General features: G+C 50.9%; 48 protein-coding genes, 2 tRNA genes and 1 pseudogene. 25 read left to right on the top strand and 26 right to left on the bottom strand.

Annotation, left to right across the window (positions count from 1 at the left end; translation table 11 throughout):
• Positions 1–152 precede the first annotated feature (152 nt).
• Positions 153–932, bottom strand: coding sequence for an exodeoxyribonuclease III (locus tag ACTBZS_RS02315; protein ID WP_460430334.1), 780 nt, complete (start codon positions 930–932; stop codon positions 153–155).
• Positions 933–1,280: 348 nt separating this feature from the next.
• Here ACTBZS_RS02315 and ACTBZS_RS02310 point away from each other — a divergent pair, with 348 nt between their 5' ends.
• On the top strand, positions 1,281–2,816 hold the full coding sequence (locus ACTBZS_RS02310; protein ID WP_463043156.1) for a methyl-accepting chemotaxis protein: 1,536 nt from the start codon (positions 1,281–1,283) through the stop codon (positions 2,814–2,816).
• Positions 2,817–2,972: 156 nt separating this feature from the next.
• On the opposite strand, the gene ACTBZS_RS02305 is transcribed toward ACTBZS_RS02310, so the two are convergent.
• From ACTBZS_RS02305 to ACTBZS_RS02275, 7 genes are all read right to left on the bottom strand, one after another.
• Positions 2,973–3,389: an HIT family protein gene (locus ACTBZS_RS02305; protein ID WP_463043155.1), complete on the bottom strand. Its 417-nt coding sequence runs from the start codon at positions 3,387–3,389 to the stop codon at positions 2,973–2,975.
• Positions 3,390–3,393: 4 nt separating this feature from the next.
• Positions 3,394–4,011 (bottom strand): hypothetical protein, encoded by a 618-nt coding sequence (locus tag ACTBZS_RS02300; RefSeq protein WP_460430330.1) that lies wholly within the window; start codon positions 4,009–4,011, stop codon positions 3,394–3,396.
• A 12-nt stretch (positions 4,012–4,023) separates the two neighbouring features.
• Entirely contained in the window at positions 4,024–7,881 is a 3,858-nt protein-coding gene (locus tag ACTBZS_RS02295) for a DUF3683 domain-containing protein (protein ID WP_463043154.1), read from the bottom strand.
• A gap of 70 nt (positions 7,882–7,951) precedes the next feature.
• Positions 7,952–8,698 carry a response regulator gene (locus ACTBZS_RS02290; RefSeq protein ID WP_460430328.1) on the bottom strand — a complete coding sequence of 249 codons (747 nt, stop codon included), beginning with the start codon at positions 8,696–8,698 and terminating at the stop codon, positions 7,952–7,954.
• A gap of 160 nt (positions 8,699–8,858) precedes the next feature.
• Positions 8,859–9,845, bottom strand: coding sequence for a 4-hydroxythreonine-4-phosphate dehydrogenase PdxA (gene pdxA / locus ACTBZS_RS02285; protein WP_463043153.1), 987 nt, complete (start codon positions 9,843–9,845; stop codon positions 8,859–8,861).
• Complete coding sequence (locus ACTBZS_RS02280; protein WP_463043152.1) at positions 9,842–11,146, bottom strand: peptidylprolyl isomerase; 1,305 nt, start codon at positions 11,144–11,146, stop codon at positions 9,842–9,844. The genes pdxA and ACTBZS_RS02280 overlap by 4 nt, the downstream gene beginning before the upstream one ends.
• Positions 11,143–13,419, bottom strand: coding sequence for an LPS-assembly protein LptD (locus ACTBZS_RS02275; protein WP_463043151.1), 2,277 nt, complete (start codon positions 13,417–13,419; stop codon positions 11,143–11,145). Before ACTBZS_RS02275 ends, ACTBZS_RS02280 begins: the two co-directional genes overlap by 4 nt.
• 30 nt (positions 13,420–13,449) lie before the next feature.
• Between ACTBZS_RS02275 and ACTBZS_RS02270 the strand changes: the two genes are divergently transcribed.
• From ACTBZS_RS02270 to ruvB, 7 genes are read left to right on the top strand one after another with little or no spacing between them, the layout of a single operon-like run.
• A complete protein-coding gene (locus ACTBZS_RS02270) occupies positions 13,450–14,481 on the top strand; it encodes an aminoglycoside phosphotransferase family protein (RefSeq protein WP_022654235.1) in 1,032 nt (343 codons plus the stop codon).
• Positions 14,481–15,164: an N-acetylmuramate alpha-1-phosphate uridylyltransferase MurU gene (gene murU, locus ACTBZS_RS02265; RefSeq protein ID WP_463043150.1), complete on the top strand. Its 684-nt coding sequence runs from the start codon at positions 14,481–14,483 to the stop codon at positions 15,162–15,164. Before ACTBZS_RS02270 ends, murU begins: the two co-directional genes overlap by 1 nt.
• Positions 15,155–15,688: a crossover junction endodeoxyribonuclease RuvC gene (gene ruvC / locus ACTBZS_RS02260; protein ID WP_460430323.1), complete on the top strand. Its 534-nt coding sequence runs from the start codon at positions 15,155–15,157 to the stop codon at positions 15,686–15,688. The genes murU and ruvC overlap by 10 nt, the downstream gene beginning before the upstream one ends.
• Positions 15,685–16,641 carry a UbiA family prenyltransferase gene (locus tag ACTBZS_RS02255; protein ID WP_463043149.1) on the top strand — a complete coding sequence of 319 codons (957 nt, stop codon included), beginning with the start codon at positions 15,685–15,687 and terminating at the stop codon, positions 16,639–16,641. Before ruvC ends, ACTBZS_RS02255 begins: the two co-directional genes overlap by 4 nt.
• 10 nt (positions 16,642–16,651) lie before the next feature.
• Positions 16,652–17,227 (top strand): Holliday junction branch migration protein RuvA, encoded by a 576-nt coding sequence (gene ruvA / locus ACTBZS_RS02250; RefSeq protein WP_460430321.1) that lies wholly within the window; start codon positions 16,652–16,654, stop codon positions 17,225–17,227.
• 3 nt (positions 17,228–17,230) lie between these two features.
• Positions 17,231–17,911: a phosphatase PAP2 family protein gene (locus tag ACTBZS_RS02245; RefSeq protein ID WP_463043148.1), complete on the top strand. Its 681-nt coding sequence runs from the start codon at positions 17,231–17,233 to the stop codon at positions 17,909–17,911.
• Between the two features lie 18 nt (positions 17,912–17,929).
• A complete protein-coding gene (gene ruvB, locus ACTBZS_RS02240; RefSeq protein ID WP_460430319.1) occupies positions 17,930–18,964 on the top strand; it encodes a Holliday junction branch migration DNA helicase RuvB in 1,035 nt (344 codons plus the stop codon).
• A 3-nt stretch (positions 18,965–18,967) separates the two neighbouring features.
• On the opposite strand, the gene ACTBZS_RS02235 is transcribed toward ruvB, so the two are convergent.
• The gene (locus ACTBZS_RS02235) at positions 18,968–19,558 is read right to left on the bottom strand and encodes a hypothetical protein (RefSeq protein WP_463043147.1); all 591 of its coding nucleotides are present in this window, start codon (positions 19,556–19,558) and stop codon (positions 18,968–18,970) included.
• Entirely contained in the window at positions 19,555–19,719 is a 165-nt protein-coding gene (locus ACTBZS_RS02230) for a hypothetical protein (protein WP_460429241.1), read from the bottom strand. The genes ACTBZS_RS02235 and ACTBZS_RS02230 overlap by 4 nt, the downstream gene beginning before the upstream one ends.
• Before the next feature lie 194 nt (positions 19,720–19,913).
• Between ACTBZS_RS02230 and ACTBZS_RS02225 the strand changes: the two genes are divergently transcribed.
• The 7 genes and pseudogenes from ACTBZS_RS02225 (at position 19,914) to ACTBZS_RS02195 (ending at position 27,465) form a co-directional block, all read left to right on the top strand.
• The gene (locus ACTBZS_RS02225; protein ID WP_460429242.1) at positions 19,914–21,050 is read left to right on the top strand and encodes an imelysin family protein; all 1,137 of its coding nucleotides are present in this window, start codon (positions 19,914–19,916) and stop codon (positions 21,048–21,050) included.
• A 74-nt stretch (positions 21,051–21,124) separates the two neighbouring features.
• A complete protein-coding gene (locus ACTBZS_RS02220; protein WP_463043146.1) occupies positions 21,125–22,519 on the top strand; it encodes a di-heme oxidoreductase family protein in 1,395 nt (464 codons plus the stop codon).
• Between the two features lie 32 nt (positions 22,520–22,551).
• The gene (locus tag ACTBZS_RS02215) at positions 22,552–23,532 is read left to right on the top strand and encodes an imelysin family protein (protein ID WP_463043145.1); all 981 of its coding nucleotides are present in this window, start codon (positions 22,552–22,554) and stop codon (positions 23,530–23,532) included.
• The gene (locus ACTBZS_RS02210) at positions 23,513–24,643 is read left to right on the top strand and encodes a DUF1513 domain-containing protein (RefSeq protein WP_463043144.1); all 1,131 of its coding nucleotides are present in this window, start codon (positions 23,513–23,515) and stop codon (positions 24,641–24,643) included. The genes ACTBZS_RS02215 and ACTBZS_RS02210 overlap by 20 nt, the downstream gene beginning before the upstream one ends.
• A gap of 315 nt (positions 24,644–24,958) precedes the next feature.
• Positions 24,959–25,447, top strand: a pseudogene (locus tag ACTBZS_RS02205) (MBL fold metallo-hydrolase); the annotation flags it as partial.
• 293 nt (positions 25,448–25,740) lie between these two features.
• A complete protein-coding gene (locus ACTBZS_RS02200) occupies positions 25,741–26,187 on the top strand; it encodes an MBL fold metallo-hydrolase RNA specificity domain-containing protein (RefSeq protein WP_463043143.1) in 447 nt (148 codons plus the stop codon).
• A 36-nt stretch (positions 26,188–26,223) separates the two neighbouring features.
• Positions 26,224–27,465, top strand: coding sequence for a hypothetical protein (locus tag ACTBZS_RS02195; RefSeq protein WP_463043142.1), 1,242 nt, complete (start codon positions 26,224–26,226; stop codon positions 27,463–27,465).
• Between the two features lie 228 nt (positions 27,466–27,693).
• Here ACTBZS_RS02195 and ACTBZS_RS02190 read toward each other — a convergent pair.
• The 4 genes from ACTBZS_RS02190 to cutA form a co-directional block, all read right to left on the bottom strand.
• Positions 27,694–27,769: transfer RNA gene (locus tag ACTBZS_RS02190), tRNA-Lys, on the bottom strand.
• 45 nt (positions 27,770–27,814) lie between these two features.
• Positions 27,815–27,890: transfer RNA gene (locus ACTBZS_RS02185), tRNA-Lys, on the bottom strand.
• A gap of 61 nt (positions 27,891–27,951) precedes the next feature.
• Positions 27,952–29,697, bottom strand: coding sequence for a protein-disulfide reductase DsbD (gene dsbD, locus ACTBZS_RS02180; RefSeq protein WP_463043141.1), 1,746 nt, complete (start codon positions 29,695–29,697; stop codon positions 27,952–27,954).
• Positions 29,691–30,050, bottom strand: a complete 360-nt coding sequence (cutA, locus tag ACTBZS_RS02175; protein WP_463043140.1) for a divalent-cation tolerance protein CutA — start codon at positions 30,048–30,050, stop codon at positions 29,691–29,693. Before cutA ends, dsbD begins: the two co-directional genes overlap by 7 nt.
• On the opposite strand from cutA, the gene ACTBZS_RS02170 reads away from it, so the two are divergent.
• Complete coding sequence (locus ACTBZS_RS02170; protein WP_460429249.1) at positions 30,049–30,507, top strand: FxsA family protein; 459 nt, start codon at positions 30,049–30,051, stop codon at positions 30,505–30,507. The two genes, cutA and ACTBZS_RS02170, sit on opposite strands and share 2 nt — an antisense overlap.
• Here the strand turns inward: ACTBZS_RS02170 and ACTBZS_RS02165 are convergent.
• Positions 30,504–30,803: a DUF167 domain-containing protein gene (locus ACTBZS_RS02165; protein ID WP_463043139.1), complete on the bottom strand. Its 300-nt coding sequence runs from the start codon at positions 30,801–30,803 to the stop codon at positions 30,504–30,506. The two genes, ACTBZS_RS02170 and ACTBZS_RS02165, sit on opposite strands and share 4 nt — an antisense overlap.
• A 70-nt stretch (positions 30,804–30,873) precedes the next feature.
• Here ACTBZS_RS02165 and ACTBZS_RS02160 point away from each other — a divergent pair, with 70 nt between their 5' ends.
• The 5 genes from ACTBZS_RS02160 to ACTBZS_RS02140 all read left to right on the top strand — a co-directional run bounded on the left by ACTBZS_RS02160 (position 30,874) and on the right by ACTBZS_RS02140 (position 33,695).
• The gene (locus ACTBZS_RS02160) at positions 30,874–31,338 is read left to right on the top strand and encodes a Dps family protein (RefSeq protein WP_022653855.1); all 465 of its coding nucleotides are present in this window, start codon (positions 30,874–30,876) and stop codon (positions 31,336–31,338) included.
• Between the two features lie 111 nt (positions 31,339–31,449).
• Positions 31,450–32,334 carry an energy transducer TonB gene (locus ACTBZS_RS02155; protein WP_022653854.1) on the top strand — a complete coding sequence of 295 codons (885 nt, stop codon included), beginning with the start codon at positions 31,450–31,452 and terminating at the stop codon, positions 32,332–32,334.
• Between the two features lie 17 nt (positions 32,335–32,351).
• Positions 32,352–32,741 (top strand): VacJ, encoded by a 390-nt coding sequence (locus ACTBZS_RS02150; RefSeq protein WP_460429251.1) that lies wholly within the window; start codon positions 32,352–32,354, stop codon positions 32,739–32,741.
• Positions 32,742–32,775: 34 nt separating this feature from the next.
• Positions 32,776–33,210, top strand: a complete 435-nt coding sequence (locus ACTBZS_RS02145) for an acyl-CoA thioesterase (protein WP_463043138.1) — start codon at positions 32,776–32,778, stop codon at positions 33,208–33,210.
• Positions 33,207–33,695 carry a TlpA disulfide reductase family protein gene (locus ACTBZS_RS02140; RefSeq protein WP_460429253.1) on the top strand — a complete coding sequence of 163 codons (489 nt, stop codon included), beginning with the start codon at positions 33,207–33,209 and terminating at the stop codon, positions 33,693–33,695. Before ACTBZS_RS02145 ends, ACTBZS_RS02140 begins: the two co-directional genes overlap by 4 nt.
• On the opposite strand, the gene ACTBZS_RS02135 is transcribed toward ACTBZS_RS02140, so the two are convergent.
• From ACTBZS_RS02135 to ACTBZS_RS02095, 9 genes are all read right to left on the bottom strand, one after another.
• Positions 33,685–34,449, bottom strand: coding sequence for a HesA/MoeB/ThiF family protein (locus ACTBZS_RS02135; RefSeq protein ID WP_463043137.1), 765 nt, complete (start codon positions 34,447–34,449; stop codon positions 33,685–33,687). The two genes, ACTBZS_RS02140 and ACTBZS_RS02135, sit on opposite strands and share 11 nt — an antisense overlap.
• A gap of 3 nt (positions 34,450–34,452) precedes the next feature.
• The gene (locus tag ACTBZS_RS02130; RefSeq protein WP_460429255.1) at positions 34,453–35,724 is read right to left on the bottom strand and encodes a sigma-54-dependent transcriptional regulator; all 1,272 of its coding nucleotides are present in this window, start codon (positions 35,722–35,724) and stop codon (positions 34,453–34,455) included.
• A complete protein-coding gene (locus tag ACTBZS_RS02125) occupies positions 35,703–37,853 on the bottom strand; it encodes a sensor histidine kinase (protein WP_463043136.1) in 2,151 nt (716 codons plus the stop codon). The genes ACTBZS_RS02130 and ACTBZS_RS02125 overlap by 22 nt, the downstream gene beginning before the upstream one ends.
• Positions 37,853–38,458, bottom strand: a complete 606-nt coding sequence (locus ACTBZS_RS02120) for a DUF4390 domain-containing protein (protein ID WP_460429257.1) — start codon at positions 38,456–38,458, stop codon at positions 37,853–37,855. The genes ACTBZS_RS02125 and ACTBZS_RS02120 overlap by 1 nt, the downstream gene beginning before the upstream one ends.
• 12 nt (positions 38,459–38,470) lie before the next feature.
• Entirely contained in the window at positions 38,471–39,748 is a 1,278-nt protein-coding gene (rsmB, locus tag ACTBZS_RS02115; RefSeq protein ID WP_463043135.1) for a 16S rRNA (cytosine(967)-C(5))-methyltransferase RsmB, read from the bottom strand.
• A 111-nt stretch (positions 39,749–39,859) separates the two neighbouring features.
• Positions 39,860–40,642 carry a serine O-acetyltransferase gene (gene cysE / locus ACTBZS_RS02110; RefSeq protein WP_463043134.1) on the bottom strand — a complete coding sequence of 261 codons (783 nt, stop codon included), beginning with the start codon at positions 40,640–40,642 and terminating at the stop codon, positions 39,860–39,862.
• Positions 40,642–42,027 (bottom strand): argininosuccinate lyase, encoded by a 1,386-nt coding sequence (gene argH, locus ACTBZS_RS02105; protein WP_460429260.1) that lies wholly within the window; start codon positions 42,025–42,027, stop codon positions 40,642–40,644. The genes cysE and argH overlap by 1 nt, the downstream gene beginning before the upstream one ends.
• Positions 42,028–42,268: 241 nt before the next feature.
• Positions 42,269–44,770: an EAL domain-containing protein gene (locus ACTBZS_RS02100; RefSeq protein WP_460429261.1), complete on the bottom strand. Its 2,502-nt coding sequence runs from the start codon at positions 44,768–44,770 to the stop codon at positions 42,269–42,271.
• Between the two features lie 2 nt (positions 44,771–44,772).
• Positions 44,773–45,744: an ABC transporter substrate-binding protein gene (locus ACTBZS_RS02095; RefSeq protein WP_463043133.1), complete on the bottom strand. Its 972-nt coding sequence runs from the start codon at positions 45,742–45,744 to the stop codon at positions 44,773–44,775.
• 100 nt (positions 45,745–45,844) lie between these two features.
• On the opposite strand from ACTBZS_RS02095, the gene wbaP reads away from it, so the two are divergent.
• Complete coding sequence (gene wbaP / locus ACTBZS_RS02090; RefSeq protein WP_460429263.1) at positions 45,845–47,320, top strand: undecaprenyl-phosphate galactose phosphotransferase WbaP; 1,476 nt, start codon at positions 45,845–45,847, stop codon at positions 47,318–47,320.
• On the opposite strand, the gene fmt is transcribed toward wbaP, so the two are convergent.
• Together fmt and def are read right to left on the bottom strand one after the other, a co-directional pair.
• The gene (gene fmt, locus ACTBZS_RS02085; RefSeq protein ID WP_463043132.1) at positions 47,317–48,264 is read right to left on the bottom strand and encodes a methionyl-tRNA formyltransferase; all 948 of its coding nucleotides are present in this window, start codon (positions 48,262–48,264) and stop codon (positions 47,317–47,319) included. The genes wbaP and fmt overlap by 4 nt on opposite strands.
• Positions 48,264–48,770: a peptide deformylase gene (gene def / locus ACTBZS_RS02080; RefSeq protein ID WP_022653840.1), complete on the bottom strand. Its 507-nt coding sequence runs from the start codon at positions 48,768–48,770 to the stop codon at positions 48,264–48,266. The genes fmt and def overlap by 1 nt, the downstream gene beginning before the upstream one ends.
• A 169-nt stretch (positions 48,771–48,939) precedes the next feature.
• Between def and dprA the strand changes: the two genes are divergently transcribed.
• The 3 genes from dprA to topA all read left to right on the top strand — a co-directional run bounded on the left by dprA (position 48,940) and on the right by topA (position 53,013).
• Positions 48,940–50,049 (top strand): DNA-processing protein DprA, encoded by a 1,110-nt coding sequence (dprA, locus tag ACTBZS_RS02075; RefSeq protein ID WP_022653839.1) that lies wholly within the window; start codon positions 48,940–48,942, stop codon positions 50,047–50,049.
• Positions 50,050–50,100: 51 nt separating this feature from the next.
• A complete protein-coding gene (locus ACTBZS_RS02070) occupies positions 50,101–50,571 on the top strand; it encodes a Smg family protein (RefSeq protein WP_022653838.1) in 471 nt (156 codons plus the stop codon).
• Between the two features lie 123 nt (positions 50,572–50,694).
• Positions 50,695–53,013, top strand: a complete 2,319-nt coding sequence (gene topA / locus ACTBZS_RS02065) for a type I DNA topoisomerase (protein ID WP_463043131.1) — start codon at positions 50,695–50,697, stop codon at positions 53,011–53,013.
• Positions 53,014–53,120 lie beyond the last annotated feature (107 nt).

The raw sequence follows: 53,120 nt of genomic DNA, 5'->3' as shown, positions 1-53,120 counted from the left end.
GCAAAACGAATGAAATCTTGACGAAAATCGCTCATGGTATCCAAGCTCAACGATGAAAAATGCGACAAGGATACCATGAGCTTTTATGTCTTTGCTGCAGTGCATGAATAGCGACGTTATCTTTGCTCAAATCAGCAAAAATCCGTATTCATTTACGGCATATCGAGGTAATCCAGCACCAATGGCGCGTGGTCGGAGAATTTCTGCTCTTTATAGACATAACCCTGTGTGGCTTGGGCAGCGATAGCGGGGGTGGCGACTTGTAGATCAATCCGCCAACCAACATTATTGGCATACGCTTGGCCGCGATTGCTCCACCATGTATAGCCTTCCTCGCCGGCGGTGGGATAGCACTGACGATAGACATCAACCCAACCACTGGCATACAAATCGGTGAGCCATTGCCTCTCCTCGGGTAAAAATCCCGAGTTTTTGAGATTGCCCTTCCAATTTTTCAGATCGATTTCCTGATGCGCGATATTCCAATCACCACAAATTACAAATTGTCGTTGTTCTTGCTGCATCATCTGTAATAACGGTTGAAAAGCAGCTAAAAATTCAAATTTCGCCTGTTGTCTTTCCTCGCTTGATGAACCCGAGGGTAAATAAACTGAGATCACCGATAACATGCCGAAATCGGCTCGGATAAACCGACCCTCGGCATCAAACCGTTCATGTCCCATGCCATAGATCACCCGATCCGGTGTTTGACGACAGTAGAGACCTACGCCCGAATACCCTTTTTTCTCTGCATGATGGAAAAAACCATGATACCCCGCTGGATGCTTCATGCTTTCGGTGAGGTCGGCCGCTTGTGCCTTGAGCTCTTGCACACAAACAATATCGGCATCACTACGGGTCATCCATTCAAAAAATCCTTTGCTTGCAGCAGAGCGAATGCCATTTAGATTGGCTGAAACAACACGTAACATGAAAGAAGCCTTTGCAAAAAAGGAGCGAAAGCTAACACAGTCGGTGGCAAGGCGTGAATGCTGGCTAGAACTTGAATATCTATTCTATTGATTTGTAAAATGAACCTGAAAAAATTTGTTGTTTTTAATAAATGAACGTGAAAATCATGCTGCTTTCGTGTAAAAAGGCAGTAAATTTGTGTTTTCGGGATAAAACATGAAATCTTCTCGACGTACTAAGTATATTGTGATGCTATTGATATTGTGGTTGGGATATAGCTTCGGTAGCTTATGGTGGTTGGCATGGCGTGATGGTCTCCCAGCCAGCTTTTGTATCACCCCTCAAAGCATGATAACGAAGGGTTAAGCATGAATAACGACACAATTTCCATTGCAGGGCATTTGAATCAATCGCGCCATAAAGCCGATTTGATTTTTATGCCGGTGTTGGCAGTGCTGTTCCTCGCCAGTTTGGGTTTGGCAACATGGTATGGCACGTGGTTAGAGGCGCTGTTAATTGGCCTCCCTGCGGCAGCGATGCCTTTCGTTATTATGCGACTGAGCCCGCAAGGAGCCTTGGCCACACGCATTGCCGTTGCTGCTTCTTTTATGATTTTTTCCGCATTGTTTATTCATCAGGCACACGGTCTGATTGAAATGCACTTTGCTATTTTCTGTTTCCTTGCCTTTTTGCTGTATTACCGTGACTGGTTACCGATTGTGGTGGCGGCGGTGTTAATTGCTGTTCATCATCTGGTGTTCTTTTGGCTAGAAGCACAGCAATTCCCCGTTTGGGCTTATCCCGAAGGTACCCAATTTTGGACGGTGTCGATTCATGCCCTGTTTGTGGTGTTGGAAACCGCCATGTTAGTTGTGATGTCGATTCGCATGCGGCAAGAGGCGATTGAAAGCGCGGCGGTGTCGATGTTGGCGCAAGTGATGTCAAATGGTGATTTAGCGGCGCAAATTGAGATTGAAGGCGCTCAGGCGCATAGCAAGCTGTTTAATTCAGTGGTGGAAATGCAAACCAAATTCCGCCGCTTGATGCGTGGCATTGCTGAACATGCGGTAACGGTACACGATAACTGTGCCTCGTTACACCACGCCTCACAAACCGTTGCGGAACATTCAGCCCGTCAAAGCGACTCTGCACAACGGATTAGCAGCGAAGTAAAACATCTCACTGATAGCTTTAATACCGTTGCTTCGTTTGCTGTGCGTGGTGAAACCTTGTCGAAAACTTCCGCCAGCGAAGCGCGGGAGAGTGGTCAGGTGATGATTCGGACGGTACAAGATATGCGTCGGATGTCCGAAGTGATTCAGGTAACGTCTGCTGATATTGATAAGTTGGGTCAACAAACCGACCGTATTGCTGGCATTGCAAATGTGATTAAAGAAATTGCCGAACAAACCAACTTGTTAGCATTGAATGCAGCGATTGAGGCTGCACGGGCGGGTGAGCAAGGACGGGGTTTTGCGGTGGTGGCGGATGAAGTTCGTAAATTGGCCGAACGGACGGCGACATCCACTAACGAAATTCAGAATATGATTGCTGATATGGCGCAAAGTAAAGATTCTGCGCTATTGAGTATGAGTAGTTTGGTCAGTCAGGTGGGGCAAAGTGTGGGGGTAGCGGGGGATGCTGGCGAGGCGATTAGCCGTATCACCCATTCTTCGGAACAAGTGGCACAAGCGGTGCAAGAAATTGCACAGGCGATCAATGCCCAATTAGCTGCAACTGATTTAATCGGTCAGCAAGTGGAAGACGTTGCACATAGCGCACAGGCTAATGATGAGTTGGTGAAACAGTCGTTGGTCTTAGCCACCGAAATTCGCGCTGTGGCAGAAGAATTACGCGATAGCGTAAGCACTTTCAACGTCAGAAAATTACCGCCTAATAATTAGTGATTAACAAAAATTTATTAAATCCAATTAGGGGCGCTTCGTAGGTGCCCCTAATTATTCTTCTTTGAAGATGAAGGTAGACACTGCTTTTGTGCCCACCTTTTGTCGGTGTACCCATTTGGTTTGTTTCATAGACACAAAATCATGCCCACCACGCTACTGATCTAGAATTTTTTTGATGAAAATGTCCCGCGTAGCGGCATCAAGGTTTGGGCGTTGATAGGGGCGATCTGGGGCAGGAACCCAGATGGGGGCGGGGAAGTGGCGGTCGGTTTGATAGCGTGCGATGAGATGCCAATGTAAATGGGGCACCATATTGCCTAGGCTGGCTAGGTTAATTTTATCTGGCATGGCGACCTCACGCATCGCCTGTTCCACCTTCCACACCCAACTTAGCAAATAATCACGATCTTCTGCGGATAAATCAGTCATCTCGGCCACATGCTGCTGCCAAATCACCCGTATAAACCACGGATAGTCTGGTTCATCGGTGACCCAAACTACCCGCAGTTTTTCATCTTGATACAACAATTCACCCCCTGTGGCGTGGCACAGTGGACACACGTTTGGCATTACATTACCCCTTCTGCGTCACCAACTGCTGCTGCATGATGTGGCCGGCTGGAATATGTGCCACAGGATCACCTAATTTCCCTTTAAACACCACTTTATCAATCAACCGAATAACCTCGGTGGCGAGTGCACCAGTTTCACGGTATTGCACAATCAGGGCTTCTAATAAACCAGCACAGCGGTCGATATTAGGCGGTTTCTCTGGATTGGCCATTGCAACGATTTCATAGCGTAAAGTATCTGCCAAACTCGATGTGGCACGTACCTTCAACAAAAAGCGTTGTAATTCACGACAAACCGCTGGTTGTTCCAGCATCAGGGCAGCAAAGCTGCTTTCATGAAAGGTTTGCACCGGTGCCATCCGCAAAATACTGTGGATGGCCTTGGCCAATTCACCAGAATTACGTGAGGTACGTTGTGGGCCCAAGAGGGCTTCGGCAAAGGTGGAATACGAAGCCAACTCGCCTACGATAACCAGCCATGCTTCCCGTTTTGCCCGTTGTTCCTCGCGCCGCGAAAACCCCCGCAACACATAATAAGTTAGGGTGCTACCGAACAAGGCACCGATGATGCCCTGAAAATCGCGTAGCCACTCTAGCAATTCAGGTGGGTTCATAGGCATGGCCAACTTTCCTTATAACAACACACGCTCAATCCCCCCTTGACGTGCCTTCTCAATATAAGACTGCAACCAATTTTCACCCAAAACATGCCGTGCCAGTTCGATGACGATGTAATCAGCTTCTGTCCCCGATTCAGGGCCATAGCGATTGAGGCCTTGTAAACAGGAGGGGCAGGAGGTCAAAATTTTAACTTGCTCGGTGGCGGCTGGGGCCAAGGTAGCCAGACCTTTTTGGATTTCCTCTGCTTTGCGGAAACGGACTTGATTGGATACATCAGGTCGTGTTGCTGCCAAGGTGCCCGATTCACCACAGCAACGGTCGGATAAAACCGCCTCGGCACCAACCAAAGCCTGTACGGTTTTAATCGGCGATTGTTGTTTCATCGGTGTGTGGCAGGGATCGTGATAGAGATATTTCACCCCATTCACCCCTTCCAATTTCACGCCTTTTTCCATCAGATATTCGTGAATATCAACGATGCGACAGCCGGGGAAAATCTGCTCAAATTCATATTTTGCCAGCTGGTCATAACAGGTACCACAGCTGACCACCACGGTTTTGATGTCGAGATAATTTAAGGTATTGGCCACACGATGGAACAGCACACGGTTTTCGGTGGTGATTTTTTCACCTTTGTCTGCCTGTCCACTGGCATTTTGTGGATAACCGCAGCACAAATAGCCCGGCGGCAACACTGTTTGCGCACCAACATGCCACAGCATGGCTTGTGTTGCGAGGCCGACTTGTGAGAACAAACGCTCGGAGCCACAGCCCGGGAAATAGAATACTGCTTCGCTGTCTTCGTTAGCCAATTGTGGATTGCGAATGACTGGCACGATATTGCTATCTTCAATATCCAATAAAGCGCGTGCCGTTTTCTTCGGCAAATTACCGGGCATCGGACGATTGATAAATTGAATTACTTGCGCTTTCACCGGCAATTTACCGACGGTGGCGGGTGGGGTCTGCGTTTGTTGTTGTGCCAAGCCGGCTTTTTTGGCGACTTCATGGCCAAAGCGTTGTGCTTTATAGCCAAGTTCAATCACCCCTTTACGCAAGAGCTTAATCGTCGAAGGATCTTTTGCATTGAGGAATGCCATTGCCGCCGCGGTGCCGAGATTGAACTTGCGCTTGCCGGCTTTGCGTAAGAAATTACGCATAGCCATCGACACATCACCAAAGTCGATTTTCACTGGGCAAGGGTTGACGCACTTATGACACACGGTGCAATGGTCGGCCACATCAGCCAGTTCATCGAAGTGTTTAAAACTCACACCACGACGAGTTTGTTCTTCGTATAAGAACGCCTCAGTGAGTAGACCCACGCCTAAAATTTTATTGCGTGGCGAATAGAGCAAGTTGGCGCGCGGGACGTGCGTGGAACAAACAGGTTTACATTTACCGCAACGCAAACAGTCTTTCACCGAATAGGAAATTTGCCCAAGATCGGATTGCTCTAAAATCAGCGATTCTGCCCCCAACAGTTCAAACGAAGGGGTATAGGCATTGCTTAAATCTGCCCCACGATGCAGCTTGCCTTTATTAAAGTGTCCGTTCGGGTCAATCCGTTTTTTATATTCGATAAATGGGGCCAGCTCGTCATCGGTGAGGAATTCAAGCTTGGTAATGCCAATTCCATGTTCTCCTGAGATGACACCGTTGAGGCCGCGCGCCAATACCATAATCCGTTCCACTGCGCGGTGGGCGGTTTGGAGCATGTCGTAGTCATCGGAGTTGACCGGAATATTGGTGTGGACATTACCATCGCCGGCGTGCATGTGTAATGCCACAAACACCCGTCCACGCAGAACGCGCTGATGAATGGCGCGGATAGCTTCCATCATCGGTGCATCGGTTTTGCCACCAAACATCGACTCTAAGTCGGCCAGCAACTCGTGTTTCCAACTGACCCGCAACAGAAAATCACGCAAGGCGTGGAAGACCGTTTGCGGTGGTTCTGGTGGCGTCACATTTTCTAGCGGCGCTTCTGGATAGCGCGTGCGGTATTCACTGAAGGGTTGATCTAAGCCTTGCAAAATCCATTGCCACCGTTCACGCACTGCCTCGATCAATTCCAAGGCACTATTACGGCGATCACCGATGAGCTCAGTCGAGGGCAGATTCGAGCCCAATTTATCCACCGGCAACCGGCCATGAAAGAAAGCCGCGAGTTGTTCCAGTAGTTTGATTTTATTGCTGATCGAGAGCTCGATATTGATACGCTCAATCCCATCCGAGTAATCCCCCAACCGTGGCAGTGGAATGACCACATCTTCATTGATTTTGAAGGCATTGGTATGACGGGCAATGGCGGCGGTACGGCTGCGGTCGAGCCAGAATTTTTTGCGTGCCTCGGGGGTAACGGCAATAAAGCCCTCACCGGCCCGTGCATTTGCCAAACGTACAATTTGGCTGGCCATGTCACCCACAGCGTTTTCATCATCCGACACAATATCGGCGATCAACACCATTTTTGGGCGGCCTTTCGACTTGGCTTTGGTGGCATACCCCACTGCCCGAACATAGCGCCAATCTAAATGTTCCAAACCGGCTAATTTCACCCCAGCAGCGGTACCTGCGCCTTCGGGCTTAAACAAATCGGTAATTTCAACAATTGCTGGTGTGGCTTGAGCCACCGTACCAAAAAATTCTAAGCACACGGTACGGGTGTGTTTTGGCATCCGGTGGAGGACAAAGCGGGCACTGGTGATAATGCCATCGGTGCCTTCTTTTTGTACGCCGGGGAGTCCAGATAAAAATTTATCGGTGACATCTTTACCCAAGCCAACTTTACGGAACGAGGCGCCCGGGATGTCTAATGTCTGTTGGCTCAGTTGGGTGAGTCCATCGGGGGTAAACCGTGTGATGCGGAACTGTGCCACATCAACATCATGAATTTTGCCGTAGTTGTGGCCAACCCGTTCAATAAACAGCCAGTTACCATCGGGATCGACCATTTTCCATGAAGCGAGGTTGTCTAAGGCAGTGCCCCATAACACCGCCTTTTTGCCGCCGGCATTCATGGCGACATTGCCCCCAATACAGGAAGCCTCGGCAGAGGTCGGGTCAACCGCAAACACTAAGCCATTGGCGCCGGCGGTTTCTGACACCCGCGCCGTGACCACCCCTGCGCCACATTGAATGGTGGCGTGGGTGCCGGTTAAACCGGGTAACTCGATATATTCCACCCCTTGGTGTTGATCGAGTTTTTCCGTGTTAATCACGGCAGAATAGGGCGTGAGTGGAATGGCACCACCGGTATAACAGGTGCCACCGCCTCGCGGAATGATGGTGAGGCCAAGCTCAATACAGGCGGCGACCAAGGGGGCAATTTCGGCTTCGCTATCGGGATTTAACACCACAAATGGGAATTCAATCCGCCAGTCGGTGGCGTCGGTGGCGTGCGAGACACGGGCTAGGCCATCGAAACAGATATTATCGCGGCGGGTCAGCGAACCCATGCGGGTGAGCACTTTTTGCCGTAGTTGTGCCGTTTCATCAAAACGGCGTGCAAAGTTGACGACGGCTTGTTCGGCGGCAGCGAGTAGAGCATGAACGCGGTCGTTACCGCTGCGGCGTTTGGCAATTTCTGCTAAACGATGACCCATGGCTTGAACCAACGCATCTAAGCGGGCACGGTTTTCCAATAGATCATCTTGCAAGTAGGGGTTGCGCTCGACAACCCAAATATCTCCCAGCACTTCAAACAACATCCGCGCTGAACGACCGGTGCGGCGTTCACTGCGTAAGCTATTGAGCAGGGACCACATCTCTTCGCCTAACAGACGAACGACAATTTCTCGGTCGGAGAAGGAAGTGTAGTTATAAGGTATTTCGCGGAGGCGTTGCACTGGGAGAGTCGCGGTCATATCCGTACAGGCAAAAAGCAGAAAACCGCGATGTTACCCCAATCTTGCTGCGTTGCAGTGTGAAAACCGTTCATTCCCGCGCTAAATGCTCAATAAAGTCGGCCAGATGGGTGCGAATTTCCTTTTCCATCGGCCGAAAACGCAGGGCAATACGGATCATATCGGTTTTCCCCGGTGCCATCGGGTCCGCTTCTAAGCGAATGATTTGTATGGGTAAAAGCAGTTTTTCTCGCTCGGCAAGCTTGGTTTCAATTTTGGCTTCACCATCATCAAACACACAAATGCCACGCGCTTGTTCCGCCGATACCATCGTCAACATGCCAGAGAGCGAAATATCGAGCATCGCTGCTTCGAGGTCGCGATTGTCGGCAAAGTGCAAAGTCAATGGCAATTCACTGACAGTTTGGACACGATCGGCATTGCGGCGGTCCATCTTGTTGTGCAGCATCATCACTTTGTCAATGACAGTCTTGGCGTTAAACGGCTTAACAATATAGGCCGATACCCCAAGCTGAACCGCTGAGACCAAGGAGTCACGGTCAGAACGGGTGGTGATCATAATAAAGGGCAAGTGTGCGGTATTGGGGTCGGAGCGCACCGCCGTTAATACTTCATCTCCATTCATGCGAGGCATGTCCCAATCGCAAAAAATCCAATCGACCCGTTCATGGTGATTGCGCAGCAGGGCTAACCCTGTTTGGCCGTCTTCTGCTTCTAAAATCTGTTGGCAATGTAATTGCTCACGCAGAATGCTGCACACGGCTTTACGTGTGGCGTGGGAATCATCGATAACCAAGGCGGTATCATTATCTAGCATGATCGTCGAGCTCTGCGTTAGAAGGCTAATCAGTTAAACAAGAGTATGAGATTGTATCGACAATACCTAAAAAATACAGTTAATGATACTGCGTCCTTGCTTATCCGCAAATGAAGTTTATAAAAGTGAAAATATATTAAATATAATGAAAATTTAACTGCTATTGTCGTTGTTTCACTAATTGCCACGCCAAATCGACCGCTGCCCACAAACTGCCAGCTTCGGCTTGGCCGCGTCCTGCCAAATCGAGGGCGGTGCCATGATCCACTGATGTGCGAATAATCGGCAGCCCTAATGTGATGTTCACCCCTTGCCCAAAGCTGGCATGTTTTAACACCGGTAACCCCTGATCGTGATACATCGCTAACACGGCATCGGCTTGTTGCAAGTATTTTTCTTGAAACAGGGTATCTGCTGGTAAAGGGCCCACCAAGTCCATCCCTTCCTGCCGCAGTTGGGTTAACACCGGGATGATGACATCAAGCTCTTCGCGGCCTAAATGGCCGCCTTCTCCTGCATGTGGATTCAAGCCTGCAACTAACAATCGTGGTTGGCGGATGCCAAATTTTTGCTGTAAATCGGCATAGGTAATGCGAAGTACCTGCGCTAATCCCTCCGGTGTAATGGCATCTGCCACTGCTCGTAGCGGCAGATGGGTGGTAGCCAGCGCCACGCGCATGCCGCTGCCAACTAACATCATCACCACCAGCGGTGTGCCTGTGCGCTCGGCCAGCCATTCGGTATGACCACTGAAAGGCACGCCGGCATCGTTAATAACGCCTTTGTGAACCGGCGCCGTTACCATGGCAGCAAAGCGGCTACTGAGACAGCCCGCGCACGCGGTTTCCAACAGGGCCAATACATGGGCGGCATTGGCACGGTTGAGCTGGCCTGCTATCACGGGCGCTGCCACCGGATGATGCGCCACCCACAGGTGATTGTCTGGTAGCGCTTGTGGCTCGGCGGTCTCCGTCCATGGCATCCATTGCACTGTTTGCCCAAGCTGGGCGGCACGCGCCGACAAGACCTCGATATCAGCCAACAACACTGAATGCGCGGCGGCAGGATGGCGAATCAGTTGTAACAGCAGGTCAGGGCCAATCCCTGCTGGTTCCCCTGCTGTGATTGCAAGCCATGCGTGGTTCATGAGTTTGTTTCGTCGTTCAAATGGTTTTCGATATAGGTCGAATCACGCAGTTGGCGTTGCCAGTCTTGGTATTGCTGTTCTGCTTTACGCGCTTTTAATTCTTGGCGAATTTGTGCTCGTTCCCGTTCAGAGCCTAAATCTTGGCGGCGTTTTTCAATCACTTCGATTAAATGCCAACCAAACATCGACCGTACCGGTGCACTGATCTTATTGGGTGCCAAGCTATACATCACTTTTTCAAACTCAGGCACGGTATCACCTGGGCTGAGCCAACCCAAATCACCACCGCGTGATGCGCTACCATCTTCTGAATAACGGCGCGCTGCTTCGACAAAACTCATGCCCTGCGCTAAACGCTGTTGCACTTCATCTAAGCGTTGTTTAGCTTCTTTATCTCCAACGCTATCACTGACTTTAATCAGAATGTGGCGGGCGTGTACTTGTTCGACTAACTGCGCTTCACCACGGCTGCGTTTATCCAATAATTTAAAAATATGAAAGCCAGAGGCAGAGCGTAATACACGGCTAGTTTGGTTACGCTCCAAACTGTTCAACACCTCAACAAAAGGCGGTGGCAGTCGCGATGCAGGTCGCCAACCGAGTTCACCGCCAGACAAACCATCAGCGGCATCAGAATAACTGGCTGCGACTTGGGCGAAGTTGGCCCCTTGTTTTAAGCGATTGGCGGCTTCTTCTGCGCGTTTAGCTTTTTGTTCAACTTGGGCAGGTGTAGCGGTTTCGGGCACCGCAATCAAAATATGCGCCAAGCGATATTCGCTGCGGCCTACGTTGACCGCACTGTTGAGGAACGCATCCACTTCGGAATCGCTGACGGCCACTTTGCCGTCAATCTCGCGTTCGCGTAAACGCTGCATAATGACTTCGCGGCGTACGTCTTCACGGAAAGTTTGATATTGAATGCCTTGTTGTTTGAGTTTTTGCCGAAATGCCTCGGGACTGAGTTGATTGGCCGCTGCGAGGCGGTCGATGGTTTGTTCTAGCTCTTGTTCATCTAAGCGCACACCATTGTTATAGGCATACTGCATTTGCGCTTCTTCGCTGATCATGCGTTCCAACACCTGTGCTCGTAATTGGTTATCTGCCGGTGCTGGCACATTTTGTCGCTGTAAATTTTGTTTTGCTTGTAAAACACGATCGTTTAAGCCGCGTTCTGTAATCACGCTTTTATTGACCACGGCAATAATCCGGTCAACGGTTCGTACCGGCTGGGGTTGTGCTGCCCAAACACTGGCAGAGAGACATAAAGCAAGGCAAAGCGTAGAAAGACGAGTGGTAATCATGGTGCGAGCCCTTCGGGTTCATTGATTTTGCTGTAACCGGGAATGGCTAAGCGCAGAGTTTCTAAAGGATTAGAGCCTAAACCGCCTAGCTCGTTAAGTTCGAGTTGTAAGAAGACACCGTTAGAAGATTGGTTAACACCACTGACATAGCGTTGACCCACCGCACGGATTGCCCAGCAATCGGCGTGGTATTCCACCCCTAGCAAATGTTCCAGCGAGCGTTTATCGCGCAGTGAGTAGTTTTCACGGGCAACCACATACCAATTGCGGGCCACCGGCCATTGGGCTGCAATATCGAGCTGGCGCAGGGTATCGCGGGTTTGCGTGTTAAAGAACAACTCATTGCGACCATAGCGATAGCGGGCTGATAAGGTTTTACCGGCGGCAGGTTGATAGCGCAAATCGACGGCATAGCGCTCGGTCTTCCGCAGTTCGGTGTTGTATTGATAGGTGGCTTGCAGTGTGGTGTGACGGAAAATTTGGCCGCCAACGCTGGCTAAAAAGTCAGAACGTTTGCGTTCATCTGGTAGCCCCGTCAAAGTGACTTTTTGATCGGTGAAGACATAGCGTTGACCAATACCAAGGCGGAAACGCTCTACACCGCTGTCTTGGTCAATAAACCGTGTCGTCAGTGCTGCGGTGAGGGTATTCGCATCACTTAATCGATCTCCACCAGAAAAGCGATTTTCGGCGAACATCTGTGCAAAATCGAAGCTGTTTTCCGTGGTATCAAACAACGGCAACATATCTTGATTGCGGTATGGTGTTCGCACATATAGCAATCGTGGTTCTAAGGTTTGAATGGCCTGATCACCAAAGAAAGTCGCTTCACGTTCAAGTTGTAAGCCAGCATCGAGCGAGAAAGTTGGGGTGAAAAAACTTTTATTGGTAGCCGCCTGTTGTTGGAAACGATCCAGTTGATACTGGCGATAGTTCAGGCTGATTTTGGGGATCAGATGGGCATAGCTGGTGCGTAACGGTAGGCTGATGCTTGGCTGGAGGGTGAGCCGCTGTCCTTCTCGTTTGGTGTCGTGGGCAAAATCGACATATTCACTGTTAAAACTCAATTCAAAACCATAAAGTAAAGTTTGAGCAGTGGAAAAGGTGATTTGAGGCAGCCGCGAGTAGGGTGCATCAATTTTTGCAATACGATCTTGCAGCGTTTGATAGCGTTGAATACGCAGTTGCCCCACCCCAAACCCGGGAAGCCATGTCAACACTGCTTCGCGTACCAAATTTACATTGTCGGCCAGACTGGCACGATTACCGAAGTCGCGGAAATAGTCATCATCCGAGGCATAGTTGACCCGTGCACTGAACAGTAAATCGGAACGCAGTTTTTGTTCATGCTCAAAACGCAGGGCATAGCGGTCTTGTTGGGAGAGCTGATCGTCTGGCAGATACTCACCAGAAATAAAGCCTTTGTAGTCAGGTTGCAAGTAACGGAACTCGCCACCCAACATCAAGCCACGCCGTGACAGAATACGCGGTGCCAATGTCAAATCGTAATTCGGTGCCAAATTAAAATAGTACGGCAGGCGGAAGTCTGCGCCAGCATCGCTGCGTGAAGCGAAGGTTGGGGCTAAGAAACCACTTTTACGGTTGCCATTGACGGGGAAATCAAGATAAGGCGAATACAGAATGGGTATGCCATGAAATTCAAGCACCCCATCGCGTGCCACCCCGACATTGGCTTGATAATCGACATCAATCTGTCGAGCTCGGATATACCAATCATCATTGCCGGGGGCACAGGTGGTGACACGGGCTTGTTCTAGCCCATAGCGTTTTTGGCCATATAACCGTGCAACAGCAGCATCAGCACGCAATTTACGTTCACTGACGCGGATATCCGCTTGGTGCAGTACCCCTTGTTCTGCCGCAGGATCAAATACATAGTCTAAGGTCGTTCCCGTGAGCACATCGCCGTTACGTTCTACTCGCACACGATCACCGGCAACCACACGCTGTCGATTTTGGTAGTAATCGAGCCAGTCGGCTTCCACCTGCTCTTGCCCACGTTGGATTTTCACCTGCCCTTTGGCATGGAGTCGTTGTTCTACCACCCCTTCAATATGATCGGCTTCAACGGTGATCTGTCCATCGACGGCTGGCGGCGCGGTGACCAGCACCGGATCATCAGCATAAACAGACACGGGCAGTAAAAATGCCGTACAGACGGCAAGCACAACAGGGCGGAGACGGGGCATAGGATAGGACGCAATCTGGTGTAGATGCCGTGCGGCAAAAATCAAAGGCGGATAAAATCGCATAAATCCTTTCTTCTCGCAACGAAAGCCCCCATGTCTCGTACCTCTTTGATGCAAACTTGGTTAGTTTCTGTTCTTGGTCATACTGATTTTACCGTGGCCCCTGCTTCAAGTGATGCCAGTTTTCGCAGCTATCACCGTGTTAGCTTGCCACAAGGTAACAGTTTTATTGTGATGGATGCGCCACCTGAACACGAAGATTGTCGCCCATTTGTGCGGATTGCTGAATTATTGCGTGCCGCAGGGGTCAATACGCCACGCATTCAAGCACAATCGTTGGAACAAGGTTTCTTACTACTAGAAGACTTTGGTTCACAAACCTATCTTGATGTTTTCGCACCCTTTGCCGGCTTCATCCCGTTTAACAATCCTGCCTTGCCACAGGTGCGCCTGTTATTGGGCCACGCAATTGAGAGTTTGGTGGCATTACAACAAGCGGATGGCAGTCAACTTCCTCCCTATGATGAGGCCTTATTGCGCCGTGAGGTGATGCTATTCCCCGAATGGTTTGCTGCCAAACACCTCAACCGTCCTTTGACAGTACAAGAACAGCAAGTATGGGAAGACGGTATTGCGATTTTGTTGGCCAATATCACCCAACAAGCGGCGGTGCCGGTGCATCGTGATTTCACGGTTCGCAATTTGATGCTGACTGCCGAACATAACCCGGGGGTGTTGGATTTCCAAGATGCCGTGGTTGGCCCAATTAGCTATGACATTCTGTCTCTGACCCGTGATGCTTTCATCGGTTTTGATGATGAATTGGTGTTGGATTGTGTGGTGCGTTATTGGGAACAAGCTCGCAAAGCCGGTTTACCTGTGCCAGAACAGATTGATGAGTTTTGGCGTGATTTCGAGTGGATGGGTGTGCAGCGTCATTTGAAAGTCGCCGGTATCTTTGCTCGTCTGCACTATCGTGATGGCAAGAGCAAATATTTGGCCGAAATCCCTCGCTTCCTCGATTACATCCGCAAAACCTGCAATCGTTACGAAGAATTGCGCCCATTGGGTGCCCTTGTGCGCGATCTGGCAGGGATTGAAGAACAAGTTGGGTATACCTTCTGATGCGGGCGATGATTTTGGCGGCTGGGCGTGGTGAAAGAATGCGCCCTCTCACCGACCATACCCCTAAACCGTTGCTGAAAGTGGCTGGCAAACCGTTGATTGTTTGGCACCTTGAAGCGTTGGCGGCGGCAGGGGTGCGTGAGGTGGTGATTAACACCGCTTGGTTAGGTGCGCAGCTGCCGCAGGCACTGGGTAATGGTCAAACTTGGGGTATCGACATTGCTTACTCCCATGAGGGTGCCGATGGCCTAGAAACGGCAGGAGGGATTGCCACCGCACTGCCGTTGTTGGGTGAACATCCTTTTCTGGTGGTCAACGGCGATATCTGCACCCGTTTTCCTTTTGCTGCGCTATTGCCACAGCTTGCAGCATGGCCGGCAGACCGGCTTGCCCATTTGGTGTTAGTGGATAACCCAATTCATCATCCAGAGGGTGATTTTTCGTTGACTGCCCAAGGGCAAGTTATCGATCAACCTACTCTGACCTTCAGCGGCATCGGCCTGTACCATCCCCATTTGTTTGCGCCAGTCGCTGCAGGACAGCGTGCCAAGTTAGCCCCCTACTTGCGGCAAGCGATGGCACAAGGCCGTGTATCGGGGGAATATTTTGCTGGCCCGTGGTTGGACGTAGGAACGGTAGCGCGTCTGCAAGAGGCCGAGCAATTGGCAAACACATGGCAATAAGCGCAGTGCGTGTCTTGGGGATCGACCCCGGCAGCCGTCTCACGGGGTTTGGCGTCATTGACTTACACGGACAAGAACGCCGCTATGTGGCCTCGGGGTGTATCCGCACCCCTCAAGGGGCCACTTTGCCGGAACGCATCAAGGTGTTGTTAGATGGCTTAAGTGAAGTGGTGATGTTGTACGCGCCGCATGAAGCCGCCGTCGAGCAGGTATTCGTGAATGTGAATCCTGCGGCAACTTTGATGTTGGGGCAGGCGCGAGGGGCGGTGTTATCAGCCTTGGTCTTAGCGAGTTTGCCAATTCATGAATACACCGCGCTACAGGTCAAGCAATCGGTAGTCGGCCATGGCAAAGCAGCAAAAGAACAGGTGCAGGCGATGGTGGTGCATCATTTGCGTTTATCGGGTACGCCACAGGCCGATGCAGCGGATGCCTTGGCGGTTGCTTTGTGTCATGCCAATCACCGCACCATGGCAGCGCGGGTGCCGCGTGGATTAACCGTCAAAGGAGGACGTTGGGTATGAGTGCGGTGCCATTACAAGAACCTTTGCCGGAGCATTTTTCGCATCCACTCTCTCGTTACTGGGCTGCAACGCGCCCAGCGTTTCTCACGCTGACAGTGGTGGCTTGTGTCCTTGGTGCGGCATTGGCACAGTTTCACCACGCCACTGACTTTGCTTTATTGCTATGGGCGATGCTGGGAGCGATGTTGTTACATGCAGCGGCCAATGTGATTAACGATGTGGCAGATGCCCATAATGGTACAGACTCAGCCAATGAACGCCGCTTATTTCCTTTTACCGGCGGCAGCCGCTTTATTCAAAACCACGTCTTGACGGTGCAACAGATGACACTGTTTGGCGTGGTTTTGCTGTTGGCAGCAACAGCGATAGGCGGCTATTTGTGGTGGCAGCGTGGCAGCGGTGTGGTGATTTGGGGGCTGATTGGGGTGGGACTGGCGTGGGCCTATTCTATGCCACCCTTGCGTTTGAACAGTCGTGGTTTGGGCGAGCTGTGTGTGTGGCTGGGTTTCGCCCTATTGCCTATCGGCTGTGCCTGGGTTGCTGGCGCGCCCTTATCACCTGCCGTATTGGCTGCGGGTGGCAGTTTTGGCGGCTTGGCGATGGTGTTGCTCTACCTCAATCAATTCCCCGACCGTGAAGCAGACCAATTGGCAGGTAAGCGGCATTGGGTCGTTCGGTTACCGCTGGCAGTGGCGGCAGTGGGTTATGGTGTATTGGCGGTCGTTGCCTACGCCATCTTGTTATCGGCTATCCTGTACCAGATATTGCCGGTATGGGCAGGTTTGGCGGCCCTACCGTTACCGTTATCTCTTTTTGCATGGCAACAGTTACTGCGCCATGCAGCACAACCACAGGCATTACGCCCTGCGATTATCGCGACGCTGTTAGCAACCCATCTTTCTCCCTTATTGCTGGCGGTGGGGCTGTGGCTGCACGTCTTTTTTCCGATTTGAAAAGGTTGTCATGATAGGACGTTTACACGGTGTGTTATTAGAAAAACACGCACCGCAGATAGTATTGGATGTGCACGGGGTGGGGTATGAAATTGACGTGCCATTACGCTGTTTTGAACAACTGCCTGCTTTGGGAGAAACCGTCACTCTGCATACGCATTTGGTGATCCGAGAAGACGCCCATTTACTATTCGGTTTTCTCACGGCGGCTGAACGCGCCACGTTTCGCCAACTGATCAAAGTGTCGGGTATCGGTGCCAAAATGGCACTTGCCATCCTCTCGACGCTATCACAACAAGAACTGGCTCAAGCGTTGGCAACCGACGATGTGAAAAAGCTGTCTTCTGTCCCCGGCGTGGGTAAAAAAACTGCTGAGCGTCTGATTTTAGAATTACGTGGCAAGCTGACCGCATCGGATACGATAACGAGTGCGCCGCTTTCCAATGCCCACGGTGATATTACACAAGCCCTTATTGCACTGGGGTATCAAGAAAAACCTGCACTGGCGGTGGTTGAGACATTACCCACTGACATCGAGGTTGGGGCGGGTATCCGTCTCGCCCTTAAACAATTAGCAAAGCTCTAACTTATGGCAACGTGGTCTTTTTATTCCGATCGACAAGGGCAGCAATCGCGCTGGCGCTGGTGTGGTGGGATGTTGGTCAGTGGGATATTTTTGGTGATGTGGTTAGCATTGGCATGGCAAGGTCAACAACCTTGGTTAATGCAAATTGATCAGTGGGGTATGCAATGGATGCAGTGGCGTGAAGGGGCGATTGCTACCTTGGCATGGCATTTTTCTTTGACCATTGACTGGTTGGGGCGTGCTGCCGTATCGATTGCTTTGTCTTTGCTATTAGGACTGTGGTTTGCAAAACAACAGCGTGGTTTATGGTGGGCGCCGCCGGTTTTATTGGGCAGTGGGTGGTTGATCAATTTCCTGTTGAAAGTTGCATTCGATCGACCAAGACCGACGCTAGAGGTAGCGATTTCAACCAGTGGCAGCGCTTTCCCCAGTGGCCACGCCACTGCAACGACCTTGTTATTGGCATTATTGGCCTATGGGTTATGGCCATTATTACCGCGTTGGTTACGCTTGCCAGTGATGTTGTTGTTATTGATTTTGGTGGTGTTGGCTGCGTTGACCCGTCCTTTATTGGGGGTGCATTACATCAGTGACGTGGTCGCTGGCATGGCTTTAGCAATGAGTTGTTTTGCTGGCTTTTTACTTCTGGCACCTGTTGCGCGCAGACGGCGTTTGTTCTCTTAAACTTGAAAAGTCAGTGCAATGATTGAAACCGATTCTTTACACAGCCAAGCCCCCCGTATGATCAGTCCTGCGCCCCAATCGCGGCAAGAGGAAGTCTTAGAACGGGCGTTACGGCCAAAACAATTGCAAGAGTATGTTGGGCAACGTAAGGCACGCCAACAATTAGAAATTTTTATTGAAGCCACCAAACGCCGCCGTGAGGCCCTAGATCATGTGTTGCTATTTGGCCCTCCCGGCCTCGGTAAGACCACTTTGGCGCATATTATCGCCTATGAACTGGGTGTGAATTTGCGGCAAACCTCTGGCCCAGTATTAGAAAAAGCCGGTGATTTAGCTGCTTTACTGACCAATCTTGAGCCGAACGATGTCCTGTTTATTGATGAAATTCACCGCTTATCGCCGGTAGTTGAAGAAATTCTATACCCAGCGTTAGAAGATTTTCAAATTGACATCATGATCGGCGAGGGCCCTGCGGCACGCTCAGTGAAAATCGATTTGCCCCCGTTTACTTTGGTGGGCGCAACAACGCGAGCGGGTATGTTAACCAACCCACTGCGAGACCGATTTGGCATTGTGGCGCGGTTGGAGTTTTATACCCATGAGGAATTAACCCAAATTGTGACGCGCTCTGCCAATTTGTTGGAAATGCAAATGGAAGCAGCAGGGGCGCATGAAATTGCTCGTCGGTCTCGTGGTACACCGCGTATTGCCAATCGTTTGCTGCGGCGGGTTCGTGATTTTGCGGATGTGCGGGCCGATGGGGTGGTCAGTGCAACCGTAGCGGATGCGGCGTTGTCGATGTTAGATGTTGATAGCGCGGGTTTGGACGTTATGGACCGCAAGTTGCTTGAGGCCATTATTTATAAGTTTGCCGGTGGTCCGGTAGGTTTAGACAATGTTGGCGCTGCGATTGGTGAAGCGAGCGATACGATTGAAGACGTGATCGAACCGTATTTAATTCAACAGGGTTATTTACAACGTACCCCTCGCGGTCGTGTTGCAACAGCCTTGGCTTATCAGCATTTTGACCTCACTCCGCCAGTTATTGGCTAAAACTTAATCATGGATTGGACGAAAATAACCCTTAATACAAGATAAATCCCTGACGCAGATTTGGATATGGTCTCTGTCATTGAAACCTGCGCCAGGGTAAACCTCTGCACCTTCTGTAAAAACGCCACGTACAGTTTGATAGGCAGGTTCTTGTAGTTCTTGTCGGGACGTATGAAGCGCCTGGATGACTGCACAATCTAATTTCCGCAATAATTTTGCTTTGCCGTTGCTTGGTAAGACGCTTTCAGTGGCTTGTAGGATTTGATAGGCATCCTGCAATTCTTGTAAGGCATGACTGTCGAGCAGGTTGAGACACTTTCCTAAATCAATAATGGCGCCGAGCACAAACGGATGCTTGATTTTCCCTTTGGAGTTTTTTCCTCCAAGAGCTCGTTCTTCAGCAAACGCTAATGCTCGGGCAGGGTTGGCTTCCCAAAAATAAATTCCATGCCCAAGCCAATCATAATCATTTTGGCTTGGCTCAAGATGAGTGGTTTTCCCACCTAGAATGGCTTCCCCTACTGTTGCATCGCATCCGTGGAAACCGAATACAAGAGAGGGATAAGAGGTATAAATGGACCAATTCATTTTCATTGGTAATGTTTTGTCAGTTTGCCAGATTTAGTCAAGATGCCTGTTTTCTCTAGAAAAGCTTTTGCTTCTGCAGGATTATTGGCCAGCGATTGCCGTAAAGCTTGCATTTTTTCATGCAAACTTTGTTTTTTCTTATCTGTGTTTTCATCAATTTTTTTCATTTTTTAATTCCCCTATCATTAATGCCGATGAGTGGCTGACTCTCAATAAGCTGATCTGTTATCAGCTTAAGAAATCGAGACTCTTGGCGTCAAGTTGGAATTTTTGTATTAGCGATCGCCAAAAAGACACTTGCCTATTGCAAATGACAAGGAATATCATTTGCAAAAACTAAGACTACTTTAAGGAAGTGTCTATGCTGCTCAAAAAACTGTCGTTGGCTGTTGCAACTGCGCTTGTGTTTGCTTCTCCCGTGTTTGCTGCGCCCTCTGCGGCTCAAGTCAGTCAACACTATGCAAACTTGGTTGAAGCGAACTACCAAGATGTATTAACCCGAGTCAAAGCACTACAAACTGCTGTGGATACGTTTGTTGCCGCACCTTCTGCCGAAGGATTAGAACAAGCGAAGCAAGCTTGGTTAGCGGCGCGTGAACCGTATGGACAAACCGAGGCATTCCGCTTTTACGCAGGCCCGATTGATGATGCCAAAGGCCCTGAAGGACAAATCAATGCTTGGCCATTGGATGAATCGTATATCGATTATGTAAAAGGCAATTCCAAAGCGGGGATTATCAACAAACCCAATGTGGCGATCACCAAACAAAAACTGGCTAGCCTGAATGAAAAAGGCGGTGAAGAGAATGTTTCAACCGGTTTCCACGCCATTGAATTTTTGCTGTGGGGTCAGGACTTCAACAAAGAAGGCCCCGGTAATCGCAGCTACACCGACTTTGTTGATGGCCAAGCCCCGAATGCTGATCGTCGCCGCACCTATTTAAAAACCGTGACGGAGTTGTTGGTGGATGATGTGCAATATTTGGTTGAAGCATGGCAGCCAAATGCAAAAAACTACCGCGCCCGTTTTGAAAAAGACCCTCAAGCTGTCCGCAAAATGTTGGTTGGTATGGGCGTGTTATCACGCGCTGAACTGGCTGGTGAACGGATGGAAGTGGCATTGGCTAGCCGCGATCAAGAAGACGAGCATTCTTGCTTTTCTGACAATACCCACCGCGACATTGTGACCAATGCCGAAGGAATCCGTAATGTTTGGTTAGGTCAATATAAACGGATTGATGGCACCGACATCAAAGGGCCTTCACTGCAAGAGTTGGTTCAGGCCAGCAATCCGCAAGCGGCTGAAAAATTGTCCCGCGATTTAGAAGCCACACTCGCCGCAGTGAATGCTATCCAAGCACCGTTTGACCGTGAAATTGCGGAAACCGAGGGCCGTCGTCGTGTACAAAAAGCGGTACAGCTCTTGCGTAAACAATCAGATAGCATGGTTGAGGCCGCAAAAGCCATCGGGATTCAACGATTGAATGTCAAAGGCTAAGTTGGCCTAACCCCACTCACCACACGCCCCGCTTGTCAGTGGGGCGTGCTGCTTTAGAAGATGGAAAACGGATAATGAAGATGCGTCGATTAGGATGGTTATTGGCTGGGTTGAGTCTATCTGGCATTGGGGTTGCAGCAGGGCAATGGTTGGCGACCCCCGGAGAAGAATTGTCTGGTGGTGAAACGACGGTTCACGAGGTGGGACAAAATGCATTTTCTTTGCCTTTTGCCAATCTACGTGGTGAACGCCGTACTGATTTTGCCGTCGGTAACTCGTTCTTTAAGAAAAATTGGGTTCAAGCACCGGCCTCAACCACTGCGCGTGATGGTCTCGGGCCACATTTTATTGCGCGTTCATGTTCGGCTTGTCACGCTTTGGATGGGCGTGGCGCACCGCCGGTCGATTTAGGTGAACAGCCGATGGCCTTGTTAATTCGTCTCTCCATTCCCGGTACACCATCAAAACAGGCTGGGGTTGTGCCGGAACCAACGTATGGAGATCAGTTTAATAATGATGCCGTCGATGGTGTGAAACCTGAAGGCAAAGTTGCCATCCATTATCAGGAAATCAGCGGACAGTTTGCCGATGGTGAGCGCTACGCCTTGCGTAAGCCGACCTATCAGCTGACCGAGCTAGGGTACGGCTCATTACACCCCGATACCATGCTCTCACCTCGGATTGCGCCACAGGTGATTGGATTAGGATTGTTAGAAGCCATTGTAGAAAAAGATATTTTGAAAAAAGCCGATCCAGATGATCGCGACAGTGATGGTATTTCTGGTCGTCCTAACTGGGTATGGGATGCGCCTAGTCAAAAGACGGTGTTGGGCCGTTTTGGGTGGAAGGCAAACACCGGCAGCGTTGCTCATCAAACCGCAGGGGCGTTTTTAGGTGACATTGGCATCACCAACAAATGGAACCCACAAGAAGCCTGTACGGCCAAACAAGACGATTGTGTTGCGGCTCCTTCTGGTGGCAAACCTGAAATCAGCGATGACTTATTGCGTAAAGTGGTGTTTTATAGCCAAACCCTTGCGCCACCGGCTCGGCGTGATGTGACAAGCCCACAGGTGTTGCGTGGTAAACAATTATTTAACGAAATGAAATGTGCTACTTGCCACACCCCCAGTTATCGCACTGGTGCCTTAAAAGGATTACCTGAAGCCGCGTTCCAAACCATTCATCCTTATACCGACTTGTTATTGCATGATATGGGTGAAGGATTGGCCGATGGTCGTCCTGATTTTCAGGCATCGGGTCGTGAGTGGAAAACCCCACCGTTATGGGGGATTGGTTTGTTCTCGGATGTGAATGGGCATACCTTCTATCTCCATGATGGCCGTGCGCGTAATTTAAGTGAGGCGATTCTGTGGCATGGTGGCGAGGCGGAGGCAGCAAAACAGCGTTTTGTCCAAGCGAAAAAAGCAGAACGTGATGCTTTGCTGGCATTTTTAAATTCGCTCTAAACATGGGCTGTGGAAAAGGCAGTGTGAACAGCATGGTAAACATAAAACAATGGCTAGGGGTAGTGGTCTCGCTGTCTTTTGCGGGATATGTGCAAGCTGAGGCGATTACGGCGGTGGATTTGGTGCAGGCGCAAGCAAAGACGGTGTTTATGCCTGCAGCGGAACGCTTTGTGAATCAAAGCACGGCATTACAAACTGCAAGTGAGGCTTTATGTCAGCAGCCGTCTGCTACCCAGTTGCAACAAACGCGTTTACGGTGGCAAGACGCGGCCACGGCATGGTTCCGCCTCGGTGGGGTGCAGGCTGGGCCAGTGCTACAACGTAAAAGTGCGCGACAAGTCTTTTTCCATCCCACGCGCCCAGCGCGGATAGAAGCAGCGATTGTGGGTGAAGAAGATGGCGAAAGTGTGGCAGCGCGCGGGTTGCCGGCGGTTGAATATCTGTTGTGGCAAGACGGCGATACGTTGGCGACTCTGAAACAATCAGCGCGCTGTGCTTATCTGGTGCGAATCACACAAGATGTGGTCACCGAGGCGAAAGCCATTCAACAAGAATGGCAACAAGAAGCTTCTCGCTCATACAGCGAATCGGATGCCCTCGCCCGCTTAAATGAAACCTTTAATGTCACTTTAGCGGCAGTGGATGGCCTCGATAAAAAGCTGGATAAAGCGTTACACAGTGGGCAAAAAAGTGCCGAAGGTGTGCGTAGCGGAAGCAGCCGTATATTGTGGGAAGCGCAAGCCGAAGCAATCAACGCATTGGTGGGGGTACCGCTGGGTAAAGGCTTGGCGGGTTGGGTGACGTGGCAAGATCAATTCACTGTGGCGCGTGAGTTGGTTAGCCGCAGCCAAGATGTCTGTCATGTGCTACATACCCTAAATCGACAATGTACGCCAAAAGAAGGTTTGCAAGCCGCGAAAGACAAGTTGGCTGCTTTACGCAGTTATTTAGATGATCAAGTGGCACGGGCAGTGAATGCGTCGGTGAGTTTTAATGATGCCGACGGAGATTAAACCCATGTGGCAGCGGCGGCAGGTGTTGCAGTTAGGGGTTGCGGGGTGGCTTGCATGGTGGGCTGCCCCTGTTGCGTTTGCACAGACACAAAACACCACTTTACTCGTGTCTGCTCAAGCACAGGGCCGCGATTTTGCTGTCAGTGTGGTGGATCTACGTGCAGGGTCTGTACTTGCCACAGCTACGCTACCTTTTCGAGGGCATCAAGTGTTGTTTTCGCCCGCACAAGAGATGGTGTGGGTCATAGAACGCCGGCCTGGTACTCGGGTGGCTCGTTGGCGGTGGCGTGAGGCCAAATCTGCGGACATTCTCCCGATTGAAGAAGGCTATAGTCTCAGTGGTCATGCCGTCCTCCATCCCGAAGGGGGGCTGTTAACGTGTGAGCAAGATGAGGAAACTGAACGCGGTTTGGTGGTATGGCGCGATAGTCAAACATGGCACACCTTAGCGAAATGGCCAAGCGGTGGTGTGGGGCCACATGCGCTGTTGCCATTGGCAGCCGGTCAGATTGCGGTAGCCAATGGCGGTATTCTCACCCATGCTGAGACGGGTCGGATGCGGCGCAATCAGGGTGCCATTGATTCGAACGTGGTACGACTTGATAGCCGAACGGGTCAGTTAACTGGCCCTGTGTGGCGCTTACCTGCGAACACCGTTGGTCGGGAGGCCTTGAGTTTGCGTCATTTGGCGGCGTTGCCGGATGGTGGTCTGGTGGTGGCAATGCAGTTTGATGAAGGAAAAGAGGGCGGTGACATTCCTTTATTGGCCTACCTTGCACCCGACGGCCATACCGAGATACTGCCAGCGCCAGCAGGGGTCTGGGCGAAGATGAAAGGCTATGCTTTGAGTGTGGCAACCACAGCACAAGGTGCGATAGCCGCAACCGCGCCGCGTGGAGATTGTGTGGTGTTTTGGGATGCCAACCGCCGCTTTGCTGGTGTGCAGACACTCCCTAAACCAGCGGGAGTCGCCACCGTTGGTGAGGGATTTTGGTGTAGCAATGAACAAGGCCACTTACTTCACTTCGCCCACATCAACACCCCACCAACGCAGAACCTGAGCTTTGATGGGGTGAAATGGGATAACCACCATATGTTGGCCTCTGCTTAGAGCCTACGATAATGCATTCTATTCGGAGGCAGAAAAAGATATCACCGAAGACATCGTAGGCTTCTACAACTGCGTGTGACTGCACTCTGCTCGAGGCAAGCTATCGCTAACAGTTTATGAGCGGAACAGAGCAGCAAAACAGCAAAAAAACCGATCTTGGTATCTCAAAAAATTTGACCATTACACTTTAAACGATGATTTCCCTGTCTCACTATCTTCTCTGCTGGTGGGGTCAGGGAATTTTTTTGTTACCGAAGTAAATTTTTTCTGCGCTGATTTGAATACTACATATTACGAAGAAGTCAGGGAGAGAGAATGAGGGTCTGTATTCACCGAGGTACCAAGCAAATTGGTGGTAGCTGCATCGAGCTTGCGCACGAGGGCGTGCGTATTCTTCTGGATGTTGGCCTGCCCCTGGATAGCGAGTTTGGTGACACTGCTTTGCTTCCCCATGCCACGCAAGGGATTGCTGCTGTCATCGTTTCACACCCGCACGTTGACCATTACGGGCTGCTGCATCACTTGCCAGCGGGCACACCGGTTGGTATCGGCGCAGCCGCGCGGCGTATTATTCAGGCGGCGGCCCCTTTCACCGGTCAGCCTTTGCCGCCCTTGGACGGTTTTGATCTCCAGCACGGCACGCCGCTCCAGATCGGACCATTTCGAATTACACCATATTTGGTTGATCATTCCGCCTACGATGCCTACGGCCTGTTGGTAGAGGCGAGTGGTAAGCGATTGTTCTACAGCGGGGATTTTCGTGGGCACGGACGCAAGGGGCGACTGTTCGATGCCTTCTTGCAGCACCCGCCATCGAATATCGATGTGTTGCTGATGGAAGGCACGACCCTGTCGCGGCTTGAAGAAGACGATGCGTTCCCTTCGGAAGCAGCGCTGGAGAAGCAAGTTCTGGAGCAAATCCGGGCAACATCTGGGCTGGTCATGGTCTATGCCTCTGCACAGAATATTGACCGGGTTGTCACGCTGTACCGCGCCTGCAAGCAGGCAGGTCGCACCCTGGTCATTGATATCTCTATACGGCGGCCATCCTCGAAGCAACGGGCAATGACAGTATTCCCCAGTCTTTCTGGCCGGGCGTGGCACTCTATACCCCGGAGCGGCAGCGCCGGCAAATCGTCAGGCTGCAAGCCTTTGATCTGCTCAAACGCCATGCGAGACAGCGGGTGTATCGGGAAGGCCTGCAGCAGTTGGCTGCGAATGCGGTCCTGCTGTTTCGCTCATTACACATGGAGGATCTGGTGGCCGCAGACGTGCTGGACGGCGCGCGTTTCATCTACTCTCAGTGGTCGGGTTACCTGGCCGACGAGACCAGCCAAAAATGGCTGCATTGGCTGCAAGAGGCTGGCATTGAAATGCACCAGATCCATACGTCCGGACACGCCAGCCCCAGCGACCTGCAACGGTTTGCGCGCGCCTTGAACCCGGCGCGCCTCGTTCCGATTCACAGCTTCTCACCGGAAAAATATCCGCAGCAATTTGACAACGTCCAGTTTCGCGATGATGGCGAATGGTGGGATGTATGAACACAGGTTTTATCACTGACAGCGAGGTAGAAAAGCATGAGTAATTCGCAAAACAGCCAGATGAACAAGGGATTTCTGAGCCACTTGATGGCCCATTTGCTCGAAGGCAGCCAGATTCCGAAGGTGCAGGTCGAGCGTTCGGTCGGGCCGGTACTGGGGTTCTTCCTGGCGGAGGTACTGACGGCCACCCTGAAAGACGGTGAGGCGTTGAGTGGGCGTTACCGAATGCTCTGCCCCGAGTTTCCACTCGCCAAAGGAAACAGCCTGCAGTCGACCAATATCGACTTCCTGCTCTACAACGAAGATCGGCAGGCCCTGGTTTTTCTGGAGCTCAAGACCGCAGGCAGCAGTTTTTCAACTCAGCAAGTCGACACTTATCTTGAAAATAAATCCAAGATCAGGGTGGACAGTGCTGCCTATCTGGTAAGCGACCTGGAACGCATCAAGGCATCCTCGACTGAGCCGCAGAAATACGCCACAGTTCAGCAATTTCTGGAGACACGTTTCCCCGGTGGCAGGGGCGCCATGGAGCAGTGTCGCCAACTGCATGTGATTTATCTGGTGCCGGCACAGTTGAAAGAGCGTGATCCGCACTTGAAGCGCATGGATAAGGCGTTGTCGTTTGGAGAGCTTGCGATGGATATTGACGGCCCGTTCGCTGAGGAGTGGGCGACGATTGGCAAGGCCCTGCAGCAACTCGACGGCAATGTCACACCGTACCTGTCCTCAGCCGTTCCGGACGGTGGCCATCTCAACTACCAAGACCGTGTGGACTTTGAGGCGATCAAGGCGCTGTGCAGCGAGCGCGGTGCGCAGATCGTGGTGGGTTTCGCGGGCGGAGAAGCGACGCTGCGGCAAAGCGATCTGAAGCAACTACGGCAGCGCGTCTTCAAGTGGGATGTCGCTGAGGGTGGTCAGGGCAATAAACAGGGGGTCAACTGGGTTGCTGGCAACCGGTTCATCGATATTGTGCTCAGTCTTGAAGCCGCCTGCACAGGCTCAAATGGGTTTTCTTCTGCACCAGCTAGGATTGCTGCTCAGATCTCAAAGGAAGATCTTGAGGTTGGTGCGTGGTACAGCGGAAAAGGGCGCAATGGCGACGTAGGACTTTGGGATGGCGAGGACTTCCTGGTGCTTGGCTTGGAAGGCAAGAAAGTCGGTCCTGATCGCTCTGACTGGGAAAACGAGTATCGCATCAAGCGCGAACCCTACTGGACAGTGGATGAGGGCTGTTTCCAACCATTTACCAAGCTTGCTCCTGCTCATCACATGGCATAGAAAGCCTCGATGCTCCCCGATTTCGCTGCTTTTTCTGGTGTTAGGATGGCGGAATGGCTGTTTAGTAGCGGATCACCATCCGAAAAATTTTAAGAGGCTAACGGTAGCACTGGCTGATGAAGAGACCGTGGTGATGCCGAGGTTTCGAGTTAGAAATAGAACAGACGTAACCCAAAAAACAAAAAAGCCAACCGAGTGGTTGGCTTAAGCGATTCTGTTTGACTGACTTGGTGGGTCGGGCGAGATTCGAACTCGCGACCAACGGATTAAAAGTCCGCTGCTCTACCGACTGAGCTACCGACCCCTTGTCACATACAATCGTGTGCTAAAGTGCAGTCTTACTTCTCGATGGTGGGTCGGGCGAGATTCGAACTCGCGACCAACGGATTAAAAGTCCGCTGCTCTACCGACTGAGCTACCGACCCCTCGAAAAGAGAACGAAACTATACCGAAGCTTAAAAAATACGTCAACAAAAAATCATCGAATTAACGAATTTTTTCTAACTGAGCGACAAATTCCTGCGCGGAAACAAAGCCGATAATCCGTCCGCGTTCAGTGCCATTCAAAAAAAGCATGATACCGGGCGGGCCATACAGGCCGAATTGCTTTAATAACGCTTGGTGTTCGCTGTTGTTGGCCGTGACATCGGCCTTGAGGCGAACAAATCGTTGTAACGCCTGTTGCACCTGTGGATCAGGTAAGGTGTTGGCTTCCATCTCTTTACAGGCTACACACCAATCTGCATAAAAATCCAACAAAACAGGCTGTCCGTTGGCGTTGCGTAAGGCTTGTTGCCATTCGGCTACGTTGTTAATTTTTTGAAAAGGCAGTAACTGCGTAGCCGCGTTGGCAGTTTTACCCTGTAAAAAGGCTAACGGTTGCCAAGGATGATGGCTGCCACCGAGTGCACCAATCCATTGCGCGCTACCCACAAGCAATAAAATCAGTGCCAATAAACGAACAAACAGATCACTATGGCTGATACGGCGCGGTAAGCGTTGAAATAACCCCAAAAAAACTGCACACCCAAGAGCCAAACTTCCCCACAGGGCCAAGGGCAAAGCAGACGGTAGGAATGGGCTGGCAAGGTAGATGGCCAGTCCTAACATCACCACCCCAAACACCGCTTTTACTCGGTTCATCCAATGTCCGGCGCGTGGTAAAAAATGGCCGCCTAGCGTACCCACTAGCAACAGCGGTAACCCCAATCCCAAGGCCATCAGATACAGTGCTGCACCACCAAACCACGCATCACCTGTGCTGCCAATATAACCTAACGCGATGGCCAACGGTGGCGCGACACAAGGCCCCACAATCAGCGCAGACAGTGCTCCCATCACAAACACCGACAATAAACGGCCACCGGATAATTGATGTCCGCTATGGTGTAAACGACTTTGCCAAGCGGCAGGCAGTTGAATATGGATCACATCAAACATTGCCAGTGCAAACAACACAATCAGCGCGCTGGCAGTCAGCATCACCGCCGGTTGTTGTAACCACACGCTTAATAAGCTCCCCGTCAGACCAGCGGCAATACCGATCAGGGTGTAACTGAGTGCCATCCCCTGCACATAACTCATTGACAACCAAAAGCCGCGCCAGCGGGTTAAATGGCTGCCCTGACCGGCGACAATAGCCGAGATAATTGGAATCATCGGGTACATACAAGCGGTGAGAGCAAGGCCAAGTCCTGAAATAAAAAACAGGGCCAAACTGCCCCAACGTGACGAGCTGGCAAACTCGCCTAGCCCACCGTTATTGACTGGTGGGGCAGAGGACGAAAACCATTCTTGCCAAGCACTGGGCTTGCCTTGTGGTGTCAGTTTGATGGTTTGGGGTGGATAACACACACCAACATCGGCACAGCCTTGCAATGACACAAACAAAGCCCACTGTCCTGTTGGTAGGGTGCTGAGTTGGTGTTCAGTGGTCAGACGATGGCGATAGATACCGGTTTGACCAAAGAATGGATCTTTTTTCTCTTCAGCGGTGGGAAGGGGTAAATGTTGTAAAGCTTGTTCGGGTTCGACTCGCCACGCCAATTTATCGCGATAGAGATAATAACCGTCAGCAATTTGATAATGCACACGTAGCAGCGTGCCTTGTTGTTCTAATCTGACTTGGAATGCTTGTTCTGGTGGCAATAGGTCATCTTGTTGCAATGCCCAGCCTAAACCACTCCATAAAATGGCACAAATCAGCAGAAGATGCCGCCACCACGTTAACATTGTGTGTTTCCTTGGCTTGAAATGGTCTCGGTGTTCACCCATGTCAGATAGGCAGGTAAGCCTGCTGCCACTGGCCACGCAATGATTTCTGGTGTTTCATACGGGTGATGTTGCTGCAGATAACGTTCAACGGCGGGATAGGTGGTGGCTGTGGTTTTACACAATAAGGGAATTTCTGTGGCTTGTTCAATCTGACCTTGCCAGCGGTAAATCGACTGCACTGGCGATAACAGATTGACACAAGCGGCAAGCTGCTCACTGATTAAGCCCTGTGCCAAGCGTTCGGCACAGGCCAGATTGGGGGCATTACATAACACGAGCCAAACTGGCTGAGATTTTTGGATAGCGTTCATGCGTATCTTTCTTTTATTACTGTTGGGGTTTCCCCTGCTCGAGATGGGCTTGTTGGTGTGGCTCGGCAGCAAATTTGGATTGTGGGTGTTGCTGTGGTTGATTGCTACCACCGTACTGGGTGTGATGATGCTGCGTCATTATGGTGTCAGTGCTTTGTTGCCGGTGTGGGGCATGATGCGGCAGGGGCAAATTTCGTTATATCAATTGTTATGGCCGATTCGTTTTGTTATCGCTGGCGTGTTATTCCTGATTCCTGGGGTTTTAACTGATATTGCCGCCATTTTATTACTGTTACCTTTCGGGGGGCCGGCGTTGCAAACACCATCACAACCGTCTTACGGTGAATCGCCTTTTACGCCGCCGCCTCGCAGCGGGTCAACTGCCGGCGAACATACGACCATCGATGGCGAATATCAACGTGTGGATGATGTTCCTCCGCCACGTCTGCGTGACTAACTGTCTTGATTCCAACGCGAGATTGTCGCTAAGACGGCGGCAGTGGGTTGTTGAACAATGACCACTTTGCGGCGGCTGGTTTCGCCACTGCTTAAACACAGACTGCGTATAGGGATGGCAAGTTCCTCTGCTAAAAAGCGCAACAGGGCTTGATTGGCTTTGCCGTCAACCGGCGGTGCCGCCAAACTGATTTTTAATGCTTCGCCATACAAACCCACGATGCGGGTGTGTTTTGCCCCGGGTTGGATGTGCAAGGTTAAGCGTATGCCTTGTTCTGTTTGGGTGAAAAATGTCATTTGTTTTGCCAAAGCATCAAAAGCTGCCTATTTTAACGTGTGCTACTCACTGAACTAAGGGGATTGAACGATGGATATTGGAATTTCTGACCAGAATCGGGCCGAGATTGCTGAAGGCTTATCGCGCTTATTGGCCGATACCTACACCTTGTATTTGAAAACCCACTACTTCCACTGGAATGTCACGGGGCCAATGTTTCAAACGCTGCATTTGATGTTTGAGACCCACTACAATGAATTGGCGTTGGCGGTGGATTTGGTGGCAGAGCGTATTCGCTCATTGGGCCATATCGCCCCCGGTACTTATGCTGCTTATGCTCGTTTGTCGTCGATTCAAGAAACCGAAGGCGTACCCAAGGCACAGGACATGATTCGCGAACTGGTGGCGGGACATGAAGCTGTCTGTCGCACCGCACGCAGTGTGTTTCCTTTGGCAGAAAAAGCCTCGGATGAATCGACTGCCGATCTGTTAACCCAGCGTCTGCAAGTGCATGAAAAAACGGCGTGGATGTTGCGCAGTTTGTTAGAGAACTGATCGATTGCTGTTATCCAACGTCTGAGGCAGGCCATTCTGATGCAGGATGGCCTGCAGTTGTTTTAGCAATCCGTTACACTTGCCGCTTTCATGCTTTGTGGTTGCCCTTGCATGTCTGCTTTTACTCTCTCTTCTTCGTATGATGCTCGCCCCTTTTGGGTGGCGGTGGCCATTTCTTTGGTGTTGCATATTGCCGTATTAGCCGGTGTGCGCTTTGTGGTGCCAAATCCCGAGAAATTCGTGAATACCGTCGCGCTGGATGTGGTGCTGGTCAATAGTAAATCGGCGCAAGCACCGGAAAAACCGGATGTGTTGGCACAAACCAATTTAGACGGTGGTGGCAATACCGATGAGCCAAAACAACGTGCCGCTACGCCACTGCCGCCACAGGCCAACGACACCCCTAATAATGCCTTGACCATTAAACAAGCACGGCAAAAGTCGCTGGAAACGGAGTCTGACCGTCTAGCACGGCAATTACGGTTGCCCGGTGAAGGGCCAACGGAGCAAGTCGAACGGAAACCCGCGCCGGTGCAAAACTTTGACCGCAGTGCTTTGCTAGAACAAGCAAAAGACATTGCGCGTTTAGAAGGGGAAATTGCCGAGCGTCATCACGCTTACCAAACCCGCCCGCGCCGAGCCTTTTTTGGGGGGCGGGCGCGTGAAGCACGTTTTGCCCGTTATGTTGAAGATTGGCGTTTGAAAATTGAACGGGTAGGAAATTTGAACTATCCACAGGCAGCCCGCGATCAAGCGATTTACGGCAGTTTGATTTTGAGTGTAGAGATTCGCGCCGATGGCAGTCTTGCCCGTGTCAAAATCGACCGCAGTTCGGGTGAAGATGTGCTAGACGAAGCTGCGAAAAACATTGTTAAACTGGCTGCTCCCTATTCTCGTTTCCCCGAAGAATTGGCCCGCGACTACGATACTTTAACCATTGTCCGGACGTGGTCGTTTACCCGAGAAAACCAGCTCGCGACCAGTGGCCGTGATTAACCAAGTGAGAATCTCTGATGTATGAAGTCAACCGCAGTGTGGTGATTGTAAAACCGAAACAGCCGTTTGCCGATTGGTTGGCCACGTTAGATGTGGAATGGCCACAAGATGCGCCGCCGTCGCTGATGCAGTTGCGAGAAGATTGTAATGCCTTCTTAATTCCGCCGGCGGAAGATGTCATGGATGCCAAAGACTATATTCGACAACATTGGCAAGATATTTTTGAAGGTGAATTGGCCGATTGGACTGAAGATGAAAGCGAATGGCCAGCCAAACGCACCCCCAATATTTTTCAACAGTGGTTTGAAGTGGAACTGCACTCGGTGTTGACCGATCTATGTGAAGACAGTCTCGACCGTGAAAGTTTTGTCCCCATTGCCCTCAATGCGTTAGGCAGTAAAGACTAAGCAAATCTCCTGCTATTGAAAGAAAGTACACCCGATGAGTGAGACAAAAAAACATCAAATTGACATCAAAGTGCGTGGCTATCACCTAGATGTCTATGGCCATGTCAACAACGCCCGCTATCTGGAATTTTTAGAAGAAGGCCGCTGGGCTTTTTTTGAATGCAACCACAGCTTAGAGCCGTTTTTGCAATCGGATATCGCCTTTGTGGTGGTTAATATCAATATCAACTACCGCCGTCCTGCCTATATGAATGAGGTGTTGACGGTCGAAACCTTTATTAGCAAGGTGGGTAGCCGCAGCGGTACGATTAAACAAGTGGTGTCTCTCAGTCAAACCGGCGCTGTGGTGGCCGATGCTGAGGTTACGTTTGTCTTATACGATGCGAAACAAGACCGAGCGATTGCGATTGAAGGCGATATGCGGCAGTTGTTGGAACAATTATTGGTGACAACTGAGGTTGCACAATGAAAAAAGCCCTGCTTGCTCTGGCACTGCTGGTGGTGGCGGCGGTGGTAGGCTTGGCCCTGACCGATAAAGAAATGGCACCGCAAGCCAGCTTTACCACCTTAGAAGGGGAGAACCATCAATTTGCTGCGTTACGTGGCAAAGTGGTGCTGGTGAACTTTTGGGCAACCAGCTGTCCCGGTTGTATCCAAGAAATGCCCGACTTGGTGAAAACACATCAGGCTTATGAGGCGAAAGGGTACACCACGGTTGCGGTTGCCATGAGTTATGACCCACCGAATTTTGTGCGCGAATACGTCAAAACCAACCGCTTGCCGTTTATGGTGGCATTAGACAGTGATGGTGGGTTGGCGCGCGCGTTTGGTGAGATTCAGCTGACCCCAACCAGCATTCTGATTGATAAAGAAGGCCGGATTGTGAAACGCTATTTGGGCGTGCCCAATTTCACCGAGCTCAACCAACTGATCGAAGAAAAACTTAAGGCATAGTGCCGCAAATTGGGCAGGTGGGATCGGCGTGTAAGTTCACATAACGCCACTCACCTGCTATCCCATCATAACGCCCCAAACGCCCGCGTTGTTTGCTGGGCAGACCTAACAACAGCTTCAATGCCTCGGCTGCTTGACTACAACCAATAATGCCTACCAGTGGTGAAAACACGCCAAACAAAGCACATGGCCCATCTTGGTTGTCTCCTTCCGCAGGAAATAGACAATGATAACAGCCTGTTGTGGCTTGGCTGGCGGGGTCGAACACCGCTAATTGCCCTTGAAAACGAACGGCTGCGCCAGACACCAAGGGCGTTTTGGCGGCAACACAGGCGGCGTTAATCTGATGACGAGTCGGAAAATTATCGCTGCAATCAAGCACCACATCAGCCAACTGAATCTGTTCGAGTAAGGCCGCTCCTTCTAAGCGATGCGGCAGGGCCAGCAGTGCAATATCGGGGTTGATATCACGCAACTGAGCAACAGCAGATTCCGCTTTATTCCAACCAAGGCGAGATTGTTGGTGAATGATTTGTCGCTGTAGATTGGTGAGGTCAACACTGTCATCATCACTGATGACTAAGGTGCCCACACCTGCGGCAGCGAGGTAGAGCGCAGCGGCAGCGCCCAAGCCACCGGCACCAATCACCAACACCCGTGAGGTAAGCAGCGCCTGTTGACCCACAATATCAATTTCATCCAACAAAATATGCCGACTATAACGGCTTAGATCACGGTCACTCAATTCCACCACGAGTTAGGTCTCTTCGGCATTTTTACGCATAAAACGGATATCGAGCTGTTTCAGCTTGCGGTAGAGATGGGTACGCTCCAGCCCAACTTTATTGGCAACACGGCTCATATTGCCTTTTTCAATGGCAATGTGATACTCGAAATAACGCCGTTCAATTTGCTCACGCAACTCGCGCAGTGGCAAATTAAAGTCGAATAGGCTGTCTTCCAAGGGCCGTTCTTGGCGAAATTGCGACAACACCTTATTGACCGATTCAACGGTGATTTCGTCTTGATCTGCCGTGAGGGCAAGGCTCTTGGTGATGCTTTTGAGCTGTTCTAAATTACCGGGCCAATCGTACTGCCGCAGGGCGTTCAAGGCCGCCGTGCTAAACCGGCGTGAGGGCACCTGCTTGGTCTCGATCATTTCATTTAAGATTTGTTCGGCCAGCTCAACAATATCCTCGGCTTGTTCGCGCAAACTGGGCACAGGAATGATGATGCTCGATAACGAAGTTAATAAACGGTTGTCGCACTCGTTATCAATCAACAGCTCTTGCAGTGGCCGGCTACACGAACACACTAAACGCACGTTATAACGGTCGAGTTTGCCAAGCAGAAATAACAACCCTTGTTGAATCCGGCGCGGGTAGTTGCCAATTTCCGCCAGATACAACACGCCGCCATTGGCTTTTTGTAACAACTCCAGTGGCGTATCTGCTAACTGTTCTAACTTATTCGGGACGATCCACGGCGTATTGGCTTGATGGAAAAAACGCGCAACCAGTTCAAACCCGACACCACGTTCACCAGTCAGCAAGACAGGCGACTTAACATTGACCACCCGTTCTAATTGACGCTTGAGTTCTAAAATGGCGGGTGATTTGCCGAGCCGGTCGAGGTTAAGGCTCTTTTTTCCTTGCATATCGCCATATTTCAGTGCCCGTTGGATGGTGCTCAACAGTTTTTGTAGGGCAATCGGTTTTTCTAAAAAATCGAAGGCGCCGATACGGGTGGCCTCAACCGCCGTATCAATACTGGCGTGGCCACTCATCATAATGACCGGCATATTGAGTTGGCCTAATTTTGCCCATTCTTTTAATAAAGTGACACCGTCACAATCGGGCATCCAAATATCGAGCAAAACTAAAGCAGGGCGTGTTTGATCCCGTAGTTGGCGGGCAAGTTCGGCATTTTCCGCCAAGGCGACGGTGTAGCCCTCATCTTGTAAAATTTCTGACAAGAGTTCTCGAATACCGATCTCGTCATCGACGATCAAGATGTCGCTACTTCGCATGGTGTCTCCAATAAGGGCAACGTGAGCACCACCTGTGCCCCTCCTTCGGAGCGATTCCCGACGGAGATATTGCCCTGATGTTCTTCAAGAATTTTTTTGACGACTGCCAAGCCTAGCCCTGTCCCTTTGGTTTTATTGGTGACATAAGGCTCGAAAGCACGAGGCAAAATGTCGGGATTAAAGCCGGGCCCGTTATCATTAAAAATAATGATGCAAGCATTTTGTGATTCGTTGGTGCTAATGTGAAGCATTGGCTGGGGAACGTCAAGCATTGCGTCTTGCGCGTTGCTGAGTAAATTATGCAACACTTGCCGTAATAAAGTCGCATCACCCAAGATAAATAGCGGTTGTGGGTGCAGCGCCAGTTGGACATCGATATACCCTTCATACAGCGCTAATACGTCACGCAGCAGGTCATTGACATCCAGTTGAATCAATTTAGCACTGGGGGCGCGGGCATAATCGCGGAAGGCATCGACCATCCGCTTTAATGCTGCTACTTGTTTGACAATGGTATCGGTACTGCGTTGGAGCATATCGGCATCACTGGCTTGTAACTTATCTGCCAGTTTCATCTGCAAGCGTTCTGCCGAGAGTTGAATGGGGGTAAGTGGGTTACGGATTTCATGCGCCAAGCGTTTAGCAACTTCACCCCATGCTGCATCGCGTTGTGCACGCACCAATTCGGTAATGTCATCAAATACCAATACCACACCATGACCACGACTATCGGGTAGGCGGGTGCCGCGTGCTAATAACAGGCGTTCGCCTTGATTGGCACTGTAATGTAACTCACATTGCCAATCATGGTTGCTGTGCAGGGCATCGGCTTGTTGCAGCAGCATTTCCACCACGGGGGCAAGATGCGGTTGATAGGCCGGCCAATCGGCCAGTGGGTAGTCTGCCAAGGGCGTGAAATCGACATCTAAAATGCGCTCGGCACTGACATTGTGTGCGCGCAATAGGCTTTCTCCATCGAACGCCAACACCCCCGCCGACAGATTACCCAAGATACTTTCTAAGTATGCTTTATTTGCTTCAATTTCCGCCCGTGACGCATCGGTATCTGCCCGCGCTTCGGCCAACTGTCTGGTCATCCGATTAAACATGGCAGTCAACACCCCAAGTTCATCGCGTCGATGTACGCGGTGCTTACGGCTGAAATCGCCTTTTGCCACGGCGCGGGTACCGGCGGCAAGGTCTGACAATGGAGCAGAAATACGCCGTGACAGCAACATGCCCAGCGCAATTGCTGCGAACAAAGCCAACAACAAGGTGACAGTGAGGGTTTGTCGATATAGTTGTTTTAAACCTTCACGAGATAACGCGAGCTGGCGATATTCGGCACGCGTGTTTTCAACCAGTTGGGCGTCTTCGGCAATTTGTGGTGGGGCAGGGTGTAGCAGTTGTAACAATTTACGGTCGCCACCATTCCAACCTAAAGGCTGAATTGGCAACACCACACGCAGGGCCAAAGCATGGCCGCCGACAGATTCAATCGCGCGGTAGCCACCGCCGTGTTGGACGCTAATTAACATCTCGGGCGTTGGCCGCATGGGGCTGAGGCTAGCGGCTTCATTACCAGCAAAGGCCAATAAACGGCCTTTGGCATCAAAGACTGCAATTTCTTGCACCCCAAGTTGTTCACGCAAACGCGATAACAACAATACCGAGTTGGTGCCGCTGCTTGGCTGTTCTGCCAAGGTGCGGGCGGTGTATTCGCCTTTATTGGCTAAATCGGCCAGCAGATAATCGAGGGCATTGCGGCCAAGATTTAAGCCACGGTCTAACGCGGCTTCAACGCGAACATTGAACCAACTTTCAATACTGCGGTTAAGAAATAACACCGATACCGTAAACAATAAAATACCGGGTAAGACACTGACCAAGGCAAACATGGTGACCATCCGCCGTGTCAGTTTGGCACCAAAGACCCGTTCTTTAATTTCAAGTCGCAGTTGCCAAAGTTGCCGGCCAATAATCGTGCCTAGCCCAACCAGTAATAAACCATTGAGCGCAAACAGCTCCCAATACCAATCGGCAAAACGCGACGTGCTACCACTGGCCATTGCCAATAGATACAACAGCAACGTGCCAAGCGAGGCGAGTGCTAATAGCCAATAACGCATTATTTCTCGCTCCCACGTTCAGCATTATCGAGCAAGGCGAGATTCACCCACTCTGAATCCAATACCCATTCTTGCGAGTTCATAATATTGAGTTGGAACGGGCGTGGCAGTTGCGACCGATCTAATACCAAGCGAACACGGCCACTGAAATCTTGGATTTTCGCCTTGCCTACTGCCTCGCGTGGTAAAACACGCCAACCCCGAATCCCCCCGATACTGGCTAGCGCATCGTTGAGCGTGAGGTGATTTTGATATAACCCGCCACTGCTGATGCGATATTGTTGTGTCAAAGAGAGATAACTCAGCTTGTAATAAATTTGCGCGGTCGGTTCGAACCAATCGGCAAGACGCCGCCACAGTGCATAGCTGCGTGGACGAGTTAATTCAAAATCTAAGCGAAAAGTCAGGGGCACGCCTTGTTCTAACGCATCTAACAAGGTTGGATTAAGATGCACCGTAAAGCGGGTGTTGACCGCTAATGCTCCTTCGACCAACTCGGCAGAGGCCACGCGTGCTTGTGCACCACGAGGCTCGGCTTGTGCCCATGGACTGATCAAACAAGCGCACAATAAACCGAGGCGCATCAAGGAGAACACGGCTTGCATGGAGAGAAGGCTTTATCCGTTTTTCTGTAATAGTGCGTAGAAAAAGCCATCATGGTGACTGGTCGGCAAAACAGCATGTTGCCAGACTAAGTTTGCATCACGATGGCGCTGTAAAAACTGTTCAATTTGTTGCTCGTTTTCACTGCGGAAAATCGAACAAGTGGCATATAACATCTTGCCGCCGTTGGCCAAGGTTGGCCATAGTGCATCAATCAACTTCGCCTGTTGTTGGGCAAATTGACGAATATCGGTTTTACGACGGTTCCATTTCACATCAGGATGGCGGCGCACCACACCAGACGCTGAACACGGCACATCGGCCAAAATGCGGTCGAACGCCTTACCATCCCACCATTTTTTGGTCTCAGCCGCATCTGCTACCTGACACTTGGCGTGTAGCTGCAAGCGTTGTAGGTTTTGTTCGACACGGCGCAAACGCTGTGCGTCATGGTCGAGGGCCAGTAGATCGAGCTGATATTGTTCCAGTAAATGGCAGGTTTTTCCCCCGGGGGCGGCACAGGCATCCAATACCCGCATCCCTTCCTGACAATCGAGGTAGTCGGCGGCCAGTTGTGCGCCGATGTCTTGTACCGAACAACTGCCAGCAAAAAAGCCGGGTAATTTATCGACGTTCACTGGTTTGGTGAGACGAATGGCCAGCGGTGCCTCACCTTGACGTACCGGCAACGGTACCAAACTGGCAGCCAATTCTGCTTGTTCTAGCTGTTGTAAATAGTCGGCTGCTGTCTGTTGGCGCAGATTCACCCGCAGGCTCATCGGCGGATGTTCGTTGCTGGCTTTTAAAATGGCTTTCCAGTCTTTGGGATATTGGCTGCGTAATTCGGCAATCCACCAGTCTGGGTGATTCCAAAAGGCGACGGTATCGCGGGCTAATTCGGCTTCCAAAGTCTCACGTTGCCGTAGAAACTGCCGCAACACGGCATTCACCAACGATTTGAATTTACCGTTTTCATGTTGGGTGGCAGCGCGCACTGCGTGATCGACAATGGCATGTTGGGCGGCGCGGGTGTGAACCAGTTGATAAATAGCCACGCTGAGCAGGGTATCGACAAAACGATCTGCCAATGGCGTTTTCAACAGTCGGGCTAATGTTGCCTGCAACCAACCATAATGCCGCAACGTACCATAGCAAAGGTCTAATAGGGCGGCGCGTTCTGCTCCAGAAAGTTCAGGATGTTGTGCCTGAGTGCTGTGCAGTTGGTCACTGAGATTGCGCCCATTGAGAACATTGAGCAAGGTATGGCTAGCAAGAGATTGCAGGATGAACATGTAAAACTACCGTCACAGAGGTGAAAAAACAGCCACAGCGGTCTAAGGCTGTGGCTGTAAAAAAGAGGCTAATTGTAGCGCAAGTCTCTGGCTTGATGGCGTTTTCGACAGTTAAACACGATGATCCATGTCAAAGGCCGGTATGGCTTCTTGGCAGCTGTGTCCCACAATGCGTGCTGGCACCCCTGCTGCTGTGCAATGAGCAGGGACATCTTCAAGTACAACACTACCCGCGCCAATTTTGGCGCCATCGCCGACACGGATATTGCCAAGAATTTTTGCACCAGCCCCAATTAACACCCCAGAACCGATTTTTGGGTGTCGATCTCCGCCTTGTTTTCCCGATCCGCCGAGGGTGACACCATGCAAAATCGACACATCATCGCCAATCACTGCCGTTTCTCCCACCACAAAACCAGTGCCGTGGTCGAGCATCACACCCCGTCCAATTTTGGCAGCAGGGTGAATATCCACCCCACTCATTTCTGAAATGCGGTTTTGTAGAAACAAGGCCAGCGTTTTGCGGCCTTGTTGCCAGAGGCAATGGGTAATGCGATAGCACTGAATGGCGTGAAAGCCTTTGAAAAACAAAAACGGTGTCGAGTAATTGCCACAAGCAGGGTCGCGCTCGTAGTGGGCGCGAATATCGGCACGCGCAATATCCACCAGTTCGGGATAACTTTGATAAGTTTCCTGAAACAGCTCGAGCAAGGCGCGGCCATCCATGACATGACAGATCAGTTTGCTGGATAAATGAAACGCTAACACATCTTGAAAGCTGCTATGCCTCAACACGGTCATGTGCAAAAAACTCGCCAACAGCGGTTCTTCTGCCGCTGCTGTGCTGACTTCTTGCCGAATCGATTGCCAAATCAGATCTGTCTCAACCGCCATTATGCTTCACCTAAACGCGCTTGATGGCGGGCGATTTGCGCTTGTACCTGTGCGGGCGCGGTGCCGCCGAGGTGATCGCGTTGTGCCAAAGAACCCTCTGGTGTTAAGACGTGATACACATCTTGTTCAATTTGGCTGGAGAATTGCTGCAAGACTTCAAGGGGTAAATCCGCTAAATCACACCCCGCTTGTTCGGCATGACGCACTGCCCGTGCAACCACCTCGTGACTGTCGCGGAATGGCAGTCCTTTTTTGACCAAATAATCAGCCAAATCGGTGGCAGTGGCGAAGCCTTGCAACACCGCACTCCGCATTGCATCGGCTTTGACCGTGATGCCACGCATCATGTCAGCGTAGATACGCAAGGTGTCAATCAGCGTGTCGATGGTATCGAACAGCGGTTCTTTGTCTTCTTGGTTGTCTTTGTTATATGCCAGCGGTTGTGACTTCATTAACATTAACAAAGCGATTAAATGCCCTGTAACACGACCGCTTTTACCACGGACTAATTCCGGCACGTCGGGGTTTTTCTTCTGCGGCATGATCGAACTGCCGGTGCAGAAACGGTCGGCAATATCAATAAAGCCAACGCGGGGGCTCATCCACAAAATCAGTTCTTCTGACAAGCGCGATAAATGCACCATCACCAAGCTGGCCGCTGCGGTGAATTCGATGGCAAAGTCACGATCACTCACTGCATCCAAAGAGTTTTGGCAGACATCATCAAACCCTAATAATTGGGCGGTGTACTGGCGGTCAATCGGGAAAGTTGTGCCAGCCAGTGCCGCCGCGCCTAAGGGCAAACGATTAACCCGTTTGCGGCAATCCAACATCCGTTCTTCATCCCGCGCTAGCATTTCAACATAGGCCAATAGGTGATGGCCGAAGGTAACGGGTTGTGCCACTTGGAGGTGGGTGAAACCGGGCATGACGGTGGCTGCGTGGGGGGCCGCCAGTTCTAACAGTGCACGTTGCAAGTCGCGCAATAATTGGCTGATAGTGTCGATAGCGCCGCGCAAATAGAGGCGAATATCGGTGGCCACTTGGTCGTTGCGGCTGCGGCCGGTGTGTAAACGCTTGCCAGCATCGCCAATTTTGTCAGTCAGGCGTTTTTCGATGTTCATGTGAACATCTTCTAAATCGACACGCCATTCGAACTGTCCGCTGCGAATTTCGTTTAACAGTTCTGCCATGCCTTGTTGAATTGCCGCTAAATCCTCGTCCGACAGCACTTTAGCGCGATTGAGCATTTGAGCATGGGCTAAAGAGCCCTGAATATCACATTCTGCCATCCGTTGGTCGAAAGACACCGAGGCCGTATAGGTTTTGACTAATTCGCTGACTGGTTCGTTAAAGCGACCAGACCAAGTGTTGTTTTCGTGCATAAGAATTCCGCAGCAATAATAGAGGCGCGTTGTGCAACGCAAAGAAGACTATTTTTCTCTCAAATGACAGGATTGGCAAGAAGCGGCTTTTTGCTGCTATTGATTTGGCGGATGCGCTGTGCTTATCCGCCCTACCATACTTCGCTGTCTGGTAGTAGGCATCTGCGTTTTTAGGCTGTATTGATTTGGCGGATGCGCTGCGCTTATCCGCCCTACCATACGCTTTAGCTGAGGGCGGCGGTTAATCATCCCAACTGGGCAGTGGCCGTGTGAGCCACGGTGCAAATTCTGCGATAGGCAAGGGACGGGAAAGCCAATAGCCTTGCAAAATTTGGCAGCCATGTTCACGCAAGAAGGCGGCTTGTTTGACGTTTTCGACGCCCTCTGCCACCACTTCTAATCCTAGCGTTCTCGCCATTGCCAATACCGTTTCAGCAATGGCGCGGGCGTGGGGGTCGGTTTCGAGGTCAATCACAAAAGAACGGTCGATTTTGAGCTGGTTAATTGGCAAGCGTTTGATATAGCTGAGGCTAGAATAACCTGTCCCGAAATCATCAATCGACAGTTTTACGCCCAATCCCGCCAATTGTTGCAGGGTGCGAATTGCCTGCTCAATGTCACCCATTAACATACTTTCGGTGAGTTCGAGCTCTAGCCGCTCGGGATTTAACTGATAATGTTGAATTAGCTCTGACACGCGATCGACTAAATTGGCATCGCTGAATTGCACTGCCGACAAATTGACAGCAGCAGACAAGGTGATGCCTTCTTGCTGCCATTGCGCCAGTTGGCGGCAGGTTTCTTCCAACACCCAATCACCAATTTGATGGATAAGGCCGGTTTCTTCGGCAACTGGAATAAAGCGCATCGGTGGCACTAAACCGAGGTGAGGATGTTGCCAGCGTAATAACACTTCGACTCCAATCACCCGTTGTTCGGCGACGCCCAGCTGCGGTTGATAGACCAAGAAAAACTGTTTTTTGCTAATCGCTTCGCGTAGGCCATTTTCCAAGGCTAGACGCTCGGTCATCCGTTGCCGTAGTTGATGGGAGAAGACACGACAAGCATTGCGCCCTTCCAGTTTGGCTTGATACATCGCCACATCGGCATAACGAATCAACTCATCTGGTTCTTCGGCATGTTCTGGATAGGCACAAATGCCAATACTCGGGGTGAGATTGAGGGTGTAATCGGCAATCCGATAAGGTTGTGACAGTTCGTGTGCCAAAATCACTGCATATTGTTCTGCCTGTTGTGCATCATATTCCGGCAGACATAATAAAAATTCATCACCCCCTTGCCGCGCCGCAAAGCCATTTTCACCTAAAAAATGGCTAATTCGCTCGGCGACGGCTTTGAGCAGCAGATCACCTATGGCGTGACCGAGGGTGTCATTGACTTGCTTAAAACGGTCGAGATCGACAAACAACAGGCTGAGGTGCCGTTGGCGGGCTGCGGCTTGCTGCACGATACTGGCCAAACTGTCCAAAAAAGCAGGACGATTGGCCAAGCCGGTGAGTTCATCGTGTTCGGCCAAATAACGCATTCGCCGTTCCTGTGCTCGCCGTTCACTGATGTCCCGCAGTACACACCATGTCCCACGGACAGAATCCCCCTGCACATAGGGGAAAAAACGCACGGCGACTTCACAGCGGCCCCCCTGTCGATTATCCAAGACCAGTTCAATTTCTTGGTTGGCTTGTCCTACTTGGCTTAACAGTGAATTTAAACGCTGGCGCAACATACTATCCATCTCATTAGCCAGCCAGCTTTGGCAGAGGCTGCCCGTGAGTTGGTTTTTGTCGAGTTGAAACAGTTGGCACAGGCTGGGGTTCACGTCGATGATGTGATTGTCGCGGTCGAGCAAAATCAGACCATCACGACTGGCAGCGAATAAGGTTTGATAACGGGCCGAGGTGGCGAGAATTTCCGCCTGTTGTCGTTCCAGTTCGGCTTGATTGGCCAACAGATGATCGGCCATTTCATCCAATGAGGCACCGAGTTGGGCAATCTCATCTTTACCAAGTAGATGAGCGCGAGCATTGGCTTCCCCTTTACGCAGCCGATCTACGACTGACATCAAATAGGCCAACCGTTTGCTGATATAACGGCGGAACAATAAAAAAATGATGCCAGACAAAACAACCAACACCAGCCACGAGGCCAAGCCCTGTTGCATGGCCATTTGCCATGCTTTGCGTTTATCTGCCGCAAGGTCGTAGCGTAAAAATAAGGTGCCGATATGCGCCGAGCGCAGGGCATTGTCGCTTTGTCCGAGTCGAATACCTGCATAGGCATACACCACATTCAAATCGGAAGAAAAACTGACATCACTGATTTCATGTTTCTTGGCATGTTCCAACCGAGGTAAATTGACTTCAAAGCCTAATTCATTCACCCCCTTGCCGTTCCATTCTTGTCGATTACCGACTTGCACCACGTTGTGGCGGTCTAAGACCAATAAATTGAGGATATGCGGTTCACTGCTCATCGACAGAATGACACGCCTCACATAAGGCAAATCACCCTCTAACAAACGTTCACCAAGTGCTGCATGAATGCGATCCAACTCGTTGAGTACCGCCGCGCGTCCCTTTTGTTCAATATCACGATGCGCCAGCAGCAGACTACTTCCCAAGGACAGCAATAACAGCAGCGTAATCATTAAAAACCCCAACAACGGCGCAAGCGTGTGTAACGGATAACGCGGGGCAGGTAGAGAAAAACGCGATGGTGAAGGCATCGTTATTCCATCCCTATTGAGGTAAAGAGGGGCTGTTGTGGTGGAATGGTGGTGGCGGGGCGCAGGCCCAGCCGATGTAGCGTTTGGGCGATATTGTCAATGGTACGGCGCAGTTGCGGGCTGTCTGGCCCTGCTAACAGACGCTGATTTTCTTCACGATCATAAAAACGTAGCAAGGTCAGGGCGTGTTGCAGTTCGTTGTTATATAGATTTTGTCGTGTCATTACCAACTGCATTGCCGTGTCTTGTTGTGTGACCAGTGTTTCCGTGTGTTCAAACCAAACCTTGACCAACTCGCGTAATTGCCGGCGTTGGCTTTTGTTTAATTGTTGTGGCCGGACAATTAATACGTCGAGGATTTCATTTGGCAGCGAGCGGCTATCGAATAACACCTTGGCACCTTGACGTTGTAAGCGCGACAAAATCGGCTCGAATGTCACCAAGCCATCAATCTCACGATTGAGAAAACTGGCTTCCTGTTGCTCCAGTGAAACCGAGCGAATCTGTACTTCTTTTTTATCCATGCCCGATAGTTCCAGTGCACGACCAAGCATATAAGCGCCGAGGGTCAGGCTATCGGCACCGACCACTTTGCCGCGTAAATCGGTTACGTGTTTGAGTTCAGGTTGTCCTAACAACGCATCTGCGCCATGAGAGTGACTCAATACCAGCGCAATCGCCGCTTGATTGTCGTCTAAGAGCAGCGGCACTGCTTCATCGAGTGTCAGCGCGGCTACGTCTAAATTGCGGTTGCGGAATGCGCGCAGTGTTTCAGCGGTGGTGGGATATTCATGTAACGATACCCCTTGCGGCAGGGTTTGTTGTTGTCGTGCCAAAAACAGCGGTTCATAGCCTAGCCAAGTATTGGCACCAATCCGCAATGTGGTTTCATTTTGGCAAGCAGAGAGACCAATAAGAACGAAAAAAGCCAATAGTGTGCGCAATATATGTTGCAAATAGCGTGGCGTGTTCAATTGGGGCGGCCCTCTTTGTTTTCACCAAAGTTGTAGTTTAATGGAATATTGCCGTTGTGACATTGACCGATGTAAAAGCGTTTTTGTTACCATTGGTTTTATGTCCTCTTTTCCTTCTCTTTCTGCCCTGCCGATTCCGTTATGGGCGGCTCGTCCTCCGCGTGCGGCTTATCTGTTGCCGGTAATAGATGCCTGCGCTTTATTGTTTGCTTTTCTCTGTGGCCTGTTGGTGTTGTTGATGCGGCCTGTGATTGATTGGCACAATTTTCCTGAATGGTGGCAAGACGGGGGGGTGCATCAGTTTTATACCTTCTTGGCCTTTATCGGGATTGCCATTCATACCCTGTGGTGGCGCGGGCATTACAACCGCCGCAAACCGTTTTGGGCGGAAACCGGTGAGGTGGTTCGGATTGTGATTGCCTTGGCCTTGCTCAATGGCGTGACGGTGTTGCTAGCGAAATGGCCGTTCTCACGTACGGTTTGGTTAGTGGGCTGGTGTATGGCCTGTGTTGCGATTCCGCTGGGTCGCTTATTGTTAAAAAGTCTGCTGATGCGCTTACGGCGTTGGCAACGCCCCACTTTAGTGATTGGCAGTGGCCAATTGGCCGCGGATGCGTGTGCTGCGCTACAAAGTGAGCCCTTGTTGGGTTTTGATATTCGCGGTTTTGTCTGCTTGGATGATTTGAGTTGTGATATTCCACCAGAAACCGATTTGCCAGTATTTTCTGCGAGCGCGCAAGAGGTATTGCAATGGGCGCGTGCACATCCGCATGCCCATTTGGTGATTGCGTTGGAATCCCCTGCTTTAGAGCAACATGCGGCATTGGTGGCAGAGCTTGGGTTTATCATGCCCGGTTTACATCTGGTCCCTTCCACCGCTGGCCTACCTTTGGTGGGCATGGAAACGCAACATTTTTTTAGCCACGATGTGTTGCTATTGCGGGCACGGAATAATCTGCTCAACCCACAAGCGATTGCTGTCAAACGCGGCTTTGATATGGTGGTGGCGGCATTGCTATTGTTGTCGTTGTCGCCGTTTTTTATCGTGGTGGCGTGGTTGACGCGGCGTGATGGGGGGCCGGCTTTTTTTGGTCAGCCACGGGTCGGTCGCAATGGGGAATTGTTTACCTGTTACAAATTTCGCAGTATGCGGGTGGATGCTGACCGTTTATTACAAGAGCTGCTGGTGCGTGACCCTGTTGCACGAGAAGAATTCGATACCTTCCGCAAGCTTAAACATGACCCCCGTATTACCGGTATTGGCCATTTCTTGCGGCGCACCAGTTTGGATGAGCTGCCTCAGTTGTGGAATGTTTTGCGCGGGGAAATGAGCTTGGTGGGCCCGCGTCCGATTATGACCGAAGAAATGCCGCGTTTTGGTGAAAACTTGGCTTATTACCTTGAAACCCGCCCCGGGATGACTGGCTTGTGGCAGGTCAGTGGGCGGAATCGCTTGCCATTCCAACGCCGCGTGGAACTCGACGCTTGGTATGTCCGCAATTGGAGTTTGTGGCACGACTTAGCGATTTTGTTAAAAACCATCAAAGTCGTGCTACGGCGTGAAGGGGCGTATTAAGCGGGGGTGGCGCCTAATATTGTCCCGATCCACTGTGTACGGCCAGCAAAAAATTCACGGCCACTGAGTCGTTTACCGCCAGCCAGTTGTAATTCCTCTAAGCACACTTGGCCTTGTCCACATTGCACCACTGCCCCTTCTGGGGTGAGCTGGCAAACAGTGCCGGCTGGGGTGTGTGTGGTCGCTGGGCTGTTGTGATTGACGATGCTGGCACGCCACACTTTCAGCCCTTGACCTTGCCATTGGCTAAAAGCGCCCGGTACGGGGTGATAGGCCAAAATGCGCCGTACCACACAGGCTGCTTGTTGCTGCCAATCAATTTCGGCTTCGGCTTTTTCTAATTTATGCGCGTAGGTGACGCCTTCGCTGGGCTGAGCGATGGTGGGTAATTGGTCAAGTGTTGCCAACGCTGCCACAATCGCTTCTGCCCCTAATTGGGCCAATTTGTCATGCAAGCTGGCGGCGGTGTCATCGGCCGCAATCGGCAAGCGATGTAAAGAACGGATCGCGCCGGTGTCTAATCCAGCATCCATTTGCATAATGGTGATACCCGTTTCGGCATCGCCAGCCAACAGCGCACGTTGAATAGGTGCGGCACCGCGCCAGCGTGGTAGCAAAGAGGCATGGATATTGAGACAACCTCGTGCTGGAATGTCCAATACTGCCTGCGGTAATAACAAACCATAGGCCGCAACGACCATCAACTCTGCCTCCACCTGTTGCAGCATGGCTTGTGCGTCGGCGTGTTTTAAACTGAGTGGTTGCTCCACCCGTAGCCCATGTTCCAGTGCTAACACTTTGACTGGGCTGGGCTTGAGTTTCATCCCCCGTCCAGCTGGACGGTCGGGTTGGGTGAGCACCAACGCAATATCATGCCCAGCCTGAATCAGGGCAGCGAGGGCTTGTGCGGCAAATTCGGGGGTTCCTGCAAAAATCAGTCTCATCACATATTCTGCCGTTCACGTTTTTTCAGTTTATTTTTGATGCGGTTTTGCTTCAGGCTCGATAGATGTTCCACAAATACTTTGCCATTTAAATGGTCAATTTCATGTTGGATACACACGGCCAGCAAACCATCTGCGTCGAGTTGATAGGACTGCCCATCACGGCCCAAGGCTTGTACGGTGACTTTCGGTGCTCGTTCGACTTTGTCAAAAATACCCGGCACCGACAAACACCCTTCCTCGCCCACCACCGGCTCACCATTGCTGGCAACGATTTCTGGATTGATCAGAACTAAAGGGGCATCGTGTTTTTCTGACACATCAATCACCACGATACGTTGATGCACATTGACCTGTGTTGCTGCGAGGCCGACACCCTGCGCTTCGTACATGGTTTCCAGCATATCGTCGAGTAAACGGCGAATCTCATCGGTGACTTCTTTGACCGGTGCTGCGACGGTGTGTAGGCGTGGATCGGGGTAGTGCAAAATCGGAAGTAAAGCCATGGTTATTCACTTTCTGTAAAACGGTCTTTATGTTTTTGACATGGTTGGCTGGCTTGCGCATAATTTCTATTTGGCATGATGCGTGATGTGAGCCATCGTCTATTGGCGTGCATTATAGCTCTAGCCTCAAGTGGCAAGCCCAATTCTGCTATCGTTTTTAGGAGCCTCTATGTCGGAACTGAGCCTTCAACATCATGCTTGGTTGCATCTCATACAAGTCCCCAACTTTGGGTATGGCGCATGGAGTAAAGCCTGTACCGCTTTTTCTGATGTTGTGGCGTTGTATCAGGCTGAGTCGGCCCGTGTGAGTGCGTGTTTAGGGGCGAAATTGGCACAGGCTATCACCGAAACCGATAGCAGCGATTTACGACAACGCTCTGCCGCGTGGTTGCAACAAGGCCAAGGGCGGCAGTTGTTGTGTTGTGATGAGGAAAACTATCCCGCCTTATTGCATGAGATACCTTCGCCGCCGCTGTTATTGTATGCCCAAGGGCGGCTAGAGCTGCTACAGCGTCCCTTATGTGCGGTGGTGGGCAGTCGCCAAGCCACCAGTCAGGGGCGGCGTGATGCGGAACAATTGGCGTATGAGCTGGGTCAAGCGGGGTTTACCATCATCAGTGGTTTGGCGGCAGGGGTCGATGCCAGTGCCCATCGTGGTGCACTGCGTAGTAAGGGCAGCACCATTGCTGTGATTGGCACCGGCATTGATCGCGTGTATCCCGCTCAACACCGTGCTTTAGCACATCAAATTGCAGAGCAGGGGTTGTTACTCAGTGAATTTTCCCTCGGCACGCCACCGTTACCGGCCCATTTTCCACGTCGGAATCGCATTATTGCCGGTTTGTGCCATGGTTGTATGGTGGTGGAAGCCAATGTTGAAAGTGGCTCTTTAATCACTGCACGTTTGGCAGCGGAATATGGTCGTGAAGTGATGGCCGTGCCGGGGTCAATTCATAATCCACAGGCCAAAGGTTGTCATCAATTATTGCGTGAAGGGGCGGCGTTGGTGGAGTCGGTAGAGGATATCTTAACCACCCTCGGCTGGGCGCGGCCCTCGGTTGTTTTGCCAAGACATGCGGATGCAACACAAGGTGAGCATGCTGGTGCCAGTCATCCGCTGTTAGATTTGTTGGTGGCGGGGCCAATGGACTTGGATCAGTTGATTGAATTGTCTGGCTTGACACCCGATGAGGTCTGCGCCACGCTGTTATCGCTTGAACTAGAAGGCCGTGTTGCCACTTTACCGGGAGGCCGTTATCAACGCTTAAGCGAATGTTAGCGTTGCAACCGGATGTTAATTGTATCAATCATAAAGGTGGAGACCGCTATTATGTATGAAGTTCTTGCTTATCTTGTTGATTCTTATCGTGATCTTGATGCTTGCCCGCAGCCGGCTGCTTTGAGCAGACGCTTAATGGCGGCGGGGTTTGATGATGATGAAGTCAGTGATGCCTTGCTTTGGTTGCAGGGTCTCGAAACCGCACGTGCTGCCCATGTGCTTGCTGAAGACACATGGCACGAAAGCGCGGGTAGCTTCCGTTGTCTTAGCCCACAAGAAGCCGAACATTTACCTTTAGATTGCCAAGGCTTTCTTTTATTTCTACAACAACAGGGTGTTTGCACTGGATCGGTCCGTGAGTTGGTGTTAGACCGTTTGATGGCCTTACCTGCTGGTGCAATTGATCTACAAGTCTTGAAATTAACGGTGGTGACGGTACTTTGGAGCTTGGCCACTGAGCTCGATATACTGATTGCCGATGTCCTAACCGATGCTGACAGTGCATTGCTGGCATTGCAGTAGCCCACACAAGCGCATAACATCGCGGGCTTTTCGACTTGTTTGGTGTGCTGACGCCCCCTCACTGTGGGGGCGTCTTTTTGCCCCTTGCAGCTTTATTCCCCATTAGGATGTGACCCAATCGCCATGCCTGCCAATCTGCTCATTGTCGAATCGCCCTCTAAAGCGAAGACCCTGAAAAAATATCTGGGGCCAGACTTCGAGATTCTGGCTTCTTATGGCCATATCCGTGATTTAGTGCCAAAAAATGGCGCAGTAGATCCGGATAAAGATTTCGCCATGAAGTACCAGATCATCGCTAAAAACAGTAAACACGTTGATGCGATTGCTGCTGCTGTGCGTGAGGCACAGCATATTTATCTTGCGACTGACCCCGACCGCGAGGGGGAGGCGATTTCTTGGCATTTGCTAGAAATTCTCAAGAATAAAAAGCTTTTAAAAGATAAAACCGCGCAGCGTGTGGTGTTCCACGAGATTACAAAAAATGCGGTGCTCGATGCCGTAGCCAATCCGCGACAGATTTCGCTCGATTTGGTCAACGCACAACAAGCACGCCGTGCCCTAGATTATTTAGTGGGTTTCAATTTATCGCCCTTGCTGTGGAAAAAAATTCGCCGTGGTTTGTCCGCCGGTCGGGTACAAAGCCCTGCTTTGCGGCTGATTTGTGAACGCGAAACGGAAATCCGCAGCTTTGTGACACAAGAATATTGGTCAATCCACCTTGATAGCCACAAAGGCCGCAGTAAATTCCGTGCCCGTTTGACACAGTTCCAAGGCGCAAAACTCGAACAGTTCTCTATCACCAACGAAGACCAACAACAGGCGATTGTTTCGGCGTTGGCGCAGCACACTGCGGCTCAGGTGATTGCTGTTGAGAAGAAAAAGAAAACGCGCAAGGCCGCGCCGCCTTTTACCACGTCAACTTTGCAACAAGAGGCGGTGCGTAAGTTATCGATGACCACCGACCGCACCATGCGGACAGCACAACAGCTGTATGAAGGGGTGGATGTTGGGCAAGGTACGGTGGGTTTAATTACCTATATGCGGACTGACTCGGTGGCGTTGGCTAACGAGGCTGTGGCGGAGATTCGTCACTATATCGGTGAACATTTCGCAGCAGATTATTTACCCAAAGCGGCGGTGACTTTTACAAATAAGGCGAAGAACGCACAAGAAGCCCACGAAGCCATCCGCCCGACGTCGATCTTCCGCACGCCTGAACAGGTCAAACCGTTTTTAACTGCCGATCAATTCAAGCTGTATGAAATGGTATGGAAACGGACGGTAGCCTGTCAGATGGCCCCAGCGAAGTATGACACCACGGCGGTGGATATTGCCGTTGGTGAAGGGGTATTCCGCGCTAATGGACAAGTGTTGGTTTTCCCGGGGTTTATCGCGGTGTATCAAGAAGGCCTTGATGATGCTGACGATGACGGCGAAGCGAAATTGCCGGTTTTGGAAGTCGGTGATGCGCTGCCTGTCGATAAAATCGAAGGTGAGCAACACTTTACTCAACCCCCGCCGCGTTTTTCCGAAGCGAGTTTGGTGAAGGCGTTGGAAGAATTTGGTATTGGCCGCCCTTCGACTTATGCCTCTATTATCAAGACCTTAAAAGATCGTGAGTATGTCACGCTCGATAAAAAGCGTTTTGTCCCGACTGATACTGGCGAGGTGGTCAATAAATTTTTGACTGAGCATTTTCAGCAATATGTTGACTATGACTTCACGGCGAAGTTAGAAAACCAACTAGACGATGTTTCCACTGGTAAACGGCAGTGGGTGCCGGTGTTAGAGGGGTTCTGGAAAGGTTTTCATAAGCAGTTGCAAGAAAAAGAAGGGCTTTCACGCGCTGAGGTGACAACGGAATTGTTGGACGAGGCATGTCCAAAATGTAGCAAACCGTTGAATATCCGTTTTGGTAAGCGTGGTCGTTTTATTGGTTGTACGGGCTATCCTGAATGTGACTACACCCGCAATTTAGGTGAAACCGCTGAAGAGGCCGCTGCCGCTGTGCCAGAGACGCCACAGGTGATTGAGGGGCGTGATTGTCCGGCGTGTGGTGGGCAGTTGGTGGTGAAAACGGGGCGGTATGGGAAGTTTATTGGCTGTGCCAATTATCCGAAGTGTAAGCATATCGAGCCGTTGGAAAAGCCGCGTGATACGGGGGTGGTGTGTCCGGTCTGTAAAGAGGGGCATTTGATCGAGCGGAAGAGCCGTTATGGTAAGTTGTTCTATTCGTGTAATACCTATCCGAAGTGTAATTACGCAACGTGGAACCCGCCGATTGCTGAAACGTGTCCGCAGTGTCAATGGCCGGTGTTAACGGTGAAAACGACGAAGCGGCGTGGTACGGAAAAGGTGTGTCCGCAGAAGGAATGTGGTTATAGCATCCCCGCCCCCGAACTCGCACCGCCAGCGGTGCCAGAGGCTGAAACAGATAGTTAAGTGGGAAATTGACTTAAAAAATTAGAAAACGGCTCCTCTGATGAGGGGCCGTTTTTTGAGAAAAAAGCACACTCTATAACGACTCTATAAAAATTATTCGCTTGTTA

Source organism: Aquaspirillum sp. (assembly GCF_055136605.1).
Note: the sequence above shows the minus strand (reverse complement) of the source record. Positions and strands in the feature narration are given on the sequence as shown.

What these genes read in the sequence shown, in the direction of transcription:
- ACTBZS_RS02315 (WP_460430334.1), bottom strand. Translation starts at nt 932, where the DNA reads ATGTTACGTGTTGTTTCAGCCAATCTAAATGGCATTCGCTCTGCTGCA.
- ACTBZS_RS02310 (WP_463043156.1), top strand. Translation starts at nt 1,281, where the DNA reads ATGAATAACGACACAATTTCCATTGCAGGGCATTTGAATCAATCGCGC.
- ACTBZS_RS02305 (WP_463043155.1), bottom strand. Translation starts at nt 3,389, where the DNA reads ATGCCAAACGTGTGTCCACTGTGCCACGCCACAGGGGGTGAATTGTTG.
- ACTBZS_RS02300 (WP_460430330.1), bottom strand. Translation starts at nt 4,011, where the DNA reads ATGCCTATGAACCCACCTGAATTGCTAGAGTGGCTACGCGATTTTCAG.
- ACTBZS_RS02295 (WP_463043154.1), bottom strand. Translation starts at nt 7,881, where the DNA reads ATGACCGCGACTCTCCCAGTGCAACGCCTCCGCGAAATACCTTATAAC.
- ACTBZS_RS02290 (WP_460430328.1), bottom strand. Translation starts at nt 8,698, where the DNA reads ATGCTAGATAATGATACCGCCTTGGTTATCGATGATTCCCACGCCACA.
- pdxA (WP_463043153.1), bottom strand. Translation starts at nt 9,845, where the DNA reads ATGAACCACGCATGGCTTGCAATCACAGCAGGGGAACCAGCAGGGATT.
- ACTBZS_RS02280 (WP_463043152.1), bottom strand. Translation starts at nt 11,146, where the DNA reads ATGATTACCACTCGTCTTTCTACGCTTTGCCTTGCTTTATGTCTCTCT.
- ACTBZS_RS02275 (WP_463043151.1), bottom strand. Translation starts at nt 13,419, where the DNA reads ATGCGATTTTATCCGCCTTTGATTTTTGCCGCACGGCATCTACACCAG.
- ACTBZS_RS02270 (WP_022654235.1), top strand. Translation starts at nt 13,450, where the DNA reads ATGTCTCGTACCTCTTTGATGCAAACTTGGTTAGTTTCTGTTCTTGGT.
- murU (WP_463043150.1), top strand. Translation starts at nt 14,481, where the DNA reads ATGCGGGCGATGATTTTGGCGGCTGGGCGTGGTGAAAGAATGCGCCCT.
- ruvC (WP_460430323.1), top strand. Translation starts at nt 15,155, where the DNA reads ATGGCAATAAGCGCAGTGCGTGTCTTGGGGATCGACCCCGGCAGCCGT.
- ACTBZS_RS02255 (WP_463043149.1), top strand. Translation starts at nt 15,685, where the DNA reads ATGAGTGCGGTGCCATTACAAGAACCTTTGCCGGAGCATTTTTCGCAT.
- ruvA (WP_460430321.1), top strand. Translation starts at nt 16,652, where the DNA reads ATGATAGGACGTTTACACGGTGTGTTATTAGAAAAACACGCACCGCAG.
- ACTBZS_RS02245 (WP_463043148.1), top strand. Translation starts at nt 17,231, where the DNA reads ATGGCAACGTGGTCTTTTTATTCCGATCGACAAGGGCAGCAATCGCGC.
- ruvB (WP_460430319.1), top strand. Translation starts at nt 17,930, where the DNA reads ATGATTGAAACCGATTCTTTACACAGCCAAGCCCCCCGTATGATCAGT.
- ACTBZS_RS02235 (WP_463043147.1), bottom strand. Translation starts at nt 19,558, where the DNA reads ATGAAAATGAATTGGTCCATTTATACCTCTTATCCCTCTCTTGTATTC.
- ACTBZS_RS02230 (WP_460429241.1), bottom strand. Translation starts at nt 19,719, where the DNA reads ATGAAAAAAATTGATGAAAACACAGATAAGAAAAAACAAAGTTTGCAT.
- ACTBZS_RS02225 (WP_460429242.1), top strand. Translation starts at nt 19,914, where the DNA reads ATGCTGCTCAAAAAACTGTCGTTGGCTGTTGCAACTGCGCTTGTGTTT.
- ACTBZS_RS02220 (WP_463043146.1), top strand. Translation starts at nt 21,125, where the DNA reads ATGAAGATGCGTCGATTAGGATGGTTATTGGCTGGGTTGAGTCTATCT.
- ACTBZS_RS02215 (WP_463043145.1), top strand. Translation starts at nt 22,552, where the DNA reads ATGGTAAACATAAAACAATGGCTAGGGGTAGTGGTCTCGCTGTCTTTT.
- ACTBZS_RS02210 (WP_463043144.1), top strand. Translation starts at nt 23,513, where the DNA reads ATGATGCCGACGGAGATTAAACCCATGTGGCAGCGGCGGCAGGTGTTG.
- ACTBZS_RS02195 (WP_463043142.1), top strand. Translation starts at nt 26,224, where the DNA reads ATGAGTAATTCGCAAAACAGCCAGATGAACAAGGGATTTCTGAGCCAC.
- dsbD (WP_463043141.1), bottom strand. Translation starts at nt 29,697, where the DNA reads ATGTTAACGTGGTGGCGGCATCTTCTGCTGATTTGTGCCATTTTATGG.
- ACTBZS_RS02170 (WP_460429249.1), top strand. Translation starts at nt 30,049, where the DNA reads ATGCGTATCTTTCTTTTATTACTGTTGGGGTTTCCCCTGCTCGAGATG.
- cutA (WP_463043140.1), bottom strand. Translation starts at nt 30,050, where the DNA reads ATGAACGCTATCCAAAAATCTCAGCCAGTTTGGCTCGTGTTATGTAAT.
- ACTBZS_RS02165 (WP_463043139.1), bottom strand. Translation starts at nt 30,803, where the DNA reads ATGACATTTTTCACCCAAACAGAACAAGGCATACGCTTAACCTTGCAC.
- ACTBZS_RS02160 (WP_022653855.1), top strand. Translation starts at nt 30,874, where the DNA reads ATGGATATTGGAATTTCTGACCAGAATCGGGCCGAGATTGCTGAAGGC.
- ACTBZS_RS02155 (WP_022653854.1), top strand. Translation starts at nt 31,450, where the DNA reads ATGTCTGCTTTTACTCTCTCTTCTTCGTATGATGCTCGCCCCTTTTGG.
- ACTBZS_RS02150 (WP_460429251.1), top strand. Translation starts at nt 32,352, where the DNA reads ATGTATGAAGTCAACCGCAGTGTGGTGATTGTAAAACCGAAACAGCCG.
- ACTBZS_RS02145 (WP_463043138.1), top strand. Translation starts at nt 32,776, where the DNA reads ATGAGTGAGACAAAAAAACATCAAATTGACATCAAAGTGCGTGGCTAT.
- ACTBZS_RS02140 (WP_460429253.1), top strand. Translation starts at nt 33,207, where the DNA reads ATGAAAAAAGCCCTGCTTGCTCTGGCACTGCTGGTGGTGGCGGCGGTG.
- ACTBZS_RS02130 (WP_460429255.1), bottom strand. Translation starts at nt 35,724, where the DNA reads ATGCGAAGTAGCGACATCTTGATCGTCGATGACGAGATCGGTATTCGA.
- ACTBZS_RS02125 (WP_463043136.1), bottom strand. Translation starts at nt 37,853, where the DNA reads ATGCGTTATTGGCTATTAGCACTCGCCTCGCTTGGCACGTTGCTGTTG.
- ACTBZS_RS02120 (WP_460429257.1), bottom strand. Translation starts at nt 38,458, where the DNA reads ATGCAAGCCGTGTTCTCCTTGATGCGCCTCGGTTTATTGTGCGCTTGT.
- rsmB (WP_463043135.1), bottom strand. Translation starts at nt 39,748, where the DNA reads ATGTTCATCCTGCAATCTCTTGCTAGCCATACCTTGCTCAATGTTCTC.
- cysE (WP_463043134.1), bottom strand. Translation starts at nt 40,642, where the DNA reads ATGGCGGTTGAGACAGATCTGATTTGGCAATCGATTCGGCAAGAAGTC.
- argH (WP_460429260.1), bottom strand. Translation starts at nt 42,027, where the DNA reads ATGCACGAAAACAACACTTGGTCTGGTCGCTTTAACGAACCAGTCAGC.
- ACTBZS_RS02100 (WP_460429261.1), bottom strand. Translation starts at nt 44,770, where the DNA reads ATGCCTTCACCATCGCGTTTTTCTCTACCTGCCCCGCGTTATCCGTTA.
- wbaP (WP_460429263.1), top strand. Translation starts at nt 45,845, where the DNA reads ATGTCCTCTTTTCCTTCTCTTTCTGCCCTGCCGATTCCGTTATGGGCG.
- fmt (WP_463043132.1), bottom strand. Translation starts at nt 48,264, where the DNA reads ATGAGACTGATTTTTGCAGGAACCCCCGAATTTGCCGCACAAGCCCTC.
- def (WP_022653840.1), bottom strand. Translation starts at nt 48,770, where the DNA reads ATGGCTTTACTTCCGATTTTGCACTACCCCGATCCACGCCTACACACC.
- dprA (WP_022653839.1), top strand. Translation starts at nt 48,940, where the DNA reads ATGTCGGAACTGAGCCTTCAACATCATGCTTGGTTGCATCTCATACAA.
- ACTBZS_RS02070 (WP_022653838.1), top strand. Translation starts at nt 50,101, where the DNA reads ATGTATGAAGTTCTTGCTTATCTTGTTGATTCTTATCGTGATCTTGAT.
- topA (WP_463043131.1), top strand. Translation starts at nt 50,695, where the DNA reads ATGCCTGCCAATCTGCTCATTGTCGAATCGCCCTCTAAAGCGAAGACC.